A 56143-nucleotide genomic window follows, 5' to 3' on the forward strand; every position below is an offset into this window, starting at 1 on the left:
GAACCTGTCGATCCTGATGACCATCGTTCTCGGAATCGTCGGGTCCTTCGTCGGTGGGTTCCTCGGATACCTGCTCTTCCACAAGGACGCATCGCAGGGATTCCTGCAGCCCTCCGGGATCATCGGCTCGGTCATCGGTGCGGTGATCGTCCTGCTGATCTGGCTGCGCGTCGGCGGCCGGAGTTCGGTCACGCACCGGTAGCTCAGCGCGACCGGGCCGGCTTCGCTGCGCGCGAGGCCGGCCCTGTCGGGTAGCGGCGTTTACCTCGCCGCGGGCCGTGGTAACCGACGCTTGGTGTGAGCCACGCCACAGTGGAGGTAGGTCGTGTACCAGCAAATTCTCGATCCCGTTGCCGGCTCGCTGGGCTGGAGCGCGGCGGTGGCGGCCGTCCCGCTGCTCCTGTTGTTCGTCCTGCTCGGCGCCGTGAAGATGACCGCCTGGAAGGCGTCGCTGATCTCGCTGGCCGTGAGTGTCGCGGTGGCCGTCGTCATCTACGGAATGCCCGTCGGCCAGACCGTTTTGGCGGCCACCGAGGGCGCCGCGTTCGGCTTCTTCCCGATCCTGTGGATCGTGATCAACGCCATCTGGGTGTATCAGATGACCGTCGAGACAGGCCACTTCGACGTGCTGCGGCGGTCGTTCAGCTCGGTCAGCGACGATCAGCGCATCCAGGCCATCATCATCGCGTTCTCGTTCGGCGCCCTGATCGAGGCGCTGGCCGGCTTCGGCACCCCCGTGGCGGTCACCTCGGTGATGCTGATGGCGCTGGGGTTCCGTCCACTCAAGGCCGCGGTACTGGCGTTGGTCGCCAACACCGCTCCGGTGGCGTTCGGCGCGATGGCCACCCCCATCATCACGCTGGGCAAGGTCACCGGGCTGGACGCCGACACCCTCGGGGCGATGGTGGGCCGCCAGACCCCGATCCTCGCGCTGTTCGTCCCGCTGGCACTGGTGGCGATCATCGACGGCCGCCGCGGGATGCGCGCGACCTGGCCGGCGGCGGTGGTGTGCGGTCTGGTGTTCGCCCTTGCGCAGTACGCCACGTCCAACTTCCTGTCGGTTCCGCTCGCCGATGTGGTGGCCTCGCTGCTGTCGGCGGCAGCGGTGGTCGCGCTGGTACGGGTATGGCGCCCCGCCAACACCTACACCGAGCTCGCCGAACCCGAAGCGGTCGCCGTGCGCGTCGGATCGGCCGAGGCCGGCAGCGGCGACGTCCGGCGCGGGGGACCGCGTTCCGCGGACGGACCACGTCCGCGTGGGGGCAGCGGCGGCACCGGGGATGGTCCCGCGCGAGACGGCGAGGTGAAGGACTCCCGCGCCGACGTCGTCAAGGCCTACGCCCCATACGGGATCATCATCGCCGTCTTCGTCCTGTGCCAGATTCCGGCGGTCAAAAGCCTGCTCGACACCGCCACCGTCGCCGGAAACTGGCCGGGGCTCAATGTTGTCGACGCCGACGGCGATCCGTCGACGTTGACGAAGTTCACGCTGAACCTGTTGACCACCCCCGGAACCCAGATGCTGGTCGCGGGACTGCTCACGATGATCGCGCTGCGCCTGTCGGTGCCCCGAGCGGTCAAGGCCTACGGGGTGACGCTGCATCAACTGCGCTGGGCGATCGTCACCGTGATGACCGTCCTGGCGCTGGCCTTCGTGATGAACCTGTCCGGCCAGACGATCACGCTGGGCACGTTCATGGCGGCGGCAGGCGGGTTGTTCGCATTGCTGTCACCGATCCTGGGTTGGCTCGGCGTCGCGGTCACCGGGTCGGATACGTCGGCGAACTCGTTGTTCGGTGCGCTCCAGGTCACCGCCGCCAACCAGGCCGGACTGTCCGAGGTGCTGATGGCTGCGTCGAACAGTTCCGGCGGGGTGCTGGGCAAGATGATCTCGCCACAGAACCTGGCCATCGCCGCCGCGGCTGTCGGCCTCGACGGCAAGGAGGGCGACATCTTCCGACGGGTGGTGCTGTGGAGTCTCGGGTTCCTCGTGCTGCTGTGCGCGTTGTCGGCTCTGCAGGCGTCACCGGTCCTGTCGTGGATGGTGCCGGCATGAGCACCCACGAGTTCATGGGCGCGCTGGACGATCTCATCACCGAACTACCCGAAGGCACCGTCGTCACCGACCCCGACATCGTGGCCTCCTACCGGCAGGACCGCGCGGCCGACCCGCGGGCCGGCACCGCCGCGGCCGTCGTTCGGCCCACCCGCACCGAGGAGGTGCAGGCCGTGCTGCGCTGGGCCTCCGCACACAAGATCGCGGTGGTGCCCCGGGGCATGGGCACGGGATTGTCGGGTGGCGCAACGGCGTTGGACGGTGCCATCGTGTTGTCGACGGAGAAGATGCGCGACATCACCGTCGACCCGGTCACCCGCACCGCGGTGGTACAGCCCGGCCTGCTCAATTCCGAGGTCAAGAAGGCCGTCGCCGAACACGGGCTGTGGTACCCGCCGGATCCGTCGTCGTATGAGATCTGCAGTATCGGTGGCAATGTCGCCACCAACGCGGGCGGACTGTGCTGCGTGAAGTACGGCGTGACCACCGACTACGTGCTCGGCCTGCAGGTGGTGCTGGCCGACGGCACCGCGGTGCGGATCGGTGGGCCCCGGCTCAAGGATGTCGCGGGGCTGTCGCTGACGAAATTGTTCGTCGGCAGCGAGGGCACGCTCGGGGTCATCACCGAGGTGACGTTGCGGCTACTGCCACCGCAGCCGCCGCAGTGCACCGTGGTGGCGACGTTCGATTCGGTGCAGGCAGCCTCTGAAGCGGTGGTTGCCGTGACCGGCAAGATCCGGCCGTCGATGCTGGAGTTCATGGATTCCGTGGCGATCAACGCCGTCGAGGACAAACTGAAGATGGGGCTGGATCGCCACACCGCCGCCATGATGGTCGCCGCCTCCGACGATCGCGGCGCCGCGGGCGCCGAGGACGCGGAGTTCATGGCTCAGGTGTTCACCGAAGCCGGCGCTGCGGAGGTGTTCTCGACCAACGACCCGGCCGAGGGCGAAGCCTTCGTCGCCGCCCGGAGGTTCGCGATCCCCGCGGTCGAGGCCAAGGGTTCGCTACTGCTCGAGGATGTCGGCGTGCCGGTGCCCAGACTCGCCGACCTGTGCGCGGGCATCGAGAAGATCGCTGCCAACCGAGACGTGCTGATCTCGGTGATCGCGCATGCCGGCGACGGCAACACCCACCCGTTGATCGTGTTCGATCCGGCCGACGCCGCGATGGCCGAGCGGGCGGAGAAGGCGTTCGGCGAGATCATGGAGCTCGCCGTGGGCCTCGGCGGCACGATCACCGGTGAGCACGGAGTCGGCCGGCTGAAGCGGCCGTGGCTGGGAAGCCAGATCGGCCCGGAGGCAATGGAACTCAACCGCCGGATCAAGCAGGCACTGGACCCCGACGCGATCCTCAATCCGGGGGCGGCGTTCTGACCCGGTGCCCGCTACGCGGCGCGCGGTGGGAGCGCGACAGTGTCCCCCGCGACATCGATGGCGACCTTGCCGTGCAGCGCATATGACCGCCTGTTCTCCAGCAGATCGTGGGCCTCGCCCATGCGGTGAGCGCGTCGCCACCGATCGTGTGTGGACGACATCGACCGTCCACACACTCCTTCACGCGCGTGACTGCCGGGCCTTCCAGCGGTCGGGATCGTCCTCCAGAGCATCGCGGTCCCAGTTGCCGAGGATCGCCCCGGCTTCGTACGTGCCCTGAAGAAACTCCATCAGCGCCCGGTCGGGATCGGCCGCTTGCCGCACCGCCTCGTACGGCAGCAGGAACTGGCGGTAGTCCTGACTGTAGAACGCCTCCGCCGGGCCGACCGGATGATCGGCGAATCCCTCGGGTTCGGGGTAGGCGTAGGCATAGAAGGCGCCCTCGTCGCCACCGCCGGGCCAGAACCCGCAGCTGCTCAGTTCGCGGGAATACCCTTCCACCATCACCCAGTCACCGACATTGGGTGAGCCACCGGGGTGCGTCGGCGCAGTACGGCCGGAGAACCGGGTACACGCCAAATCCATTGCTCCCCAGAAGAAGTGCACCGGACTGACCTTGCCGACGAATCGTGACCGGAATTGACCGATGACGCGGTTCGCTTGCAGCAGCTGCCGCCAGAACAGGTTCGCGGCTACGGGATCGTAGGAGGCGCGCTCGACGTCCTCGGCGAACGGTACGGCCGGGTCGACCTCGTTGGGACGCGACTGGATCTGCGTGTCCAGACCCAACTCGTCGAGCGCCGTCATGACCTTGAAGTAGAAGTCTGCGACGGACTGTGCCTTGAGCTGGATGGATCGGATTTCGCCGTTGCTACTGCGGATCCGCAATTGATGATCGATGAAATCGAACTCGATGTCGAAGGTTTCGCTGCCGTGCGGCACCGCCGATGTGGTGAGGCCGCGCGGCGTCACGTACAACGTGACCTGCCACCAGTGGTTCACCAGTGGTGCGTGGGCGAGCCGGATCTTGCCGATGATCTGCGTCCACATGTGGAGCGTTTCCCGCGTCGGCGTCCAATCGTCGACGCGGAGACGGGGCCAGCTGTCGAGGCGCGTGGGTTCTGCCATCGTGGTCGATTCTCCGTCAGCCCACGGCCCACAACGCGAGGCTGAGCGCGAACGCGGTCAGGCCCAGTGTGGTTTCCAGAACCGTCCACGTTTTCAGGGTCGTCTTGACGTCCATCCCGAAGAACCGGCTGACCAACCAGAAGCCCGAGTCGTTCACGTGCGAGAGCACGGTGGCGCCCGCCGCGATGGCCATCACCAGCGCCACCAGTTGCACGTTGCTCAAGCCGGCCGCCGCGACCGCGGCACTCAGCAGGCCCGCCGTCGTGGTCAGCGCGACCGTCGCCGAACCCTGCGCGACGCGAAGCAGTGTGGAGATCAGGAACGCCTGCAGGATCAGCGAGATCCCGAGATTCGACAGGGAACCGCTCAGCGCGTCGCCGATACCGCTGAGGCGCAACACACCTCCGAACATTCCACCGGCACCGGTGATCAAGATGATCGCGCAGATCGGGCCGAGGGCTTTGTCGAGGATCTCGGTGACGTCGGCCATCGAGTTGTTCCGCAGTCCCAGGACCAGCGTCGCGACGATCACCGTGATCAACAGCGCGATCGAGGTGTTGCCGAGCAGCTTGAGGTACTCCGCCCAGGTGGCGCCCTCCTCGATCACCCCGGCAGTCATCAGCGTGCTGAGTACGGTGTTGAACGAGATCAGCACGAACGGCAGCATCAACACGCCGAGCACCGTCAAAAACGACGGCGCCGATCGGGTCTCCGTGCGCACGCTGCCTTGCGCGCCGGCGCCGCCGTCCCCCGCGGCGTCATCGCGCCCACCGTTCATCTCACCGAATATCGACACCGGGATGTCGACGTACACCCGGCGCCCGATCACCTGGGACACCAGGAAGGCGCCGACGTACCACGCAACGACGGCCACGGGGACGCCGATGATCAGGGTGAGCCCGATGTTCGCGCCGAGCGCTTCGGCGGCCGCCACCGGACCCGGGTGCGGCGGCACCAGCGCGTGCATGGCCGCGAACGCGCCGGCAGCAGGGAACGCGTACAACAGCATCGAACCGCCGAAGCGGCGTGCGACGGTCATGATGATCGGGAGGAAGACGACCAGACCGGCATCGAAGAAGATCGGGAAGCCGAACAACAGCGCGGCAACGCCGAGGGCGAGGGGGGCTCTCTTCTCGCCGAACCGGCCGATGAGGGTGTCGGCGAGCACCTGAGCGCCACCGGTGACCTCGAGCAGGCGGCCGATCATCACACCGAAGCCGACGAGCAGCGCCACCGAGCCGAGCGTATTGGCGAACCCGTAGGACAGTGCGCTGGGAACATCGGCCACCGGAATTCCGGCTGCGAGCGCTGTCAACGCACTGACCAGCACCAGCGCCAGGAACGCGTGCAACTTCACCTTGATGATGAGGAACAGCAGGACGGCGACCGCGGCCGCGGCGATCACCAGCAGCGTGGCGGTTCCGAATGCCGGATCAATTGCCTCCACGATTACTCCTGTCTGACCACATGGCGGTTGCCGGGCTCATCGGTTCTCCTGTTCGGTGGTGGGGGTTTTCCTTGTGGTGACATAGGTTTCGACGATGGCATCGATGTCGCGATCGACCTCGATGGCGATACCGCGCTCGTCGTCCTCGAGGGGTTCGAGGGTTTCGAATTGCGATGCGAGCAGCGACGCGGGCATGAAGTGGCCGGGTCTGCTGGCCTGGCGCCGACCGATGATGTCGGGGGAGCCCGCAAGATGCAGGAACTCCACCTCGGCGCAATGCCGGCGCATCTGGTCGCGGTAGCTGCGTTTGAGGGCGGAGCAGCCCATGACGCCGCCGTCGCGATGGCGTGCGAGCCATTCTCCGATCGCCTCGAGCCACGGGTACCGGTCGTCGTCGTCGAGAGCATGGCCCGCCGACATCTTCGCGATGTTCGCCGGTGGGTGGAAATCGTCGGCGTCGGCGAACGGGACGCGCAGACGCTGTGCCAGAGCGGCCCCAACCGTCGACTTCCCGGAGCCGGAGACGCCCATGACGACGATCGGTGGTGGCATCCGCTGTACCTAACTGCGTGGGTGACATCACATAGCTTGGATGAATAGGCATACTATTGCAAGAGCTATGCCGAAATACGTATTCGGTAATTCGCAAGTAGGCGATCTGGCATGATTTATCCATGTCCGATCGGCTACCGGCGAGCGCTCTTCATGGGAGCCTGCTGACTGCCCTGGGATCGGCCATCGTGTCCGCCCGCTACGCGCCCGGGCAGGTGATCACCCTCGACGGGGTGAGCGCCGACCATGGCGTGTCCCGCAGTGTCGCCCGCGAGGCGATCCGCGTGCTCGAATCCATGGGCATGGTCGAGTCCCGCCGTCGTGTCGGCATCACGGTTCTGCCCGCGGAGAAGTGGAACGTGTTCGACCCGAGGATCATCCGATGGCGGTTGGACGCCGGTGACCGGGCCGCGCAACTCGTCTCTCTGTCGGAGTTGCGACGGGGGTTCGAGCCGGCAGCAGCGGCGTTGGCCGCTCGGCGGGCGACACCACACCAGTGCCGGGTCATGGCGGCGGCAGTGTCCGACATGATGGTGCACGGACGTTCCGGTGATCTCGACGCTTACCTTCTGGCGGACAAGCTTTTTCACCAAACTCTGTTGGAAGCCAGTGGGAACGAGATGTTCCGTGGGCTCAACAGTGTGGTCGCCGAATTACTCGCCGGCCGAACGCATCACGGCTTGATGCCCGAGCGGCCGAAGATCGCGGCGATCGCCCTGCACGACGAGGTCGCACGTGCGATCAGGATGGGCGAGGAGGATCAGGCCGAGGCGGGGATGCGCGCGATCATCGACGAGGCGGCAGCGGCCTCGGTATCGCCTGGCGGCGACTGACCCACCAGCCACGGATGTTCAGCTGCGACGGGCCTGCCGGGTGACCACTGACCGGCCGAGTACCGGTTCGAGCAGGCCGGGCGCGCTGTCGACGACGTGCGGAATCGCGTTGACGACGGCTTGGCCGGTGAACGACAGCGAGGGCATGGCCCGCTCGCCCGGGCCGCTCTCGAACGACATCTGCAGGCGCATGCTGGGCCGACCCTCGATGCGGTGCACCATCCCGGCTCCGCCCTCCGGCCTGGGCCAACTGCCGGGCCACGGGGTCGACGACACTGTCGCGAAGTACTGCACCGCGACGACCGCCTCGCCGCGGCTGATCCCCGCGAGCCGCCAGCGATGACCGCAGATCGTGCCCTTGGGCAGCGGACCCAACGCGGTGGTCAGATCCTCGGGGGCGAGCACCGTCTCCCAGTCGAGGTCGACAGTGTCGAGTGCGATCCCGAGCGCGTCGGCGGTGTAGCGCACGACGGCTTCCCAGTCATGGCGGACCTTTCCGGACGCGATCCGGGCGGGGACATGGCCGTCGGGCTTACCGAATCCCATCGACTCGTGCAGCACCTCCCAGATCGGATACACGAGGTCCAGGTCGATCGCGTACTCGTCCATCCGGTAGCTGTCGACCTGCCCTGCGCCCGCCATCAGCGCCACGGGCAGGTTGAGGCTGACGATCCCTGGCTCGCAGCCCGAGGCGTAGAACGTCGAACCGCCCTCCGCGCACGCTGATTCGAGCAGACGTTGCCACTTCTCGGGGGCGGCCGCCGGGTACACCATCGGGATCGTCGAGATGGTCACCACATTGATGCCGTGCCGAAGCAGGCGGGCGATGTCGTTGTAGGCGTCCTCTTCCCGGCCGACCGCGGTCGAGCAGTAACAGAAGCAGTCGGGTTTCTCGCGGAGCACCGCGTCGAAGTCGTCGTGAGCGATGACGCCGGTGTCCGGGCGCCCGCACAACGCACCCGCGTCCCGGCCTGCCTTGTCCGGCGACGACACGAGAACCCCGGCGAGCACGAGCTCCGGGTCGTCGATCAAACCGCGCAGGGCTTCTCGTCCGGTGATGCCGGTGCCGGCATGGACCACGGTGTATGTCACGCCGGCCCTCCAATCGTGTCCCGCCGGAAACATACATTCTCCGATGAGGCAACGTCTACTCTCGCATCGTCGGAGGACGCCGTATGCCGGGCGGTCTCTAGGCCCCCGCCCCGTAGCGGATCAGGTCGGCGGCCTTCTCGCCGATCATGATGGTGGCGGCGTTGGTGTTGACCGACACGACCCGGGGCATCACCGAGGCGTCCGCGACCCGTAGCCCGTCAAGTCCGTGCACCCGCAGTTCGGGGTCCACCACCGCCGCCGATCCCGAACCCATCATGCAGGTGCCCACCGGGTGGAAGTAGGTGGCCGTGGCGGTAGACAGGAAGGACCGCAACGCCTTCGGATCGCGCGCGTCGGGCCCGGGCAGCACCTCCCGCGCACGCCACGGAGCGAACGGCTCAGTGGCCGCGATCTCGCGGGCCACCCCGATGCCCTCGACCATCCGGCGCAGGTCGGCTTCCGCCCCGAGGTAGTTCGGGTCGATCAGCGGTGGCGTCCGCGGGTCCGGTCCCGCAAGGCGGATCGAGCCGCGCGACTCCGGAACCATCACGGCAACGCCGAACGTGAAGCCGTTCGCCGGGGCCTCCAGGTGCGGCGGGATGAACGGCAGGTGGATGAACATCACCTGCATGTCGGGGCCCGCGAGCGACGGGTCGCTGCGCCACGCCATCGACGTCTCGGCGTGGTTGTTCTGGCCGACCGGAAGCGGTTGTGCTGCTTCGTAGACCACCCCGCACACCGGGTGGTCGTGCAGGTTGCGTCCGACGCCGGGCAGGTCGTGGAGCACCTCGATGCCGGCGGCTTCGAGTTCGGCGGCAGGGCCGACCCCGGACAACAGCAGCAGCCGCGGCGAGTCCACCGCACCCGCACTGACGATCACCTCGGCGCCGGCGTATGCCGAAACGGCCCCGCCCTGATGATCGAATTCCACTCCGGTGCAGCGCATCCCGTCGATCAGGAGGCGACGGGCACGCGCACCGGTCAGGACCGTCAGGTTGGGCCTGCCGGCACGTACCGGGTGCAGATACGCCCGTGCGGTGCTCTGCCGGGTGCCCTCGGAGATCGACAGGTCGTGCCAGCCCGCCCCCTCGGCGCAGGCACCGTTGAAGTCGGCGGTGAGCGGGAAGCCCGCCGCGGCGGCCCCCCGGAGGAAGACCTCGGACAGCGGGTTCGCGACGTCGGGACTGGCGGGCGCGGGTCGCATCGGGCCGTCCGCGCCGCGGAAGCGGGGATCGCCGCCCTCGACCGTCTCCATGCGCTTGAAGTACGGCAGCACCGACTCGTAGTCCCAACCGGAACAATTCCAGCTGTCGAAGTCGTTCGGGTGCCCGCGCAGGAAGACCATCGCGTTGATGCTGCTGCTTCCGCCGAGGGTGTGCCCCCTCGGCCAGTCGTGCCGCAGCCCGGAGGTGCCCGGTTGGGGAATCGTGTTGTAGGCGTAGTCGACCTCGGTGCCCCACAGTGCCGGCCACGCGGGGGGTGCTCCGATCTCCGGGCGGGTGTCCTCGGGACCGGATTCCAACAGCAGCACGGTCGTGTCCGGGTTCTCGGACAACCGGGCCGCAAGTACGCATCCCGCGGATCCCGCGCCGACGATGATGTAGTCGTGGTGCAGCGTCCCGTCCTGGCGGGTCGTCTCGGTGGTCATGACACTCTCTTTCTGGGGTTCTGAGAATTCGGTCGATGGAGCGGTGTTGCTAGCCGGCCCCGGACCGGCAGGGTCGGCGGCCGCCGATGGAGATCGGCAGGCTCAGCAGACCGCGGATCAGGGTGCTCGACCGGTACTGCAGCGGTTCGTCCTCGATGAGCTCCAGATGCTGGAACCGCGAGAGCAGTCCGTCGAGCGCGATCTCGGCTTCCATCCGGGCCAGTGGTGCGCCGATGCAGTGGTGAATGCCGTGACCGAACGCGAGATGACGGTTGTCGCCCCGAAAGACGTTGAAACTGCCGGCGTCATGGAACTGCCGCTCGTCGCGGTTGGCGCCCAGCAGCGCGATCAATACCAGTTCGCCGGCCGGGATCTCGACGTCGTCGACGCAGACCGGTTCGTCGGTGTAGCGGACGGTGGCGGTGTTGAGTGGGCTCTCGAAGCGCAGGGCTTCCTCGATGGCGGCGGGCAGCAGCGAGCGGTCCGCACGCAACGCCGCCATCTGCGCCGGATTGCGCAGCAGCGCCAGCACGCCGTTGGCGATCAGGTTCACCGTGGTCTCGTAGCCCGCGACGATCAGCAGGAACGCCGTCCCCAGCAGCTCCTCCTCGGACAATCGGTCACCGTCGTCGCGGAGGTGGACGAGATTGCCCAGCACATCCTGAGCCGGCTCGGTGCGCTTGGCGGCGACGATCGTCTGCAGAAGTTGCGCGAGTTCGATCCGCGCGTGATCCACCTCGTCCGAGAGGTTGGAACCGAGGATCGGTATCACCAGCGACGAGAACCGGGTGCGCAGTTCTGGTGGAACACCCAGTAATTCGCCGATCACCCGGATCGGCAGCGGCAGCGCCAGCGACTGCATCAGATCGACGCGCCCCGGTGCCTGGCGGCTCATCGTGGTGAGCAGGTCGTCGGCGATGTCGACGATGGCCGGGCGTAACCCGCGCACCGATCGCGCCGTGAACGCCGCGGTGATGAGTCGGCGTAACCGCGTGTGATCGGGCGGATCGCGAAACAGCATGTTGTCGCCCAGCACCGTCCCGATGGTGGTGGTGTTTCCCGGCGGGAACAGGCTGCTGGCGGTCGGGCCGTGCTTCTTCAGGCGGGGATCGGCGAGCAGTTCTCGGGCTTCGGCATAGCGGGTGACGATCCAGACGTCCACGCCGCCCCAGGCCTGCGCGCGGTGCACCGCGCCGCGGCGGCTCAGGTCGGCGTACACCGCGTGCGGGTTCTGAAAGAACGAATCGTCCAGTGTCACGGCCATGCTGCCAGCGTGGCGACGCGAAGGCGTCCTGCCCAGGCCGGAGTTTTCCTGGTAACCGCACACCTACGGTGCGCCGATCCGAACCCCCGGCCAGTTCTTTGACAGCTGTCAGAATCTTGGTAGCGTGCCCGGTGGCGGAGCTCACAGAACGGTAGACACCATGTCCACATCACCCACGGCTGCGATCATCGGCGCCGGTATCAGCGGATTGACCACCGGCAAGAATCTTGCCGACGCCGGCATCGACTACGACTGCTTCGAGTCGTCGGACCGGATCGGCGGAAACTGGGCGTTCCGCAATCCGAACGGGCACTCCAGCGCCTACCGGTCGCTGCACATCGACACCTCGCGCGACTGCCTGTCGTTCCGCGACTTCCCGATGCGGTCCGACCTGCCCGACTACCCGCACCACTCTCAGATCAAGGACTACCTCGACGAGTACGCCGAGGCCTTCGGGCTGCTGGAGCGCATTCAGTTCCGTAACGGTGTCGAGCATGCGCGGCGTCTGCCGCAGGGCGGCTGGGAACTCGACACCCAGGATGGGCAGACCCGCCGCTACGACGTCCTGGTCGTCGCGAACGGCCATCACTGGGATCCGCGCACGCCCGATTTCCCGGGGGAGTTCACCGGCGAGAGCATCCACGCCCACGAATACATCGACCCCACCGAACCACTGGATTTGCGCGGGAAGCGCATCGTCGTCGTCGGCATCGGCAACTCGGCCGCCGACCTCGTCTCCGAACTGTCCCAGAAGTCTTGGCGCAACACCGTTTACCTGTCCACCCGGTCCGGGGCGTGGGTCGTGCCCAAGTACGTCTTCGGGATGACGGCCGACAAGATCGCGCACTCCCTGCCGGTGATCCCGCTGGCGTGGCAGCGCCGGGCGATGCAGCCGTTCGCCCGGTTGATGTTCGGCGATCCGCAGCGGTACGGGCTGCCGAAACCCAACCACCGTTTCCTGGAGGCGCATCCCACGCAGTCCGCCGAACTGCTCATGCGGTTGGGGTCCGGTGACGCGACCGCGAAGCCGAATATCGAACGCCTGGACGGCCGTTCGGTGGTCTTCGTGGACGGGTCGTCGGTGGAGGCCGACGTGATCATCTACGCGACGGGATACAACATCACGTTCCCGTTCTTCGACCGCAGCTTCCTCGAGGCCCCTGACAACCGGCTGCCGTTGTACAAGCGGATCCTCAAGCCGGGCATCGACGACCTGCTCTTCATCGGTTTCGCCCAGGCGCTGCCCACACTGTTCCCGTTCGTCGAATGTCAGGCCCGGTTGGCCGCGGCGTATCTCGCAGGCACGTACCGGCCTCCGTCGGAGGCCGAGATGCGTCGCACGATCGCCGCTGACGAGCGAAAGTACATCGGGCATTTCGTCGACAAGCCGCGTCACACCCAGCAGGTGGACTACTGGGACTACGAACGCAACATGCGCAAACGCGAACTGCCGGCCGGTCGCCGCCGCGTCGAGAAGTACGGACCGGTGCCACTGGCGGGCCGGGCGACGCGCGAGGCGGCCGGTGCCGCCTGAATCCACGCAGGGTTCCCGGCGCAACGCGACCCGGCCCCAACCGCGTGGTGACGAGCGAAGGCAGCGGCTCCTCGAGGCGTTCGAGGAGCAACTGCAGACCCAGTCGTTGGCCGACATCAGCGTCGCCGAGGTGGCACGGTCGGCGGGGCTGAAACGGCCGGCGTTCTATTTCTACTTCGCAGGCAAGCACGAGGTCGTCACCGAACTGCTCAGCGGGATCTTTCAGGACGACGTGTTCACCATCGGCGGCTTCCTGGCCGGCGGCGGCGACCCCCGCGTTTCCGTGGTCGACGCCATGACAAGGACTTTCGAGTCATGGCACACCCACCGCACGCTGTTCCGGGCGATGCTCGACGCCCGCGATTCCGACGCGGAGGCCAAAGCGATCTGGGACCAGTGGCTGCAGCGCTACGAGGAGTTCGTCAGTGACTTCATCGCCGAGCAGCCCACCATCGACATCCCCGATCCGGCGGCCCTCGCCCACGCGTTGATCTCGATGAACGAGCGGGTCCTGGACCGCCACATCCGTTCCGGCGCCGGTGTCGAAGCCGCAGGCCCGCTTCTGGCGGCGGTCATCCACGTCTGGAACACGGCACTGTTCGGAGGGGACGCGCAATGACGGTGATGCGACCGGTCTACAGCGCCCAGGCCTGTGGCGGCTCGCTGAGGCGCGCCTTGGCCTGAGCGCCCATCGGGTCCAGGATCTCGATCTCGCCGGCCTCCAGACCGTCGAGCGCCAGCCCGACCAGCTCGGCCGGATCCATCACCGCGCCGTCCGGGAACTCGATGCCGTGCCGCTCGGCGAAGTCGTACAGCGTCTGCGTGCCGACCAGGCCGGGCACCAGCGCGGCGACCTGGGTGCCTTGAGCCGCGAGCTCGAGCCGCACGCCGTTGGTCAGACCCCACTCGGCCGACTTCGCGGCCGCGTAGGCGGTGTTTCCGTCGACGGTCGTCCACGCCGCCGCGGACAGCACGTTGAGGATCGCGCCCCCGCCGTTGCGCGCGAGGATCGGTGCGAACGCGCGGATCATCGCCAGCGTTCCGTAGTAGTTCGAGTCCATCGTGGACCGGATCCCTGCCATGTCTCCGGTGACGAGGTTGCCGCCTGCGGTGTCGGCGGCGTTGTTGATCAGCAGGTCCACGTCCCCGGCCAATACGGCGGCCGCGTCGACCGATGCCTGGTCGGTGATATCGAGGCCGATCGGCTCGGCGCCGGGAATGTTCACCAGTTCGGGACGGCGGGCACTGGCGTACACCTTGGCGCCGCGGGCGAGCAGTTCGACGACGAACTGATGGCCGATCCCTCGGTTCGATCCGGTCACCAGCGCGGTGGCTCCGTGCAAATTCATCTTGTGCCTCTTCGGTATTCGACAGCCGGCTGAACATGACCGATCGGTCATGTTGACAGGACCAGGCTCGCATAACATGACCGATCGGTCAACTTGGTATCCTCGGCCGGTGACTTCGACCGACCGGCCGACTCGCGCCGACGCGACCCGCAACCGTGCGTTGCTGCTGGCCGCCGCCGAGGCAGAGTTCGCCGAACGTGGCCCGTCGGCGTCGGTGGCCGACATCGCCCGCCGCGCCGGGGTCGCGAAAGGCACGCTGTTCCGGCACTTTCCGACCAAAGAGGATCTGATCGCCGCGATCGTCTGCGGGCATATCGCCGTCCTCGCCGATGCGGCCCGGCAGTTGGCGGATGCCCCCGACCCTGGTGCGGCGCTGCTGGAGTTCCTGACCATCGCCGCCGATCAGCGTCAACGCCACGATCTGACGTTTCTGCAATCGGCCAGCGCCGGAGACCCGAGGGTCGCCGAGGCCGGCGATGCGCTGCACACGAACCTGGAAACCCTGGTCGAGCGGGCCCGGCAGGCCGGGGCGATCCGCGCCGACGTCACCGAGGCCGACATCTTCCTGATGATGTGCGCACCGATCCACATCGTCGAAAACCTCGCGGCGCCAAGCCCGCTGCTGTGGCAGCGCTACCTGGCGATCATCTTCGACGGCCTCCGGCCCGACGGGGCGCACCCGCTACCGCAACCGGCGCCCGTCATCTGAGCGACTCAGGTCAGACGGCGACCAGATAGACCACCGACGCGAGCGCGAACGACATGAAGCCGATCGCCGTCGCGATGACGGTCCACGTCTTCAACGTGGTGATGGTGTCGAACCCGCAGAAGCGCCCGATCAGCCAGAAGCCGGAGTCGTTGACATGGGAGAAGGTGATCGAGCCCGCGGCGATGGCGACGACGACCGCGGCGAGCGCAACAGCGCCGAGGTCCATCTCCATGACGGCGGGCGCCATGATCGAACCCGCGGTCGTGGCCGCAACCGTGGCCGAACCCTGCGCGACCCGGAACGCGATCGCGATCAGGAAGCCCGCGAGGATGACCGGCAATCCGAGGGCGTCCAAGCCGTCGGCAAGGGTCTTGCCGATCCCGGTCTCGGTCAGGATCCTGCCGAAGGCGCCACCGGCGCCGGTGATCAGGATGATCGAGCAGACCGGCGCCAACGCGTCGTCGACGAGGTTCTCCAGCAATCCGCCGATCGGCTCCCCGCGGCGCCGGCGCGGCAGCACGTAGAGCAATACCATCGCGAGCAGGACGCTGATCAGCAGCGCAATCGAGGTCGTCCCGATCAGGCGCGAAAGCTGGTAGGCGATATTGTCTTTCGTGACGGCGCCGTCGGCTTCGAGGGTGGAGAAGATGGTGTTGAAGAAGATCAGCACCAGCGGAAGCAGCAGGACGAAGATCACGGTCCAGAAGCCGGGCCGCTCGTCTTCGGGGTAGTCCTTCGGTTCACCCAGCAGGTTCGGCACCGGCATGTTGGGGTAGCGCTTGGCGATGATCAGGCTGAGCCGGTAGCCGGCGAGGTACCAGGTCGGCAGGCCCACGAGTAGCGCGACGATGACCACCATGCCGACGTCGGCGCCCATCACCGTCGCCGCCGCCGTCGGTCCGGGGTGCGGCGGGGTCAGCGCGTGCATCATCAGGAACGCGCCGATGGACGGCAGCACGTACAACATGAACGACCCGCCGAGCCGCCTGGCCACCGTGTAGATGATGGGCAGCATCACGATGAAGCCGGCGTCGAGGAAGATCGGGAACGCGTAGAACAGCGAGGCCACGGCGAGCGCCAGCGGCGCCCTCTTCTCGCCGAACCTGCTCAGCATCTTGTCGGCGAGAACCTGTGCGCCGCCGGTCATCTCGACTATTCGTCCGAGGACGGTGCCGAACCCGACCAGTAGTGCCACGGTGCCGACGGTGTTGCTGAAGCCCGCGATGACGACGTTGATGACGTCGCCCATCCCGATGCCGGCCGCCAGACCGGTCAGCACACTCACCACGATCAGGGAGAAGAACGCGTGCAGCCTGACCTTGATGATCAGGAAGAGCAGGACCACGATCGCGACGAGCGCGATGATCACGAGCAGGGCGGCAGGCCGCTCCGCGATGGCTATCTCGTCCATGGGGACCCTTCAGGAGTGGTGACGGGAAACGGCCGTCAACGCCGACGACGGCCGGGTGGAACGGTCGGTCAGGACCCCTTCGGCGCAGGTCCGAGTTCGCGCAGCAGCTCACCCATGCGGGAGTACGCCTTGTTGCGGTAGGCGATCAGCTCGGCTTTGGTCGCGTCGTCGAAATCGCCGGTCCACCCCTTGCCGTTCTTGGTGCCGTGCCGGCCGGCGTCGACGTTCTCGGTGAGCAGCCGCGGAGTCGCCATGCGCTCACCGAACTCGTTCTCCAGCGTGCGGAAACCCTTGACGTACACGTCGAGACCGGCCTGGTCGGCGATCGCGAACGGGCCGAAGAAGCCGAGCCGGAATCCGAAGGTGGTGCGGACGATCGTGTCCACGTCCTCCTTGGTGGCCACACCCTGCTCGACGATCAGCGTCGCCTCCTTGAGCAGGGCGTACTGCAAGCGGTTGAGCGCCATCCCGGGGGTGTCGGCGACCTGGGCGCCTTCGCGCCCGGTACGCACCAGAAGATCCTTGACCGAGTCGATGACTTCCTGCGTGGTCGCCTCACCGGCGACGAGCTCGACGCCGGGAATGAACGGCGCGGGGTTGGAGAAGTGCACGGTGAGGAACCGCTCGGGATTGGTCACCGCTTCGACGAGCACCTTGACCGGGATCGTGGACGTATTGGTGCCGATGATCGTGTCGGGCCGGGCGTTCGCGCAGACCCGTGCCAGCACCTCCTTTTTCACGTCGGGATCCTCGAACACCGCCTCCATCACGAAGTCGACGTCGGCGACGGCCTCGTCGAGGCTTTCGCCCGCGGTCAGGTTGCCCATGATGGTGTCGGCGCTGCCCTCGGGGAACAGCCCCTGCTCCTCGAACTCCCGGGCCTCCTTGTCCAGGCGCTTGAGCGCCTCGCGGGTGGCATCGGCGTTGACGTCGGCGATCTGGACCTTGAATCCGTTCAGGGCGAACACCTGGGCGATGCCGCCGCCCATGTAACCGGCGCCGACGACTGTGACGGTGTTGATCTTGCGCATGAGATGTCCTTCAGGTTGGGATCAGGCGAGGGCGGAGGTGAGAACTTGCTGGATGTACTCCCGGTTCTCGGCGCATACGCCCAACGAATCGGAGCCGTAATGCTCGCAGCAGAACGGCCCGGTGTAGCCGAGTTCGAGTGCGAGACGGATGATCTGGCGATAGTTGATGTAGCCGTACTTCAACGGCAGCGGCGCCGAGCTGTACGCGCCGGTCGCCGGGTCGAAGTCCCGTGAGTAGTTCTTGATGTGCCAGAAGTTCGAGTAGGGAAGCACTTTGGCGAACATCTCGGTGAAGTGAGGCATCGGCCGATGTAGCCGGATCAGGTTGCCCAGGTCGGGGTTCAGTCCGACCGCGTCGTGGTCGACGTCCTTGATGAACGCGACCGCATCGTCCGGGGTGCCGATGTAGGTGTCCTCGTACATCTCCAAGCTGAGCTGGATCCCGTTGGCGCGGGCGTGATCACCGAGTTCACGGATACGGTCGACGGCCAGATCGCGCAGCGCCGGGTCGTCGACGTGGCCCACGGCCAACCAGAACCAGATCTGCTCGCTCTGCTGCGGGGTGATGGCTTGCATGAACCCGGTGTTCACGATCGTGGCACCGAACGTCGGGGCCAGGTCGATCAGGCGGTGCGCGTCGGCGAGATTCTTCTCCCCGTTCTCGACGTCGACGACCGAGTTGCGGGTCATCGAGATCGACGAGATCGCCAGGCCTTCGTCGCCGAGGACGGTGCGGAACTCCTCGACGCGGCCGTCGGACAGTGCGGCGAGCGGCACCCAAGCATCGGTGGGGTCGATGTAGTCGAAACCCAGTTCCCGGACCTGGCGCAGCTGCTTGGCCCACACCGTGGAGGGGGCGTCCTTGATGTGCCCGCCGTCGGGAGCTCTGTTGCCGAACCCGAGCATGTTGGCCGCGATCGGCCAGTTGTGAGCGGAGTACATCGCCGAACCTCCAGTGGTTTGAGTCACAAAACCCTCCCTAAATCCCATAGGATATAGGGGTACGGCCTACACGTGTCAACGGCGGGTAAGATTCGCTTCTCGAATTGGAGGGGGCGTCGTCGTGGCGTGCGGAAAGGCCTGGGATGGAAGCCGGCGAGGACTCGAAACCGATACGCAGCACGCTCGTCGACCAGGTCTACGAGCGGCTGATGGAGTTACTGCTCGACGGCACCCTGAAGTCCGGAGACCCGGTCAGCATCGACGGGACCGCGCGCTACCTGGGGGTATCGCCGACGCCCGTCCGTGAGGCGCTGGCCCGGCTGGAATCCACCGGCAATGTCGTCCGGGTGGCCATGCGGGGGTACCGCGTGCCGGAGATGCCTGATGCCAAGGAGATCTCCGACATCATGGACGCCCGGCTGCTCATCGAACCCCGGATGGCCGAGCTCGCGTGCGCCCGGGGCGGCGGCGAGTGGTTGGACGGCCTGGAAAACGCGATTGACGAGCAGGAACAGGCGCCGCATACGTCGGATGCGGCGGCGATCAGGAAGTACCACCGCGCCGACGAGCAGTTCCACCGGCTCATCGCCGAACACGCCGACAACGCCGCGCTGCTGCGCGCCTATGACGCGCTGGGTGGCCACGGACAGCGATTCCGCCTCTTCATCGGCAAGGGCGTCCAGGACTCCGATTACGCGATCGCCGAGCACCGCGAGTTGCTCGACGCCTTCCGCCGGGGCTACGGCCCGGACGTGTACCGCATCATGCACACCCACATCACCGGGGTGAAGGAGCGCGCGCTGGCCGAGCATGCCGAGGCGATGCGCACCGGTAGTTGGGGTTCGGCGCACGGCAACGGCCTCCACCGGTGACGTAACCGGTCAAATCCTATAGGATTGGTGCACGCTTGCGGCGTGTGCGCAGTGCCGTGCTGCGGTCACACAGCCCTTTCCGAAGGCCCATTCCTAAGGACGGAACAATGACGTACCTCCTGAACTCGCCCGACGAGTTCGCCGATGAGGCGGTCCGTGGCCTCGTCGCCGCGCATCCCGACCTGCTCACCGAGGTCGCCGGCGGTGTCGTGCGCTCGACCGAAACGCCGAAGGGCCAGCCCGCGCTGGTGATCGGCGGAGGTTCCGGGCACTATCCGGCCTTCGCCGGATGGGTCGGTCCGGGTATGGGCCACGGCGCTCCGTGCGGCAACATCTTCTCCTCGCCGTCAGCTGCCGAGGTCTACTCGGTGGTGCGCAACGCCGAGAACGGCGGCGGCGTCATTCTGGGATTCGGCAACTACGCCGGCGACGTCCTGCACTTCGGTCTGGCGGCGGAGAAACTGCGTCATGAGGGCATCGACGTCCGCATCGTGACCGTCAGCGACGACATCGCCTCCAACAGCCCGGAGAACCATCGTGACCGGCGCGGCGTCGCCGGCGACCTGCCCGTCTTCAAGATCGCCGGCGCCGCGATCGAAGCCGGCGCGGATCTCGACGAGGCCGAGCGGGTGGCCTGGAAGGCCAACGATGCGACCCGGTCGTTCGGTTTGGCCTTCGAAGGATGCACCCTGCCCGGCGCAGCCGAACCGCTCTTCCACGTCGAAAAGGGTTGGATGGGCGTGGGTCTCGGCATCCACGGTGAGCCCGGCGTCCGCGACAACCGGCTCGGCACCGCCGCCGAGGTCGCCGACCTGCTGTTCGACGAAGTCATCGCCGAAGAACCGCCGCGCGGCGAGAACGGTTATGACGGCCGGGTAGCCGTCATCCTGAACGGTCTCGGCACCGTCAAGTACGAAGAGCTGTTCGTCGTCTATGGGCGCATCGCGGAACGCCTTGCGCAGCAAGGGCTCACCGCGGTGCGCCCCGAGGTCGGCGAGTTCGTCACCAGCCTCGACATGGCCGGTGTGTCGTTGACGCTCGTGTTCCTCGACGACGAACTGGAAAGGCTGTGGACAGCGCCGGTGGAGACCCCGGCCTACCGCCGCGGCGCCATGCCCGCGGTCGAGCGGGCTCCGCGCACCGAGATCTGGGATGCCGCCGAGGCCGAGATCCCGCAGGCGGACGAAGACTCGCGGGCCTGCGCCCGCAATATCGTTGCGGTGCTTGAGACCTTCCAGCAGGTGTGCGCCGACAACGAAGCCGAACTGGGCCGTATCGACGCGGTGGCCGGCGACGGCGACCACGGCCAGGGCATGACGTTCGGTTCCCGTGGCGCGGTCCAGGCGGCCCGCGCCGCCGCCGACCGGGAGGCCGGTGCCAGGACCACGCTGCTGCTGGCGGGGCACGCATGGGCCGACGCCGCGGGAGGAACCTCGGGTGCCCTGTGGGGTGCGGCGCTGACCAGCGCCGGCGGTGTCTTCTCCGACACCGGCGGAGCCGACGAGAAGACGGTCGTGGACGCGGTACGCGCCGGCATCGATGCCGTTCTGCGCCTCGGTGGCGCCCAGCCCGGCGACAAGACGATGGTCGACGCCGCCGTGCCGTTCCGCGATGCGCTGGCCGAGGCCTTCGACACCCAGGCAGGGCCGGCCATCACCAGCGCCGCTGAGGTGGCGCGCGAAGCGGCCGAGAAAACCGCGGACATCTCGGCGCGATTGGGCCGGGCGCGGGTACTCGGTGAGAAGAGTCTCGGGACTCCCGACCCCGGCGCGGTGTCGTTCGCGCTGTTGATGAAGGCGTTGGGCGAGCACCTGACCCGATGAACACGAATTCGAGAAGGAGATGACCATGGCGTTGAAGATCGTCATCGGCGGCGACAACGCCGGCTTCAACTACAAGGAAGCGCTGCGCGAGGACTTGGAGTCCGACGAGCGGGTGGCCAGCGTCGAGGATGTCGGCGTGATGGCCGCCGAAGACACCACGTCGTATCCGAACGTGGCCGTCGCGGCCGCCGAGAAGATCGCCCGCGGCGAGGCGGACCGGGCCCTGCTGATCTGCGGCACCGGGCTGGGCGTCGCGATCGCGGCCAACAAGGTCAAGGGGATTCGCGCCGTCACCGCGCACGACGTGTACTCGGTGCAGCGGTCCGTGCTGTCGAACAACGCGCAGGTGCTGTGCATGGGCGAACGCGTCGTCGGCTTGGAATTGGCGCGCGCCCTGGTGAAGGAGTGGCTCGGCCTCGAGTTCGATCCGCAGTCCTCCTCGGCCGCGAAGGTCGACGACATCTGCGCGTACGAGGGTGACTGACGCCGGCGCGTTCGGGGCCGACCGGCTGTGGATCGGCACCAGCTGGAAGATGAACAAGGGCCTCGACGAGTCCCGTCGATACATCCGCGGATTGCGCGACTACGTGCAGTCCACCCCGCTTCCGGGAGTCCAGCCGTTCATCATCCCGTCGTTCACCGCGGTGACGACCGTCCGCGAGGAACTGGGCGCCGATTCCCCGGTGCTGCTCGGGGTGCAGAACGCGCACTGGGAAGACGAAGGTGCCTGGACCGGTGAGGTTTCCGTCGCCCAGGCGAAGGACGCCGGAGCCCAGCTGGTCGAGATCGGGCATTCCGAGCGACGTGAGCATTTCGGTGAAACCGTGGAGACCACCCGGCGCAAGGTGGCGGCCACACTGGCTCACGGCTTGATGCCGCTGCTGTGCATCGGCGAGAGCGCCGAGACGAAACAGGCCGGCGGGTCATCACGATTCATCCTGGACCAGGCGGCAGGCGCACTCGACGGCCTCGCCGACGAACAGTTGCGGCGCGTGCTCATCGCCTACGAGCCGATCTGGGCGATCGGCGAGCACGGGCGGCCGGCCACCGTCGAGGAGCTACGCCGGCCGTTCGCCGACTTGGCCCGTGAATACGGCGGTCGCACAAGCGGATTGCTCTACGGCGGGTCGGTGAACCTGGACAATGCCCAGGAGCTGCTCGGAATCGAGCATGTCAGCGGGTTGTTCATCGGTCGCGCCGCCTGGCAGCTGCCCGGTTACCTGCGGATCCTCGAGATCGCCGCCGCCCACGCGACCGTCACCGCGGCGGATCCCCACGCCAGCTGAAGCTGTTGACGTACTTGCCCATATCCAGCGCGAGCTGAAGATTGGCCGCCGACGGCTTGCCCGAGCCGAAGTCGGGGCCGAATGCCCGATAGGGACCCACCGCGCCGGCGATCAGGGCCACGTCGTTCTTGACCGCGACCATCACCAGGACGCGCATCCGGGTCGCACTGCTCATCGCGCCCTGCGGCCAGAGATCCGCGGCGTATCCGTAGCCCGGCTGATAGCCGACCATCGTGTTCGGGATCTCGTAGGCGCTCTTGGTGTCCGGGAACGTCTCGTTGACCAGCGCGACGGCGATCTCCTGTGCGGTGCGGCCTCCGGCGGGACGGCTGAACAGCTGCATCGTGCCGCCGTCACCGGCCTTCAGCACCGCGGTGATCCCGTCGGCATGCGTGGTGACCTCATAGGCCGACCCGTCCGCGGGGTAGGAGACCGAGAACGATCCGTCGGCCGCAGTGAACCGCGGGTTGACCTCCACCGACCGGTTCATCGGCGGACTCCCGCAGTCGGGCGGGCAGGCATACCGCGCCGCGGGCTTGGTGATCAGCCCCGACAACGCCACCAGGCTGCCGGCCAGTACGGCGATCGCGATCGCGAGCGCCGACATCACGGCGCGCAGCGACATCCCGGGCCTCGGTTCGGGTGCCTCGAATGTCCCGGAGTGGATGGAGTAGCCGGGTTGCAAACCGACCACGATCTGGCCGGGCGCGGGTGTGTCGGCCAGTCGGATGGGGCGCTCTTCCCGCAGCGCGCGCCGCTCGCGCCGGGAGCACGCATGCATCGCGGCGCCGCATCGGGCGCAGAACGGGGCATCGGGCACAACGTGATCGCACTCGACACACAGGATCGGTTCGTCGCCCTGGTACTGGTCTTTCGCCTCGTGCAGCAGCGCGAGTTGCAGTCCGACCCGTAGCGCGAACAGCGCCATCGCGGTGAGCATCAGATGCAGTGCCAGCTGGCCCCATTGGGGCAGACGCGCGATATCGATCACGCCCACCGAGGCGTAGATGGCCACGACCACGGCGGCGATGAGGACCAGCACCGCCCGCACGACGCCTCGGTGCTGGTTGACCTTGGTCGGAGGCCGCGTGAACCACAGTGCGGTGCCCACCAGACCACCGACCGCGACCGCAGTCAGCGGCATGGCGATACCACGGACGCCGGCCTCGACGAGCAGGCCGTCCAGCGGGCGTACCCGGTTGATCATCCCGGTGGTGAACTGGGGCGCGAGCCGGGTCAGCGTCGCCGCCGCCGTGAAGGACAACGCACCCAGCGCCCCGACGACGTAGCCGTCCAACGCTTCCCGGTCGCTTCGCCACAGCCGGCGCGCCGCCAACGCCGGGGCCAGCATCAGCAGCATGCTGCCGAGCGGCACCGCGATCCCCTCCCGGAGGACCCGGGTGGCGGCGATCCCCGCGCCGAGAGGGACGCCGTACGCGCGTGCGACCGCCGCGCCGGTCAGCAGCGCCCATCCGACACCCAGGGAGACGCCGAGCGCAACGGTCACTATCGCGGCACCGCGCGGCATGTCCTGCAATACACCGGATTCCCGCAGATACAGCACGAACAGCACAGGCAGGCCGAGCGACGCGACCGCGATGAGCGCCGCAGGCATCCGCAGCAGCGTCGCTGCCGTCAGTGCCGCCGCGATCAACCCGAGGGCGAACAGGAACACGGTGCGACCCCGCGGGGTCAGGTGCGGGAAAAGGGAACTGGTCAGCGCCGGCGTCATCAGCCGTTGCCCGGAGGCGGCGCCGAAGGTCCGCGCTCGCAGCCAGTGCGGGCCGTCCCCGCCGCGGTGCTCGGCCAGCGGCACCCCGCAAAGCCCGCAGTACTCCCCCGCGGGGACGTCCGCCTGGCAGACGGGGCATTCCACCATGCCGGTAGGGCTACTCATCGGTACCTTCGCTTCTTCGCGCGAGCGCTCATCAGGCATTCACCTTCTGAGCCAGCAGCAGGTTCCGCACCAGGTTGTCGACGTCCGGGGTGCCGAGCCCGGTCACCAGGTCATAGCCCGGCCCGGCATGGTCAACGGCGTTGCCGCCCAACGTGACATCGCGGTAGGACGGTCGGGGAGCGCCTTCGGCGATGCGGTACAGCAGCGGGTTGATGTCGCCGATGAGGGAGCCGCCGTGCTCCAGCAGGTACTGGTTCATCACCGCGGTCAGACCGGCCCAGATCGGTGCGGACTGCGAGGTGCCGCCGCCGACCACGACCTGGTCGTTGATCACGATCTTCACGCCGGTGAACGGGTCGGCGACGGCGGCGACATCCGGCGTCATCCGCTTCCCGGCATGGCGTTCCGGCGGCACCGCGGCGGACGCCACCTGCTGCCACGGTGGCATGTCGAACAAGGCGGAGACACCGCCACCGGTGCCCTGCGACAGCGGCACGTCGAACCAGGTCTGCTCGGACACCCACGTCCCGTCCGCTGCGGTGGACAACGTGGTGCCACCGACGCTGGTCATCTCCGGCAGCGACGCGATCGAGTCGAGGCCGATGTCCTGCTCGCTCGGTGGCGAGGACCAGTCCTGACCGCCGCGGCACTCCATGCCGGCGAGATCACCGCTCGCGTTGTAGGCGGTGGTGCCGTGCGATTGCGCGGTCCGCAGCGCGGATCGCACCGGGGCCAGGTCCGCGGCGGTGATGAGCCGGTCGCAACCCCAGCCGATCGAGAAGCTCCACACCGCACCGGGGAACCGGCGATCGGTGTCTTCGAGCATCTCGCCGATCCGGCGGTAGCCGCCGTCGCCTTCGACGGTCGGCCGGGCGTTCACCACCACCTTGCGGGCGTCGGGGGCGAGGGCGTGGGCAACCTGCAGATCCATCGACGACTCGGCACGCGCCTCGCCGGGCAATCCGCCGACGATCTCCGGGATCAACGGCGGCAGTCCGTTCATCGCGGTGAACGCGTCGAGGTCGGACTGACGGAACGAATCGAAGGCGAAGATCACGATGGTGGTCCCTTTGCCGGTGAACCCGGCCTTCGCCAACTCGCCGGCGTTGTAGGTGTTCAGCAGCGCATCCGGGCCGAGCCCGCGATCGGGCACGTCCAGCGGGAAGTTGTCCGGACGCGACATCCGGTGCGGCAGGTAGCTGAGGATCCGGCCGGTCTCGGCCACCTCCCCGCGTAGGTGGCCCGGCACCGCCGGCTGCTGCGGGGACGCATAGAAGTACTGCCCCTTGCGGCCCCGGTAGTTGTGGACGGAGACGTCGAACGCCTGCCCGACGGCATCAGGCGTCCCTTCGATGACCGCCCAGTCGTCACCCGGCCGCCACCGCACCGACAGGGTGCGCTCCCGGGCCCAGTCGATCAGCTCCGCGGGTCGCGACGGGGCGGTCAGACCGACGGTGAACTCGATCTTCGGGTCGCGCGCCGGTCCGAGATCGGTGGATGCGCCGAGCAGCGAGGCGTACGGGCCCGCAATGCGCCTGTCCCCAAGCACGACATCACGCGCTGACGGGTCGCTACCCGTCAGCGCCGCTGCGAGGAGCAGGAGGACCGTCAGCGTGCGCGCAATCACCGTGGTCATCGGCCGGCACGAACACCGGGTGTGCCCGGACCGGGTCCGGGCACACCGAGGTTACTGACCGTACTTGTCGCGGTTCGGGTTGTGCGTGGGCTGAGGAGCCACCACGGGAGGAGTGAAGATGCCCGAGACATCCGGGTTGGGGGCCTTCTCGGTCGGGCTCAGCGGCGGCGTCGTGGTCGTCGTCGTCGTCGTGGTCGTGGTGGTCGTTTCTTCCGGTGCTTCGCTCTCGGTGCTGCAAGATGCGGTGAAGCCGATCATGGCGAGGACGGCTGTACCGCCCACCGCTAGCGAGATGCGACGACCCAGACGGTTCATGGCCATGTTCGGTCCTTCTGTCGGAAAACCGGTGAACCTCCCCATCGTAGGAGGAAACCGGGGATCAGGTGCGGTAACCCCTCACCCGACCCCCGGTGGGGAGGGGAATGATCAAGCCACGGCCGGAGGAACTTTCGCCGGCCACCGGCTATCCGGCCTGGACCTGACCGCCGTCGACGACGAGATTGCCGGCCGTGATCCACGCGGCTCTGTCGGAGGCCAGGAACGCGATCGCCTCGGCGATGTCGGCGGGTTCACCCTTGCGGCCCAGAGGAATCGACCCGCCACCGGCCTCTGGACCGTTGCCGCCCGCGGCGGTCAGCGTCAGCCGGATGGCGTCGGCCCCCGGGGAGTTGACGTTGCCGGGGGTAACGGTGTTCACGCGCACGCCCCGGGGACCGGCCTCGGCGGCGAGGCCCCGGGTGTAGGTCGTGAGCGCCGATTTGGCGGCCGCGTAGTGCAGCATCGGCGGAGGCGGACTCAGTGTGACCGCCGAAGCCACATTGATGATGGAGCCTCTGCCGTTGGCGTACATCGCAGGCAGCAACGCGGCGTTGAGGCGGACGGCAGCCAGGAAGTTGATATTGAGGTCGTTGATCCATTCGTCGTCCGGTATGGCGAGCACACCGCCGGGGTAGGCGGTCGATGCCCCGGCGTTGTTGACGAGGATGTCCACCTCGCCGAGGACCTCGATAGCGCGAGCGGCGAGATGCTCGACCCCGGCGGCGGTGGCGACGTCGGCGACGATGTACTCCACACCCGGCGGCAGCGACTCCGGCTGTGACCGGCCCGACGTGACGACGCGGGCCCCGCCCTGAACGAACCGGGCGACGGTGGCCGCGCCGATCCCCTTGCTGCCACCGGTGATGACGGCGGTCTTGCCCTTGAGGTCCGGCACACCGGTGGTCTCCACCGTCGGCGCGACAACTGCGGAAGTCATGAAAAGCATCTCCTTCGAACTCAGATGTTCTGTACTGACTAGTACAGAACAGGGCGCGCCGCTATTCCCGAATCCGGGTTATGTACCGAAATGTCATAAACGGGTATTCTCGACTCATGGCACGTCCGCGTAAGTTCGACGAAGCGCAGGTCGTCGCGGCCAGTCGGGATGTGTTCTGGAACCAGGGTTACGCCGCGACGAGTATCGACGACCTCAGCGCTGCAACGGGTTTGGGCCGCGGCAGCTTCTACAAGGCCTTCGGTGACAAGCACAGCATGTTCTTGCGCGGCCTTGAGCTGTACTGTACCGACGCCGTCGACGGCATCCGTGCCGAGTTACGCGATCCCGATCTGACCGCCTACGAGCGACTGGTCGCGCATCTGCACAGGGTAGCCGCGGGCGCGGCCTCCGACACCGAACTGCGCGGCTGCCTGCTGGCCAAGAGCGCGTCCGAACTGTCCTCCGTCGACCCGGATGTCGCCAAGCTGACCAAGCGCACGCTGGACATCTGGCTGCGGGAACTGACCGCGACGGTCCGCGCCGCCCAGGCCGACGGCGACATTCCGGCCGACGCCGACCCCAAGAGGCTGGCCAGCCTGCTCCTGGCGGTGCTGCGTGGGATAGAGGCGCTGCGCAAGGGTGGCGCTTCGGCGGCCACCGTGAAAGCCGCCGCCGAGCAGGCCGTTGCGCTGCTCGGTGCAGGCGCGTAGCGCCTGAGAGTATTGCCAAAGACTGGTCGATCGATCAAGCTGGCGCCATGGGCAAGCTCGACGGCAAGGTCGCTTTCATCACCGGTGCGGCGCGGGGTCAGGGGCGTGCGCATGCGGTGCGGTTGGCCGAGGAAGGCGCGGACGTCATCGCGGTCGACGTGTGCGCGCAGTACGCCACCGTCGTCTATCCGATGTCGCGGCCGGAGGACCTGGCCGAGACGGTGCGCCTGGTCGAGGCCCAGGGCCGGCGAATCGTGGCGAGCGAGGCCGATGTCTGCGACGTCGCGGCACTACAGAAGGCTTTCGACGAAGGGGCGGCCGAACTCGGCGGTGTGGACATCGTGGTGGCCAATGCCGGGATCGGCCCCGGCGGGCAGACCACCGAGGACGAGCAGTGGGACGACGTGGTCGACGTCAATCTCAAAGGGGTGTGGAACACCCTGCGCGTCTCGGTCCCGACGATGCTGACCCAGGACCGCGGCGGGTCGATCATCCTGACCAGTTCGACTGGCGGACTCATCGGCACACCCGTCGTCAACGGCGGCATGATCGCCTATACCGCGGCCAAGCACGGCGTGGTCGGAATCATGCGGGCATACGCGAACTATCTTGCCCCGCACCATATCCGGGTGAACAGCATTGCGCCGACGACCGTTGCGACGCCGATGGCCAACAATGGCGACCTGAGCATGCTCAAGAAGTACGAACCCGCGATCGCCCGTTCGCTGGAGAACGCGATGCCCGTCGATTACGTCGAGGCGCGCGACGTCGCCAACGCTGTCGCCTGGCTGGCCTCCGACGACGCGCGCTACGTCACCGGCACCGTCGTCCCCGTGGATGCCGGACTGCTCAACAAACGTTAGCTCGGGGATGCCGCGCCGGTAGCACCGTCAGGCTGCAGAGCCTTTCGGTGGTGCGGGTCCGCCGGGTTCGCCGGGGTTGTCGGGGTCGGCGGGTTCAGCCGCGGCGCTGTCGTTTTCGGGTTCCTCGGGTGGGCGCAGGAGTCGTTCGGGGCGGTGGTAGGTGTTGACGCGGGTTTGTCCGGTGTCGAGGTGTTCGGGTGGGATCCATTCGACTTCGCCGCGGGTGTTGATGCGGGTGGTCCAGGCGGTGGGGTCGTCGGGGTTGACGCTGCGGTTGTCGGGTCCGCAGGCCAGGCCGAGGTCGTTGATGTTGGTGTTTCCGCCGCGGGCCCAGTCGGTGACGACGTGGTGGACTTGGCTGCCGTAGGCGCCGATGGTGCAGCATGGTTTGGTGCAGCCGCCGTCGCGGGCGATCAACATGATCCGCTGCTCAGGTGACGCGATGCGTTTGGTGCGGAACAAATCCAGAGCTGCCCCGGTGGCTTTGTCGAACACCGCCAAGTAGTTATTGGCATGCCCGCCCATCCGGATCACATCCTTGATCGGCATCCTGGTGCCGCCGCCGGTGACGCCGATCCCGGCGCGGGATTCGAGGTCTTGCAGCGTGGTGCGGATGATGATCGACACCGGCAGCCCGTTGAGTGTGCCCAACTCGCCGCTCATCAACGCGATGCGTCCGACGGCGATCAACGCATCATGCTGGCGCTGGGCCAGGCTGCGAGAGTCGTTGTCGATCTGGGTTTGTGACGGTGTGCCCGAGGTGCAGGGTTCTGGGTCGGCGGGGTTGCACATGCCGGGGGCGGCGTATTTGGCGAAGATCCATTCCAGTACCGCCCAGGCTTCGGGTGTCAAGGTTGCGGTGAGGTCGATCATCCCGTCGGGGCGCTGCTGGTGTTTGGTGACCCCGCGCTGGCGGGCGCGTTCGGTGTCGTCGGGTTCGGGGCCGTCCTGATCCAGCAGGAACAGGATCAGTTCGGCGGCGTCCTTCAGCTCTTTGGGTCCGGCGCCGACGGCGGTGCGGACCAGGTCGACTTCGAATTGTTCGCGGGTGGGGGCGTCGACCCTGGACGGGAGTTTGGCCACGGATTTGCGGATGACCTCGACGTGTTCGGGGTTGATCAGTCCGCGTTCTTGGGCGATCGCGGTGGCCGGCAGCAGCGGCGGTAGCGCCGGTCCGGTCACCGAGGGGCGCGGCGCCAACAGGCAAGCCTCGGTCAGGCGCCGATTGGCGTCACTGACCGATAGCCGCCACCGGATCCGCAGCACGTCTTTCCAGGATTTGGCGCCCATCTCGCGGGCGGTGGTCTCGGTCTGAAGCCGCGCCAGCAGCCGATGACCGAGCCCGGGCAGTTGGCAGCTCAGACTCTCCAACTCGTCGAGGGCTTCGAGGAGTTCGTCGCGGGTCAGTAGCTCCAGATCGCAGGCCGCCACGGTGTCGAAGGCGGCGCGCAGCGCGCTGACCGCGTCCTGCAGGCCCGTCCTCGACATGGTTCGAACATACATTCGACCACCGACAAGTTTCGGGCCCGAAACTCGCCAACAAGTTCAGACTCGGCGCCGCGCCGGCGAGCGCCGTCGGTCCCACAGACGAGCCTTCGTTTCACGAACCACGGTTCACATGACTGGCGCTGTGCGATACCTTCATGAATCAGTGCCCTCAATGAGTGAGATGGGATTCCTGCATGACCGTGACCGGCGAGCGCCCCGAAATCCTGCTCGAGGATGTCGACTTCAACCGGCGTGACCATCCCGATCGGCCGCTGAGGCCCATCCCGCCCGGACGTGACCAGTTCGCCCCGCAATGGCGGCATATGCGTGAGGTCATGTTCGGTGAGTGGATCGACATTGACAAAGAGGTCGAGCCCAGCGAACTGACCCGCCTGCGCGACGATTACTTCTGGCAGCGTGACGAACTGATGATCGGTGTCGTCGACGCGTTCGAGCGGATCGGCCACGAGCAGGGCCGCGCGTTGTTCGAACAGGCGCTGACACAGGGAATCGACACCCTCGAGGATCCGCCGCAGGAGTTCGTCGACCTGTTCGCCCATCTCGACAACCTGCCCGAGCAATTCGATCTCGTCGCCGCCGAACGCGGTCGGATGCTGGCAATGTCGAGCACGATGGCAGCCACCACGATCATCCGGGGATGGGCGCTGTACGAGACCGCGATGACCGGCGACATCTCCGCCGCGACCGGCGCCACCGGACGGTTCGCCGACGACGGTCCGCGCCGCAACATCGAAACCGCTCGGGTGTTCGCCGAGTTCACTCTGCCCGACATCTTCGACCGGCAGTCCGAGGCGTTCCAGGACGTGGTGCGGGTGCGGTTGATGCATGCACTGGCCAGTCGGGGTCTGCGACGGAAGTGGGGTGATGCCCTCTATCTGAAGTTCGGCGAGCCCATTCCGGTCACGTCGCTGCTCGGGTTCGGCAGCGGCATGCTCCTCGGTCGTCTGGTCGACCACGCCTTCGGTCGCAAGCTGACCAGGCAGCAGCTCGAGGATCTCGCGGAATACTCGTCGTTCTCCGGACAACTGTGGGGGGCGCCGGAGCGGCTGCGCTCCGCCGACGGTGTCGAACTGATCAAGTCGTTGAACTACGTACTCGCCAGGGGAGGCAATCCGTCTCCGTGGCGCGCCGAACTCGTCGACGCCATCGCCAGCCGCGAACACCTCGAGCTCCTGACCGATGCCCTTCCGTCGTGGGTGAGAAGCGTGGTGGCGCGCTACTCCGACCAGATCACCGCAACCGTCGCGATGGCCTCGGCCGGAGTCGTGTTCGGCTATGAGCAGATCGACGCGATGGTGGCCGACACCCGCTTCGAAAGACTGGGCTATGACTTCGAGCGCAGGGTGCGCGACTTCACGCGGTTCACCAGACTGAACGTCGGCATCGCACGGGTTGCCGACCGCCTGCCGTTCTCGAATCCGATCCGCGAGCACCGCAAGAGGACCGGCGCGGCCGCCCGGGAACGGATCGCGATGCTGAACAAGATCGCCGCTGGCCGGCAGATTCCGCTGACCTACACCCACCACGACAGCTCGACATCGGGGCAGGGTTTCACCGGTTAGCGTTCTGCGCCAACCAATCTCGCACCAGGTCGCCGTCATCTGCCTCGACGGACCGCAGTTCGGTCAGCGTCGGGTGTCCGGCGTCGAGCAGCGCGCTGTCGGTGTCCTGGCCTGGCCGCTCTTCTGACTCCACCTCGGTCAGGCGCACGCCGCCGTCCCGGACCTCTTCGACGCGCGTCTGCACCGCCCCGCCGCGGGCGAGGCGTGCGTGGCGCAGCGGACCCAGCTCCGATGCGGGCCGGTCCGGGACGTTGAGCGACAGCACCGTCCCGTCGGGGGAAGCGAACAGCAACTCCAGGACCGGGGCGAGCAGGCCCGCGGCGGTGTCCCAATGCCGTGCGCCGTCTGGACGCAGCGCGACGTCGAGGGACACCGCCAGCGCGCGGGTGTCACTGATCTTGGCGGTGAGTGCGGCGCCCACGGTTCCCGAGTGCAGCACCGCCCGGCCGACGTTGGCGCCGTGGTTGATTCCGGACAGCACGACATCCGGCCGCGGGTCGAACCAGCCGTTGAGCGCGGCCGCGACGATGTGCCCCGGCTGGGCGTGAACGGCCCACGCCTGCACGTCGAGGTCGGGGAGTTGACGGGGTTCGACCACGGTGCGGCCGTCGTGCCGGACCGCGCTGAGCGCGGCGCTCGCACCACTGGCTTGTTCCACCGGCGCGGCCACGATCACGTCGAGACCGGCTTTCACCGCGGCACTCGCCAACGCGTGCAAACCGGCGGAGTCGATTCCGTCGTCGTTGGTCACCAGTGCGAGCGGCACGCGGCCTCCTTCTGCGTCATGTCCATTCGCGGAGTTCCACCCGTTCGGCCAGGGTTTCGACGGCCCGCGCGCCGCCGGTGCCCAGCCCGTGCCGCACCACGTTGAGCGCACCGCACGCGGCGCCGATCTGGAGCGCCTCGCGCACCGGCCGACCCAGAGCCAGCGCTGAGACGATGCCCGCGGTCATCGAGTCCCCGGCTCCCGCGGAGTCGGCGGGTTCGAGTGTGGGCATGCAGATCTCGACGATGTCGCCGTCGTCGATCAGGGCCAGCGCCGGGGCGGACCCGGCCCGCGACACGACGATGGTGCCGGCGCCGTCGTCGCGCATCGAGCGCATCGCGGTGACGAGATCCTTCGCGTCGTCGGATTTCGCTCGGCCGTCGTCGAGCAGTTCCTCGTGGCTGACCTTGACCAGGCTGGGCTCGCCGGCGAGCACCGCTTCGAGCCTGTCCCCGGACAGGTCGGCGGCCACCGCGCAACCGTTGGCGCCGAGGTCGGTGGTCAACCGCCGGTAGAGGTCGGCGGGCACCACGTCGTCCTCCTGCGGGCCGGACAGCAACACCCGTCCGTTGGTCAGCCCCTCGGTCAGGGTGAGCTCGTAGAGGGAGTCCAGTTCGTGACGATCGAGTGGGGTGCCGGCGGCTTCGGCCACGACGTCGCGGTCCCCGGAGCGGCGGTCGTGCACATACGAGCCGTTGCGGGCGCTGACCGGAACCGATTTCACCGAGACGCCCTCGATCGGCAGCAGATGCCCGAGAACGTCACCGGTTTCCCCGCCGAGGGCCACGCACAACACCACCGGCACGCCGAGGGACGACATCATGCGTGACTGCCAGACGCCCTGGCCCCCGGCGTGGACGTGGATGTCGGGGGCACCGGAGCGGTCTTCGACCGTGACGGTCAGTACGGGTAGCGGCGCGAAGATGACGACGGGCTGGGGCTCATCCGGGGTGTCGGCGCGGGATTTCTTGTCAGCCATGGGCACCGGGATACCCACCCGGGCCGGGACCACCCACCCGGTGTCAGCGCGAAGGCGTCACTGGTGGAAGTTCCACTGCCCGCAGTCCTGGGCCAGCACGTCGTTGACGTCGACCCTGACGCCGCCGATGAGCGGCCCCGGGTTCGAGGCGGTGTCGATGATGCGCTGGTACAGCACCGCGGCGGGGTAGATCTGACCGTTGGACCACGACCGGGTCTGCCATGCCCACACGTGCCCGGGGGTGCGGGAGTTGCCGATGACGCGGTCGGCGGCCGCCCACTGACAGGGCCGGATCCCGGCGTAGATCCCGGTGCGCTGGGCGCCGAGCACCGAGTTGATGCCCCGGAACCACGGGAGCGCCAGGTCGTTCCAGGTCTGCCGGTCGATGTCGTCGTCGACGGAGAAGAAGATCGGTGCGTTGCGCGCACCCCCCGCCGCGGTGTGCAACTGCCATGCGGTCTTGGCGTCCGCGACGCCGCCGGCGTATCCGCGGGTGAAGTCCGACGGAGCCGTCCCGCCGGGCTTGCCGTACTGGTAGTTGCTGACGATCACCAGCCCGGCCTTGGTCAGCGACTCGGCGTAGGGCCGCGTGATCGGTTTCGCACCGAAGTTCGACCCCGGCCGGGACAACGACACGTAGTTGATCACCCCGGCGTGGCCGGCGGCCCGGATCGCGTCGGCGGGGATCTGGGCCGCGGCGAAGTCGATCAGGGTGGGCGCGGCGGCTCGCGCGTGCGGAGCGCCGGCCGCGGCAGCACCGACGCCGGCCATCGCCGCCGACGCGGCGGCCGCGTACCGCAGGGCGTCGCGACGAGAAACCGAATGCTCCACGGCGCGGATGTTAACAACGGGACGGTTGTTAACAGCTGTGCCTCGCCGGGCCGTACGGGCTAGATTTTTCCGCCCGGGAACATCGTCTCGACGGCCTGGGTGATGTTCGCGCGGGCCGCGGCCTCACCCGTCGGATCCAGGGAACCGATCGCCATCACGTAGCGCCGGTCGGCGCCGATCACGCCGGTGGACACGTGCAGCTGGTTGCCGCCGTTCCAGCAGCAGAACCAGCCCTGCTTGACCGCGACGGGCTCGGCGTAGAGGCCCTCGGGGATCCCGAAGCGCTGCGGGTAGCCGTCGGTGCCGGTCGGGGTGGAGCGTGCGAGGTTGTCCATGATGATGTCGGCCTGCTCGCGGGGCAGTCCGCCGGCGCCGGTCAACAGCATGTCGTAGTAGCGGACGAGGTCGGCAGCGGTGCTCTCGGTGACGTCCCAGTGCCCGTTCCAGGGAGCGGTCGTCCCGGTCAGGCCGTACCGGGCGACGATCCGCGAGATCACCGCATTGCCGCCGTTGCGGTCCCAGAACATCTGTGCGGCACTGTCATCCGAGGAGCGCAGCATGACGTCGAGCGATTGCCGGTCGGCGGCGGACAACGTGGTCTTGCCTTCGGCCTCCTGCAGCAGCAGGTCGTCGGCGATGAACAGCTTCACCACGGATGCGATCGGGAACTGCGCGCCGCCCCCGCCGGCGACGGTCTGTCCGGTGGTGCGATCCAGGATCACGGTCTCGATGGCGGCACCGGACTCGGCCGCGGCGGCGGTCGCCTGGCGCACACGGGCCTCGAGGCCGTCGAAGGATCCTGCCCGCTGCACGGGGGGGGCCGCGGGCTGCGGGGCCGTTGCGACCGCGGGCGGCGCTTGAGGGGCGTCCTCGACGGCAGGCGGGTTGCCGCCGGCGTGCGCCTCGCAACCGGCGACGAGCAGAGCCGCGCACACGACCGCCGTCCCGGTGATCGTTCGATTCAGTAGCCGCCGACGCATGACTCTCCTTCAGGTAGCCGAACCCCCGAAAGCGGGTCCACGCTGCGCCCACCGGTTACCCAGCCTAACCGTCGGCAACCCCCGGGTTCCACGGCGGAGCGCGGTCGCCAGGGGTCGGTCCTCGATGAACACGACGTTCTGTCCGAGGAGGGACAGCTCAAGATGGGGGATGACAGCTCCTCCGGAATCCGCGACAACGCAGAGGGTGGGGTCGTCGTACACAATGGATGGGATGGACGGCGGGGCGGGCACAGCTGAACACGGACCGGACCCGTACATCCGGGTGTTCGCCTCCCGGGTGCACAACCTGAAGACCGTTGATCTCGCTGCGCCCCGGGACTCCTTCGTCGCGTTCACCGGGGTGTCCGGCTCCGGCAAGTCCTCGCTGGCGTTCGGCACCATCTATGCCGAGGCGCAGCGCCGCTACTTCGAATCGGTCGCGCCGTATGCGCGTCGGCTGCTGCTGCCCCAGGACGCTCCGAAGGTCGACGACATCACCGGCCTGCCACCGGCGGTGGCGCTGCAGCAGCGTCGCGGCGCCGCGACGTCCCGGTCGACCGTCGGCACGGTCACCACATTGTCGAACCTGCTGCGAATGTTGTTCTCCCGCACCGGGACCTATCCACCCGGGGCCACCGAGCGGCTCGACTCCGACGCGTTCTCACCCAACACCACGATCGGCGCCTGCCCGGAATGCCACGGGCTCGGCCGCATCCACGCGGTAACCGAGCAGACGCTGGTGCCCGATCCGTCGCTGACCATCCGCGAAGGTGCGGTAGCGGCGTGGCCCGGCGCCTGGCAGGGCCAGAACCTGCGCGACATCCTCATCACGCTCGGCTACGACATCGACAAGCCGTGGCGCAAACTGCCCAAGCGGCACCGTGATTGGATCCTGTTCACCGAGGACCAGCCCACCGTCGAGATCGACCCGAGCCAGCATCCGGTCACCGCGGACTACTACTACAACGGCACCTTCTCCAGCGCCGAACGCCACGTCCGGCACACGCTGGCGAACTCGCAGAGCGCCGCGATGCGGCGCCGGGTCCTGCAGTACGTGCACAGCACCGACTGTCCGGTGTGTGACGGTTCCGGGCTGCGGCCCGAGGCGCTCGCGGTCACGTTCGCCGGCCAGACGATCGCTGATCTGGTGGCGCTGCCGTTGACGACGCTCGCCGATGTGCTGGAACCGGCCGCGACGCGGACCGAGTTCGCGGCTGCGTTCGAATCCACCGAGTCCGGGGAGTTCACCGAAGTCGCGACGATGATCGCCGCCGATCTGGTGGCGCGGATCGGTGTGCTCGTCGACCTGGGGCTCGGCTATCTGAGCCTGAACCGCCGGACACCGACGGTGTCGCCGGGGGAGTTGCAACGGTTGCGGTTGGCGACGCAACTGCGGGCCGGGCTGTTCGGCGTGCTCTACGTGCTCGACGAACCCTCGGCGGGTCTGCATCCGGCCGACGCGGAACCGCTGCTCGATGTACTGGATCGGCTTCGGCGCGCGGGCAATTCGTTGTTCGTGGTCGAACACGACATGGATGTGGTGCGCCGCGCGGACTGGGTCGTCGACGTCGGTCCCGGCGCGGGCGAATGGGGCGGTGAGGTGCTCTACAGCGGACCGGTGGCCGGGCTCGCGGAGGTCGGCAACTCGGTCACCGGCAGATATCTGTTCGCCGACGCGCCACCCGAGCGGCGGGCGACCCGTCGGCCACTGGGCGTGATGAGCCTGCGCGGCATCACTTTTCACAACCTGCACGACGTCGGCGTCGACATCCCGCTGGGTGCGTTCGTGGCGGTCACCGGGGTCTCCGGCTCCGGCAAGTCGACGCTGGTGTGCAAGGTGCTCGGGGACGTGATGGCCCGGCAACTCGGCCGGTCCGCCGAACCCGCCGACGACGGCGCCGACAGCGACGCCGAACTGCTTGACATCGACGTGGACTCCAGCGTGGGGGTGCGCGTCGACGGAGCCGACGTGATCGACCGACTGGTCACGGTGGACCAGCGACCGATCGGCCGCACCCCGCGCTCGAACCTGGCCACCTACACCGGGCTGTTCGACGCGGTGCGCAAGGCGTTCGCCGACACCCCCGAGGCCCGCAGGCGGGGCTGGAGTGCCGGACGGTTCTCGTTCAACGTGGCCGAGGGCCGTTGCGCCACCTGTCAGGGGGAGGGATTCGTCGCGGTCGAGCTGCTGTTCCTGCCGGGCACCTACGCGACCTGCCCGGCCTGTGGTGGCGCCCGCTATTCCGACGAAACCCTCGAGGTCACCTACCGAGACCGCACCATCGCCGAGGTGCTGGCCCAGACCGTCGACGAAGCAGCCGAATTCCTCTACGAACTTCCCAGCGCCGCAAGGAGTCTGGCGACGCTACGCGACGTCGGCCTCGGTTATCTGCGGCTCGGGCAACCAGCCACGGAATTGTCGGGCGGGGAGGCGCAGCGCATCAAACTGGCCACCGAGCTGCAGCGCGCCAAGCGCGGGCACACCCTCTACGTGCTCGACGAACCCACCACCGGCCTGCACCCGGCCGACGTCGAGCTGCTGGAACAGCAGCTGCACCGCCTCGTCGATGCCGGCAACACGGTGGTGGTGGCCGAGCACGACATGTCCGTGGTGGCGCGAGCCGACCACGTCATCGACCTCGGGCCGGGCGGCGGTGACGACGGCGGCACCGTCGTGGTCGCAGGGGTGCCGGAGGTGGTGGCCGCCCACCCGACGAGCCGGACCGCGCCGTACCTGGCCGCACGGATGGGCCGCTAAGCGCCGTACAGGTGAAGGGCGCGCGCGGCCTCGGTCGCGATGTCGCCGCTGAGTCCGACGATCGGTGGTCCGCCGCGTACGTGGATGACGTTCGCGAGCACGATCACGTAGGTGTCCGAGCCCGGATCCAGCCACATCGTGACGCCGGTGAATCCGGTGTGGCCGAATCCGCCGACGGGAAAGACCGCACCACGCGGTCCCGAATGCGCGGTGTCGATGTCCCACCCGAGACCGCGCAGATCCGGTGCGGCGGCATCGGGTTGCTGCGGTGTCGTCATCAATGTCGCACCCTCGGGTGACAGCGGAAAGCTGCTCGGCCGTCCGGCCCGCCGGTCCAGCAGGGCCTGGGCGAACAGCCCGAGGTCGCCGACGGTGGTGAACACTCCGGCATTGCCCGCGACGCCGCCCATGCGCCGCGCGGTCGGATCGTGCACCGTCCCGCGCAACGGATATCCGAAGTCCGGGTTGAGGCCGGGGGTGTCCTCGTCGAGCGCGGTGGGCGCGATCCTCTCGAGCAGCCCGATGTTCCACGTCCCCTCCGGACAGTGCACCACCTGTGCGGCCCCCGGGATGGCCGCCACCGCCGTGCCCCGGACACGGTGCGGCCCACAGACTTCGGGGACGGGAAGGTAGCGGGTGTGGGCCATGCCCATCGGGGCGAACACGTTGTCGCGGACGTACCCGTCCTCAGGCCGGCCCGTCAGCTTCTCCAGCAGGGCCCCCAGCAGGATGAAGTTGATGTCGGAGTAGTGGAACACCGTGCCCGGGTCGAAGACCACCCAGGCGGCGAGCGCCCGGCGGATGCCATCGGCCTTGTCGGGCTTGGTAAGTCCCCACGGGCCGTCCAGGCTGAGGTCCCCGGCGATGCCGGAGGTGTGCGTCAACAGCATGCGCAACGTCACCTGTGCGCGACGCGGATCGGCGGTGGGGTTGAATCCGGGCAGATAGGTCTGGACCGGTTCGTCGAGGCGGACGAGGCCCCGCACCTCGAGCTGGGTGATCGCCGTCGCGGTCGCGACACCCTTGGTCAGCGATGCGATGTCGAACACGGTGTCCTCGGTCATCGGTTCGGCGGCCGACGGTGCACCGTCGAACCCCGGTTCGCCGTCGAGCTTGCGGGCACCGAAGGCCTGCCGGAACACGATCTCCCCGCCGTGCCCGATCTGCACCACGGCACCGGGCAGCCGTCGCGCCGCGACCGCGTCCTCGACCAGCGCGACGACAGCGGAGAAGTCACCGCGCGGTTTCACCGGCGGGACGGCGGGGACCGGGGCCGCACGCGGGGAAGGCACCGTGGACGGTGCAGGCGGTGCCGGACGCGGTGCGGGCGAGGGCGTGCACGCCGTGGCGACGACGATCGCCGCGAGGGCGCCGGCAGCGCACCACCCGGCGATACGCGGACGGGACATCGGCACCGCATCGACGGTAGTACGAGCGAATATCTCGGCGACTGGCTTTTAATTTTTTCTTGGGTATGGTCGGCGTTGGTGATGGTTGCGAGCAAAGGAGCAACGATGGCTGATAAATCGCAGAGTCGTGAACGCCGGAAACCGGCGATGACGATCAAGGAACGCCGGGCGCAGAAGCGCGAGAAGCAATTTCAGTCCGAGCAGGCACCTCCTCGGCGGAAGCGCCCCACCCCTGCCTGATAGCTGTTCGCATTCGCATTTCGCATTCTCCGCAATTCTTAATTGCGGCCGCTGAATTATGCGCGGGCAATTTCTGTTCTCCTGACAAGCGAGGGTGTCGTGGCAACGCAGGCGGCCGACGTGTCGTCGGTGATGGTGGTCGGTAGGTCACCGGATCTGACCGCCTCGATGGTCGCCGCGTTGCGACGGCTCGGCGCCGATGTGATCGAGGGGCCGGCGTCGTGCGTCGTCGACTCGATGGTGGTCGTCCTCGTCCCCGACCGTGCCGCCGCGCGGGTGCTCAATAAGGCGTCCACCGACGCCCTCTGCGACACCGCGGTCGGCGCGGTGCTCGACACCGGGGCGCGGCGGCTGGTCGTGGTGTCCGACGGACGGCACCTGACCTTCGGGCAGCGCACCCGCGCGGCCGGGGTGGCCCGCAGGGCGGCCCGCCGCATCGAGTACGAGTGCGAAGTCAACGGATCTCGGGGGATCGGCGCGTCCTACGCGGTGGTCGACACCGCCGACGACATCGCCCGTATCGCCGCGGTCGCCGCATCTGCGCGCGAGGGCCTGGTGTCGCGGAGCTGAGGGTCAGCCGCCTGCCGCAGCCCGGTATCCGAGGCTGGGCAGCACCACGATCGGTCTCGGCCTGCTGTTCGACACTTTGATCGTCGGTCGTTCATGACGCCGTCCATTGAGCCGGCGGATCGTCTCGGTGATGTTGCGGGAACCGCTCTCGCGCAGCACCGATTTCGGCGACGGAGCTCAGTTGGCGTCGGCGTAGTACCGGCCGCCTGGGGTAGCGCACGCGCTACCCCAGGACGGGCGCCGGGGTGAGCGACGTGACCGGCCGCGGGCGCTGAACTGGTGACATGGAACCGGCTGACACGACAACCGCACGCTGTGCACCCACCACCGGTGCGCCCGCCACCGCAGCGCCGGCGCACCGCACGCGAGGGGTGCCCTGGTTTCTGGCGCTGGCATTCGTCGGCGCGTGGGTCCCGTGGCTGGCGGTCCACGGCCTGGGCGGGTCGCTGGACGACCCGTGGACCCAGTTGGCGACCGCGGCGTTCGTCCCGGCGATCGCCGCCTGCATCGTCCGGCGGTGGATCACCCGCGAGGGATTCGCCGGCTGCGGCCTGCGCCTGAATCTGCGATCGTCCTGGCGGTACTGGCTGGCCGCGGCGACGATCCCGTGGGGTGTCCTGCTGATCGGGGTCGGCGCCGCCATCGGTCTCGGCTGGTGGTCGATAGCCGACCTCGCCATGCCCGCCTCCGCGTGGGCCTATCTCGCGGCGGGCCCCCTCGTCTGCATCGCCGCCGCGCCGATCTTCTGGGGTGAGGAGTTCGGCTGGACGGCATATCTGCGGGACCGTTTGGTGCCGGGACGGCCGGTCGCCACCACGTTCCTGACCGGGCTGATCTGGGGCGTCTGGCACTGGCCACTGCCGTGGGTCGGCTACTTCGGCGGCGAAGTGCCTGCGGCCGAGGCGGTCTGGAGCATGCTGGGGTGGGTGCCGCTGAGCATCATGCTGGAGTTCGTCATCGGCTGGCTGTGGTCGGCGACCGGCTCGGTATGGCCCTGCGCGGTCCTGCACGCGGGTGCGAACCTGGTCGTGGCAGTGGGCATGTCCGAACTCTTCGGTGACCGGGTCGGGATCAACGCGACGACGCTGCTGCTCTGCATCGGCCTGGCACCGTTCGTCGCGGCCATCGTGTGCACCGGTTCTAGACTCAGGTGATGGTCTCGGCCCCGGCGCGATCTGTGGGTGCCGCGATGGTGTCCGGGCCGGGGTACCTGGTGTCGGCGTGGCCGTGGCGCGCATTGCTGTGGACGCTGTTCGGTGGTGTGTTCGGCGCGGTGCTGTTCGTCGCTGCTCCGGTGCTGATCCTGGCGGGCCTGTCCCGGCCGCTACGCAGCGCGGTATGGGCGCCGCTGCTGGAGATCGAATGTGCGCGGCTGGCGCTGATCGACGAGCCGGCTGCCGACCGGGCCAGGCGGGATCTGGCGGCGGCGCGTGCCGAGCACCGTCTACCGACTCTGCGGCAGGTCGGCTACCTGTGTCTGACGGCGCTCGGCACCGGCCCGTGGGGTGTTGTGTGCGTGGGGTTCTCGGCGATCCTGACCGCTGTGCTGCTCGCGGCGCCCTGGCTGGTCCATCCTGGCGAGCCGATCAACGTCGGGCTGTGGCTCGTCGATTCGCCCGCCGAGGCGTGGGCCGCCGTGCCGCTGGGCATCGCGGTCCTGACCCTGACGGCGTATCTCAACGGCGGCTATGCCGCCGCCGTCGGACAGATCACGGCGGCCGCGCTGACGGATCCGCATGCGCTGCAGCGCGAGGTGACCCGGCTCGAACAGTCCCGGTCCGCACTGCTCGACGCCGTCGAGCAGGAGCGTCGCCGGATCGAGAGCGACCTGCACGACCGGGTCCAGCACCGGCTGGTCGCGCTGGCGTTGACGCTGGGCATCGCCGAGAACACCCACGGCGACAACGCCACCGGTCGTCTCGCCGCCGAGGCCCACCGCCAGGTCGACGACATCGCCGCCGAACTACGCTCGGTGCTGCTGGGAATCCTTCCGCGGGCGCTGACCGAACACGGCCTCGCCGCCGCCGCAGCCGATCTGATCGCCCAGTACCCGCTGCCGGTGGACGTCGACTTCGGTGACACCGAGACACCGGTCCGGCTGCCCACACCGGTCGAACACGCCGCCTACCTGGTGCTCAACGAGACGCTGACCAACGTCGTCAAGCACGCCTGCGCCACGTCGGTGACGATCGCCGCGCGGCGCGGGAACATGATGTGGGAGATGGTGATCCGCGACGACGGCCGTGGTGGCGCCGCGATCGAACCGGGTCGCGGGCTGTCCACCCTGGCTGCCCGCGTGGAAGCCCTCAACGGCACCATGACGATCATCAGCCCCGCCGGGGGACCCACCGAGGTGACGATGCGGAGCCCGCTGTGACGAACCTGCGCGTCGTGCTCGCCGAGGATGCCCCGCTGCTGCGTACGGGGATCGTCACCGTCCTCGAGTCCGACGGGCACCAGGTCTGCGCCGCGGTCGGATCGGCCGACGAACTGCGCGAGGCCACCCGAACCCACCGGCCGGATGTAATCGTCACCGACGTGCGGATGCCGCCGACACACACCGACGAGGGAATCCGGGCGGCGATCGAGCTGCGCCGGGCCACCCCGGGTCTGCCGGTGGTGATCCTGTCGCAGTACACCACCGTCGGCTCGCTGGATCAGCTGCTCGACCGCGATGCGGACACCGGCCGCGGCGGCCTCGGCTACCTGCTCAAGGACCGCGTCGCCCATGTCCGCCACTTCCTGGACGCTGTCCGCGAGATCGCCTCCGGTGCAACGATCATCGATCCCGATATCGTCGTCGCACTGGTCGGCGCGTCGCGTCGGCGCGGAGTCCTCGCGGCGCTGACACCGCGTGAGGAGGAGGTGCTCGGACTGATGGCACAGGGCCTGACGAATCAGCAGATCGCCGACCGGCTGGTGGTATCCGAGGCGGCCGTGCGCAAGCACGTCGGCAACATCTTCGCCAAACTGCCCATCCCCGAGCACGGTGACCGCCGCGTACTCGCGGTGCTGACCTACCTCAACGGATCCTGAACTTTCACATCCGCGCGGCGACATCGGCGGCGGCAGCCGCGAAATCTGTGATGCGGTCCCGCCTCCGGTGGTATTCGGCGATGCCGTCGGAGGTGGTCGCGGCGAGTGCGGCACGGAGCCGGTCGGCGTCGAAATCCTGGCAGTACGAGGGTGTTCCGGGCTGCTGACGCCAGGAGTCCGCCAGCGGCCCGGCGTCCACCGGCTCGAAACCGAGCTGGTCGACCAACCCGAACACCGTGTCCTTTCCCGGTCCGGCGGGGCCTGCGACAGCCAGCCCGATCCGGCCGGCCCGGTCGTGAGTTCCGTTGTGCTTCAAGCTGGAAGCGATGATGCTGTTGAACGCCTTGTAGACGGGACGCCCCAGCAATCCGGCCACCCAGACGCTGTCCGGCGTGCCGTTGTCGAGCTCGTCGATGCGGCCGTCGCGGTTGGGGTAGTAGTTGCCGGTGTCGATCACGACGGCATCATCGGTTAGCTTCGGCGCCAGCTGCGCGCACAGCGCCGCGACCCGGTTCTCGGGCACGCTGACGATCACGACGTCCGCGCCTGCGGCGGCATCGGCCGCCCACGACGGGGTCAGCCGTTCGACACCGGCGAACTGTGTGAGCGTCGACGGGTCCTTCGAGTTGGCGATACGCACCCGGTGGCCCAGTCCGGCCAGGTGGACGGCGAGCGTGCCACCGATCAGACCGGCCCCGATGACACCGATGGACAAGGATTCCATCGAGCCGAGGGTAAACACGGAGACTGTCTCCGGTCAATGCATGTGGAGAATGCTGGAGGTGACCGTCGACATTGTGGTGCGCCGCCTGCTGGCGTCGGATGCGACCACGGTGCTGATCGACGGGCGCTCCGGCTCGGGCAAGTCCACCCTGGCCGATCAGCTGCAGCGCTGCTGGCCCTGCAGCGTCGTCGTGCGCCTCGACGACATCTATCCCGGCTGGGACGGGCTGGCGTGGGCCGGCGAGCACATCGGCACGGAACTGCTCCGGCCACGCGCCGCGGGTCGGACCGGCCGCTGGCGGCAGTGGGACTGGGACACCGGCGCCCCCAGCCGATGGCACGCCGTCGGGGCCGGCCAGCGGCTGATCGTCGAGGGCGTCGGAGCCCTGTCGGCGGACAACCGCGCGAAGGCCGATCTGGGCATCTGGGTCGAGACCCCCGATGAGGTCCGCAAGCACCGTGCGCTGCAGCGCGACGGGGACACCTACCGCCCGCACTGGGACCGTTGGGCCGCACAGGAACTCGACTTCATCATCCGGTGTGACCCAATCGCTTCGGCCGACTACGTGGTGACCGAGGCCGGCGGCGCTCTGGTGTGGGCCCCGGGCATGCGCTAGCTTGGACGCGATCCACACGGGAGTGCACACCGAGTGCGCTGAGAGGACGGCTGACCGGCTGTCGACCGTACGAACCTGACCGGGTAATGCCGGCGTAGGGAGATGCACGTGAACGCTTCATTGGGAAACGACCCTGGAAACGAGCTGGGTAACAACGACCCCAGACCCGTCCTGCGCTGGCGGGTGGTCGACATCGTGGTCGCCAGTGTGCTGGCCGTCGCGGCGGGTCTGGTCTTCGTGTTCTGGAACGTCGCGTCGAACCCGATCACCGCCCCGCTGTCGGCGGCGCTACCCGGTCTGCAGGCGCTGGCCGGCGGCGGCTGGCTGTTCGCCGGGGTGCTGACCGCGCTGGTGATCCGCAAACCGGGTGCGGCGCTGTACGGCGAACTGGTCGCCGCGACCGTGTCCGCCCTCGTCGGCAACCAGTGGGGTGTGCTGACCATCGAATCCGGCCTGGTGCAGGGCCTCGGCGCCGAACTGGTGTTCGCGCTGTTCCTGTACCGGCGCTGGAACCTGCCCGTGGCCGTGCTCTCCGGCGCCGCGGCCGGCGTGACGCTGGCGATCAACGACCTGATCCTCTGGTACCCCGGATCGACCACCGCGTTCGCGGCCATCTACACCGGATCCGCGGTGATCTCGGGCGCCCTGCTGGCCGGTGTGCTGTCGTGGTTCGTGGTGCGGGGACTGGCCAAAACCGGTGCGCTGAGCCGCTTCGCCTCCGGCAGGGTGGTGCCGACCCGCCAACCTCAATGACGCCGGATCCCCGCACCGGCGGAGCCGAGGTGCGGGCGGAAGGCTGGGGCTGGCAGCACGCCGGTCAACAGCACTGGGCGGCAAAGGATCTCGATCTGCATATCCTCCCCGGCGAACGGGTGCTGCTGCTCGGGGCGTCCGGGTCCGGGAAGTCGACCCTGCTGCAGGGCCTGGCCGGGCTGCTGGGCGGCGCCGACGACGGGCACGCGCAGGGCCGCTTGCTGGTCGACGGCGCACCACCTGCGCAACGGCGCGACCGGATCGGGATGGTGCTGCAGGACCCCGACGCGCAGGTGATCCTGTCGCGGGTCGGTGACGACGTCGCATTCGGTATGGAGAACTTCGGCGTTGCGCGCGAGGCGATCTGGCCGCGGGTGACCGCCGCACTGGCCGAGGTCGGCCTGGACCTCCCGCTGGACCGCGACACCTCACAGCTCTCCGGCGGGCAGAAGCAGCGGCTGGCGCTCGCCGGTGTACTCGCGATGCGGCCAGGGCTGATCCTGTTGGACGAACCGACCGCGAATCTCGACCCCGAAGGTGTGCTCGAGGTCCGCGACGCGGTCACCAGGGCGGCCGAGATCACCGGCGCCACCGTCCTGGTGGTGGAACACCGCACCGGTGTGTGGCTTCCCGTCATCGACCGGGTCGTGGTCCTCGGCGGTGACGGCTCCGTCGTCGCCGACGGCGCACCCGAGGACACCATCACCCGCGAGCGCGACCACCTGGTACACGCCGGTATCTGGGTGCCGAACACTCCCATCGCACCGGTGCAGCGCCATCCCGTCACGACCCCCGAGCCGCTGCTCACGGCGACGGACCTCGCAGTGGGGTACCGGGGCAGGCCTGCCGTGCGCGGCGGGATCGGACTGGAGATCCCGCGCGGTCGCGTCACCGCGATCACCGGGCCCAACGGCTCCGGGAAATCGACCCTCGCCCTCACCCTGGGCGGGCTGCTGCCGGCCCGCTCCGGGACGCTGCACGCGGCCGACGGACTCGCCCCGTCGCCGCGCAGGCGGGAACCGGCGACGTGGCGATCCAAGGAACTGCTCACCCGCATCGGCACCGTCTTCCAGGACCCCGAGCACCAGTTCCTGACCGGCACCGTCCGCGACGAACTCGCCCTGGGGCCAAAGGCGTTGAAGCGTGACACTTCCTGCACCGCCACGCTGATCGACGACCTGCTTGAGCGGTTGCACCTGCACCACCTCGCCGAGCGCAGCCCGTACGCCCTCTCCGGCGGCGAGAAGCGCCGGCTGTCGGTGGCCACCGTGCTGGTCAGCCGCCCCGCGGTGATCGTCCTCGACGAACCCACCTTCGGACAGGACCGCCGCACCTGGGCCGAGCTGATCCAGTTGCTGGCCGAAATCGCCGATGCCGGAACAGCCGTCGTCGCCGTCACCCACGACGCCGAATTCGTCGACGCGCTGGCCGATCACCGGTTCGTGTTGTCGGCCCCGGTGCGACCGTGATCCGTGTCAATCCCGTCGCGAAGCTGCTCGCCGCCGCGTTGATCGCGGTGGTGCTGGTGCTCAGCGTCGACTGGGTGTCCGCGCTGACCGCGCTCGTCCTGGAGATCCCGTTGTTCATCGCGCTGCGAGTCCCGTTGCGCCCGTTCCTGATCCGCGCCGGTCTGATCACCGTCGCCGCCGCGCTGACCGCGATGACCAACCTGCTCTACGGCGAGCCGACCGGCACCGTGCACTGGCACTTCCTGCTGATCAATGTCAGCGACGGATCGATCGAGTTGGCGCTGGCGATGTTCCTGAGGGTGCTGGCCATCGCGTTGCCGTCGGTGGTCCTGTTCATCGACGTCCACCCGACCGAACTGGCCGACGGGCTCGGGCAGGTGCTGAAGCTGCCCGCGCGCTTCGTCGTCGGCGCGCTGGCCGGCATGCGCATGGTCGGGCTGTTGCGCCAAGACTGGGAGTACCTCGGTCACGCCCGCCGCGCGCGCGGGGTCGCCGACCATGCCCGGATCCGGCGGTTCCTGGGTCAGGCCTTCGCGCTGCTGGTCTTCGCGCTGCGCCGCGGTACCAAACTGGCCACCGCGATGGAGGCGCGCGGGTTCGGCGCGTACCCGGCCAGGACGTGGGCGCGACCGTCGACGTTCGGCACCTCAGAGCTGGCGCTGATCACCGCCGCCGCGGCGATCGCGACCGCCGCGGTCGTCGTCTCCGTCACCACCGGACACTGGGACTTCGTCGGTGGCCGCTGACGCGGGCCGCACCAGCATCGACAGTGCGCCGGCGGCCGCGAACACCAGGAACGCCACCTGGTAGCCGAACGACTCGATCAACGCGCCCACCACCGGCGCGCCGATGGCCTGACCGGCCGCGATCGCGAAGAACGCCAGACCGACCCCGTAGGCGGCCGCGTCGGGATACACCCGGGTGCCCCACAACAGCAGCAGCCCGCTGAGCCCGATGTAGGCCGCACCGAACACGCTCGCCGACACCAGGATGGCCGCGACGTGGTCGGCCGCCAGCGCCAGCCCCGCGGTGGCCGCCGCCATCGCGGTCACCGTCGCGACCCAGGTCCGGCTAAAACCCAGCCGGTGCACCGCCGCGCCGCCGAACGCGCCGCCGATCCCGGCGGCGCCCAACAGCATCCACGCCGCGGTCGCGATCGCGTCCCCGCCCGATGCCGCGCCGATCAGGTCACGGCCGAAGTTCCAGATCGCGATGCTGCCCGCACCCGTCAGCACGGATGCGACCAGCAGTCCGGCGGTGCCGGGCCGGAACCGCCGCCCCACCGTGGCGCTCGACCGTGATGCCTGCGATCCGGTGCGCAACGCGAACGCGACCCACGCGGTGACGGCGACGGTGATCGCGCCGTAGATCGCCCACGCCAAGCGCCACTGATCCAACAGCGCCAGCGCGATCGGACCGGACACCACCACGCCGATCCCGGTGCCCGCGTTGACGATCGTCTGGGCACGGTCGGCCCGCTCGGCGCTCAGGCGTTGCGCCAGCGCGCTCGCCAGCGGTGGCGAGGCCAGGCCCGTGCTCATCCCCGCCACCAGGATCCCGATCGCCAGCACCGCGGCCGACTGCGCGGCGGTGACGACGAGAATGCCGACGGTCGCGACCACGCCCGCGGCGACCGCCATCCGGCGCGCCCCGACCCGGTCGCTGTAGACCAACGCGACGGTGATCGCGGCGCAGTACCCGACGTAGCTTCCCGCGCCGACGAGCCCGATCACGGTCGCGTTCAACTCGAATCGGTCGGTGAACACCGGGACGAACAGGCCGTAGGCGAAACGGGCGAAGCCGTAGCAGCAGCCGATCAGCGCCGCGCCCGCACCGATCAGCGAGTAGTAGGACCGTGACACGTGGTCAGCGGGCGAAGTCGGCGGGCCGGAACTCACCCTTGGCGAGCTTGGTCTCGATCTCCTCCAGGCTCCTGCCGGTCAGGTCGGGCATCCGGAAGTACACGAACAGCCACGCCGCGACGTTGAACAGCCCGTACAGCCACATCGACGGGCCGACACCGATTCCGCTGATCAGCGTCAGCAGGGTCAGCGTGATCAGCAGATTGGTGCCCCACAGCGCCGCGGACTGGGCTGCGGTGCCGGCCGGACGGACCGCCAGCGGATAGGTCTCGGAGCCGGTCAGCCATCCCATCAACTGCAGACCGCCGGCGTTGAACAACATGAACAGCACCAGGCACGTGATGATGAACGGCACCGAATCCCGGCCGCTGTTACCGGTCACGAACAGTGCGCCGAGGACGAAAAGGCTCACCGCCGCACCGGGAATCATGATCAACGTCAGCCGGCGCCTGCCGACCTTGTCGATGATCGACAACCCGACGAGCTGGGCCACCAGATACGTCACGCCGAGCGCGACCGAGACCTGCAACGCGACGGACTCGTCGAACCCGTTGTCGGTCAGGATGGTCGGGGAGTAGTAGATGATCATCTCGATGCCGGACAGCTGGGTGAAGATCGCGATGCCGCAGCCGAGGATCAACGCGGGCCGGACCCACGCCTTGCGCAGCCCCGACCAGCCGCGCGTGTTCGCGGTCTCCTCTTCGCGGGCCAGCGCGGCCATCTCCTCGAGTTCACCGTCGGTGTCGTAGTTCTCCGGCCGGACGCGCGCCAGCACCTCGCGGGCCCGGTCGCGGTCGTCGTGCTTGACCAGCCAGCGCGGGCTCTCCGGGAGCCGCAACAACAATCCGAGCATCAGCAGCGCGGGCACACACGCCGCGCCGATCGACCACCGCCACGGCACCGACTCGGACGCGCCGACGATCGTCGCGATCACGATGCCGACGCCGATCGCGATCTGGAAGCAGAGCACCAGGCGTCCGCGGTACTTCGGGGGTGCCAGCTCGGCGACGTACATCGGCGCCGTCTGCGTGGCGCCGCCGACGGCGAATCCGAGCACGAGCCGCCCGACCGACAGCAGAAGCGGGTCCGGGGCGACCGCACACCCCAGCGCACCGACCGCGAAGATCACCGCGAGCATCAGCAGCGTCGTCTTGCGACCGATGCGCTCGGACAGGAAACTGCACGTCAACGCGCCGATGACGGCGCCGAGCAGGATGCTCGCGGCGATGAACTGCTTCCAGTTCTCTTCGATCTGGAAGTCCTTGGTGATCTGCAGCAGCGCGCCGGAGATGATGCCGGTGTCGTATCCGTACAGCATCCCGGAGATCGCCGAGACCAGCGCGACGACGATCGCCGAACCGGTCAGCTGTCCCGGAGTCCGTTGACGGGCTGCGGCGTCATCACGGGCGGCATCGCGGGCGGCGTCGCTGGCGGCATCGTCGATGGTACTCACTCGGACCTCCGGGCGGCGGGTGGGCTGACGTGCCGCCCTATACCCCGCCGGAGGTCAGGTCACGCCTGGTCCCGCGTCGTTCCGTCGCCGGCCTCGGCGAGCTGGTTAAGCCCCTTGTCCCAGCGTGACCGTCGGGCCCGGTCACAGATCCGGTGCACGGCAACGAAGATCGCGACGGCGAAGACGGTGACACCCGCCCAGAGCAGAACTCCGCCCGCAGCAGCCTGGCCGGGTCTCGCGCCGGCGTCGTAGACCGCGGTGCCGAGCGCACCGGCGAACGGCAGTGCCACGACCGACAGCAGCACCGCCATCGTCAAGACCGCGGCCTCGATGCGGTCCACGGCACGGACCAACGGGTGTTTGCCCCTCAACCGGGTGGCGACGAGAGGCCGCGGAACACCGACGGTGAACGTGGTCCAATCGTCGTCGAGCGTGTTGCCGCCGACTGTCGCGCGCCGATCCCTGGCCTCGTGCGGGCGCACCTTGATTCCTCCTCGGACACGTTGGAGCCGAGCCCCTTCGGCCCGGCACCTTCCAGGGTGCGCCGACTTCGGCAATTCGGCTTGGACCCGGCGGACAACGACCGGCTGCGGCTTTGTCCGGGCGGCACAACCTGCTGCCGGGCCGTGAGCGCGGCGGGCCGGCCGATACGCTGCCGGTCAGTACGCCGACTGATCGTGGGAGGACCTGGACATGACCGACGTGGATCCGAACGAATCCGTCGCCGCGGCCGGCGCCGCCGTCGAGGAGGCCGTCGCGGTGTTCATGCTGCATCCGCAGACGTACGCCGGGAGCGTCGCGGCGGGCTACACGAACCCGCTGGCCGGCTACATCGCCGGACGTGGCGGCGTGCTCGGCGATACCACCGGCGCCACGGTGGCCGCGGTGTTCGCGGTGTTCGAACCGAACGCGGTCGCGGCGCTGTGGGACGAGGGTGTCGCGGTGCGCGGTGCCGCCGGGGCGGCCGAGGTCTACTGGAATCAGGCCGCCGAGTTCGGCCGCACGTACCTGACCGGCGCCGACGGGTTGGATCGCATCGCGGCGCTGGGGGAGAGGCTCATCGCCGCGGCACCGAACTGGGGCCTGCCGCTGTTCGTCGGCTGGCGGGCGATGCCGCTGGCCGAGGACGCTCCCGCCCGCGCGCTGCAGGTGATGTTCGTGCTGCGGGAGCTGCGGGCCGCACTGCACTTCAACGCGCTGTCGCTGTCCGGGCTCACCCCGATCGAAGCGCACATGCTCAACAAGGGACCCCGCTACGCTGCGATGTTCGGCTGGCCTGAGCCGTACGCCGACGGGGCGGAGAAGAAGGACCAATACGTCGAGATCGAGCGGGCGACCAACCGCCGGATGGCGGAGATCTTCGCCGCCGCGTTGGAAGGCAGTGAGGCCGAAGAGCTTTCACAACTCAGCCAGGCCGCGCTGGGGACTTTGAAGGCCAACGTTCCGTCCTGAGGATGCGCGCTGGTTCACTAGTGCGGGTACGCGAAATGCCGCGGCCACCGTCTCAGCGCTGTGGTGTGCCACCGCCGTCGAGTTGAACGGCCGCGAACGCGGCGCCCCGCTGCGCCAGATCGCCGGTGTAGGTGCCGGGATTGTGCACGGCGAAGTTCAGTCCGTCCGAACAGACCGGATCCTCAAAAGCGCACAGCGAGGTGGTCTTCGACGCGTACAGCGGACCGATGGTCACCGGCGGCTCGCCGAGAAAGTTCATCGCCCGGGGATTCGGCATACCGAACAGCACGACCGCGGCGACGTGTTCGGCGACGTCGGGCTGCAACGGTTTGGGCACCGTCGCCGGGTCGACGCCGTCGGGCACCGCGGCAGAGGTGACGAAACCGGCCACCGCAGCGCCCTGGGAGTACCCGCCGAGCACCAGATCCGTACGGGGACAACTACTTGCCATCGAAAGAATCCGGTTGCCCGCATCCCTGACGCCCTCCGCGCCGGTCGCCCACTGATCGGTGGCCGGGTAGTTCACCGGGTAGACGGCCAGCGATTTGTCGCCGATCTGCGGGCGTAGCGCGTCGATGAACGCCTGACCTGTCGGACCCACGCCCGGCGGTTCATTGGTGCCGCGGGCGAAGACAACCTCCACGTCCGGGCATTGCTGCGCTGCGCCGGGCGCCGCCAGGCCGGTCGTGACCGCCGTCAATCCCAGTACCACCCCGCCGGGCACCGCCAGGGCCTTACCGATCATCGTGCCGATTCGTGTGCCTATCCCCACGTCAACTCCGTCCGTGCTCTGACCCAACGGCTCGTCGCGTCCGGACGGCGGCACATGGGTAATGGAACATGGCATTGCGCAGTGGTCTACACGCAACACATCGAGACCCTGCCGTATCGGCGTCGATGCGGCACCAAAACCGGACAACGCCGACGCGTCGGATCGCATTCCACTGCCGACGACGACATCGTGGTCACCCCGACGACGCTAGCGCCACCGCGGCCCGTCCGCATCCTATTTGACGCATCGCTGAAAAAAGTCGACACTGTGTAGATTAGCGAGGTTCCAGGAGGAGCAGCGGACTGGGGTGGGAATGCCTCTCTCGCAGTACCGATTTCGCCGACGGCGCACAATTGGCCGGCTAGAAAGCATTGGAGGACGGTGACCAAGGCATGGCCGTCGCGTCGTACGGCTTCCGCCGTACGCAAGGGTGACCTGCGTGAGCGGCAGATCCTCGATGCGGCCGAGGACCTGCTCTCATCCACCGGCTACGCCGACATGACCGTCGGCGACATCGCCGCGGCGGCCGGAATCACCCGCGGGGCGCTGTACTTCTACTTCGGCTCGAAACAAGAGGTGCTCACGGCGCTGGTTGCCCGCACCGTGCAGGCACTGCAGGAGAAGGTGGGTGCAGCCCGCACCGACACCGGCCCGGTCGACCGGGTCATCGCCGAGGCTCTGCACCGTACCGCGCAACTCTGGCGCGAGCACGGCCCGGTGATGCGCATGGCCGTCGATCTGGGATCCACCGTGCCCGAAGTCGACCGTCTGTGGACCGGCGCCGCCGAAGTGTCCATCGACGCGATCGCCGAGGTCCTGCACCGCGGCGGCGTCCCGACCGGCGACGGGCCCGCGGATGCGCCGGCACTGGCACGCGCGTTGTGCTGGATGATCGAACGCAGCTTCTACCAGGCGTCCAAAGTGTCGCCACAGGCACTCGACAGCGCGGCGCAGACCTGTGAGGCGGTGTGGAAGCGCATGGCGACATCGCGCTGAGCCGGCGGGCGGCGACGTAGGGTGACCGCAATGGGCGATCGGATGGACGGCGGTCGATGAGCTCGGAGGAACAGGATCCCGACTACCGCTTCACGCTGGCCAACGAGCGGACCTTCCTGGCGTGGATCCGGACGGCGCTGGCGCTGATCGCCGGCGGGATCGCGGTCGTGCAGTTCGTGCCGGAGTTCGGGATCCCCGGGACGCGCCACGGCCTGAGCATCGTGCTCACGGCGGGCGGCGGAGTCCTGGCCGCGCTGGCGGTGCGCCGCTGGCAGCGCGTCCAGGCCGCGATGCGCCGCAACGAGGAACTGCCGGCCACCCGTGTGCCGATGCTGCTGGGCGGCGGGATATTCGTGGTCACCCTGATCGTGCTGGTCATCCTGGTGATCTGGCCGCCAGTCGGGCAGTGACATGGCACCGCCTGAGCCCGCCAAGCCCGGACTGCCCGCAGAGCGCACCCTGCTGTCCTGGGAGAGAAGCGCATTCGGATTCCTGGTCGGCGGAGCGCTGATCCTGCTACGTCAGCACGGTCCGCTCGGCCCGGAGCGCGGCTGGCTCGCGATCACCGCGGCGTTGCTCGCCCTACTGGTCCTCGTGCTCGGATACCGGCGGTCCCACCAGATCAGAGCCGGCACGGGGGCCGACGACCGCATGGTCCTCGCCGAGCCTCAGACGGAGGTCGTGCTGATCGGCGCTGCGACGGTCGTCTTCGCGCTGGCCGTGTCCGGGGTGCTGCTGTTCGCCTGGTGAGCGTCAGCCGACCATGCCCAGCTGATGGTCGTCCGGACCTGACGTGTCGATGACGGCAACGTCGATGAAGTCGCGACTCCTTATCGGTCGGTGGACCCGAGAGCGTCGATCGCGGCGCGCAGTTTGGCCGCGGCCTCGTCGGCGACCTCGCGCAGCCCCGGCTGATCTGACACCTGGACCATGATCTGAGGATCCATCGCGTCCACGATCACGGCGTCGCCGCCGGAGGCGGTGTCGGCACGAACCGCGACGTTGCAGGGCAGCAGCAGCCCGATCTGCCGGTCGGCGCTGACCGCACGGTGCGCCAGCGGCGGGTTGCAGGCCCCGAGGATCAGGTAGTCCTCCATGTCCTCACCGAGCTTCGCCTTCAGTGTCGCCTTCATGTCGATCTCGGTGAGCACACCGAAACCTTGTTCCGCCAGGGCTTTCCGGGTGCGTTGGACCGCGTCCTCGAAGGTCGTGTGCAGTGTGGTCGACAGCGCGTAACTCATAGTTCCTCCGTTCTCGTCGTCGTCGACGCCCCGGTCAGGTCAGGCCAGGGCCAGAAAGAGCTTCTCCAGCTCACCTTCGGTCATCGGTTCTTGGCCGTCGGCGGCATCTCCGGTCAGGCACTCCCGCAAACCGGTGGCGACGATCTTGAAGCCGGCCCGGTCCAGAGCCTTCGACACCGCTGCCAGTTGAGTGACGACGTCCTTGCAGTCGCGGCCCTGTTCGATCATCGAGATCACTCCGGCGAGCTGACCCTGCGCCCGGCGCAGCCTGTTGAGCACCGCGGCGATCGCATCCTCGTCACCAACCATGGCATGTATCCCTTCGACAGACGGTACAGCCATGGTACCCGCGGGGGTATTCCCGGTTCCGTGCGCTCGGGGTATAGCGCATCTGCGTTCGGTGGTGTCGACGGTCATGCCGGTGCTCCTCCGGTGGGGTGGCTGCCGGAGGAGAGGCGGCGCAGCGGGCAGTGCGCAGTCCGGGCACAGGCCAGCGTGACGGCTCCGGCGACGGCGGTCAGCGCCGCGGCGGCGATGCCGACCGCCGGATGGATTTCCTGGGCCAGGATCACCGAGGACATCGCAAGGACGAACCAGCCGAATGTCTTTCGAAGGGAATCCGGGTTGACCTTCGCTGTCAGCCGGGCGCCGATGAGGCTGCCCACCACGGCCGCAGCGGTCACCGCGGCCGCCACGGTCCAGTTGATCTGGACGCTGGACAGGTAACCGGCCAGGCCGGCGAACGACTTCATCGCGATCACGATCAGCGAGGTGCCGACCGCGACGGGCATCGGCAGCCCGCCGAGCAGGGCCAGCGCCGGCACCACCAGGAAGCCGCCGCCCGCGCCCACCAGGCCGGTCACCAGACCGACCACCAGACCCTCGGCGACGATCTTGGGCACCGGAAGGCGAGGGCCCTGCGCGGGGGCGTCGACGTTCTTGCGTCCGCGCAGCATGGCCACGGCGGTGGCGATCATCATCACGGCGAAGCCGATCAGCAGGACTGTGCCCGGGATGAACCGGGCGAGCAGTCCGCCCGCGTACGCGCCGGCCATGCCCGCTGCGCCGAAGATGAGGCCGGTGCGCCACTGCACCCGCCCGGCGCGGGCATGGGAGATCGCGCCGACCAGGCTGGTGACGCCGACCACCAGCAGCGAGGTGGCGATCGCCTGCTTGGCGTCCATGCCGCCGACGTAGGCCAGCAACGGCACGGTCAGGATCGACCCGCCGCCGCCGAGCAGTCCGAGCGCAATTCCGACGAAGACGGCAAGGCCGACGGCCAGCGCGATCACCGTTGCACCAACTGGGCGACGACGTTCTGTGCGTCACACGCGTTGCCGCGGTTGTACGGCAGCTTTCCCAGCAGGGTGCCCATGGCGCAGGTGTTGGACACCGCGGCGAAGGTCAGTCCGCCGCCCACGGCGCCGGCGAGCCACTTGAGCTTGGGCACC

Annotated in this window: 57 protein-coding genes and 1 riboswitch (2 of these 58 cut by a window edge); of the genes, 27 read left to right on the plus strand and 30 right to left on the minus strand. The window is 68.5% G+C overall.

The genetic code is table 11. The features are described 5' to 3' along the window. From NTM_RS07260 to NTM_RS07270, 3 genes are all read left to right on the plus strand, one after another. Positions 1-202 carry the 3' portion of a GlsB/YeaQ/YmgE family stress response membrane protein gene (locus NTM_RS07260; protein WP_104864178.1) on the plus strand. It extends 80 nt beyond the left edge of the window, so the window shows 202 of its 282 coding nt (coding positions 81-282); its start codon lies off the left edge, out of view; it ends in the stop codon at positions 200-202. A 123-nt stretch (positions 203-325) separates the two neighbouring features. Next, a complete protein-coding gene (locus NTM_RS07265; RefSeq protein ID WP_163765910.1) occupies positions 326-2056 on the plus strand; it encodes an L-lactate permease in 1731 nt (576 codons plus the stop codon). Between the two features lie 14 nt (positions 2057-2070). Further along, the gene (locus tag NTM_RS07270) at positions 2071-3432 is read left to right on the plus strand and encodes an FAD-binding oxidoreductase (protein WP_163769406.1); all 1362 of its coding nucleotides are present in this window, start codon (positions 2071-2073) and stop codon (positions 3430-3432) included. Positions 3433-3443: 11 nt separating this feature from the next. Here NTM_RS07270 and NTM_RS07275 read toward each other — a convergent pair whose 3' ends face one another. From NTM_RS07275 to NTM_RS07290, 4 genes are read right to left on the minus strand one after another with little or no spacing between them, the layout of a single operon-like run. Next, positions 3444-3593, minus strand: coding sequence for a hypothetical protein (locus NTM_RS07275; protein ID WP_232079643.1), 150 nt, complete (start codon positions 3591-3593; stop codon positions 3444-3446). Positions 3594-3612: 19 nt separating this feature from the next. Continuing rightward, the gene (locus NTM_RS07280) at positions 3613-4560 is read right to left on the minus strand and encodes a DUF5996 family protein (protein ID WP_163765911.1); all 948 of its coding nucleotides are present in this window, start codon (positions 4558-4560) and stop codon (positions 3613-3615) included. Positions 4561-4576: 16 nt separating this feature from the next. Next, the gene (locus NTM_RS07285; RefSeq protein ID WP_104864174.1) at positions 4577-6007 is read right to left on the minus strand and encodes a GntP family permease; all 1431 of its coding nucleotides are present in this window, start codon (positions 6005-6007) and stop codon (positions 4577-4579) included. Positions 6008-6043: 36 nt separating this feature from the next. Then, positions 6044-6559, minus strand: a complete 516-nt coding sequence (locus tag NTM_RS07290; RefSeq protein WP_104864173.1) for a gluconokinase — start codon at positions 6557-6559, stop codon at positions 6044-6046. A gap of 122 nt (positions 6560-6681) precedes the next feature. Between NTM_RS07290 and NTM_RS07295 the strand changes: the two genes are divergently transcribed. Further along, positions 6682-7392, plus strand: coding sequence for a FadR/GntR family transcriptional regulator (locus tag NTM_RS07295; RefSeq protein WP_104864172.1), 711 nt, complete (start codon positions 6682-6684; stop codon positions 7390-7392). A gap of 18 nt (positions 7393-7410) precedes the next feature. Here NTM_RS07295 and NTM_RS07300 read toward each other — a convergent pair whose 3' ends face one another. The 3 genes from NTM_RS07300 to NTM_RS07310 all read right to left on the minus strand — a co-directional run bounded on the left by NTM_RS07300 (position 7411) and on the right by NTM_RS07310 (position 11396). After that, positions 7411-8484 (minus strand): dihydrodipicolinate reductase, encoded by a 1074-nt coding sequence (locus NTM_RS07300; protein WP_232079644.1) that lies wholly within the window; start codon positions 8482-8484, stop codon positions 7411-7413. Between the two features lie 97 nt (positions 8485-8581). After that, entirely contained in the window at positions 8582-10132 is a 1551-nt protein-coding gene (locus NTM_RS07305) for a GMC family oxidoreductase (protein WP_163765912.1), read from the minus strand. A 49-nt stretch (positions 10133-10181) separates the two neighbouring features. Then, a complete protein-coding gene (locus NTM_RS07310; RefSeq protein ID WP_163765913.1) occupies positions 10182-11396 on the minus strand; it encodes a cytochrome P450 family protein in 1215 nt (404 codons plus the stop codon). A gap of 160 nt (positions 11397-11556) precedes the next feature. Between NTM_RS07310 and NTM_RS07315 the strand changes: the two genes are divergently transcribed. Together NTM_RS07315 and NTM_RS07320 are read left to right on the plus strand one after the other, a co-directional pair. Next, positions 11557-12930 carry a flavin-containing monooxygenase gene (locus tag NTM_RS07315; protein ID WP_083142588.1) on the plus strand — a complete coding sequence of 458 codons (1374 nt, stop codon included), beginning with the start codon at positions 11557-11559 and terminating at the stop codon, positions 12928-12930. Next, complete coding sequence (locus NTM_RS07320) at positions 12920-13549, plus strand: TetR/AcrR family transcriptional regulator (RefSeq protein WP_083142587.1); 630 nt, start codon at positions 12920-12922, stop codon at positions 13547-13549. Before NTM_RS07315 ends, NTM_RS07320 begins: the two co-directional genes overlap by 11 nt. 16 nt (positions 13550-13565) lie before the next feature. On the opposite strand, the gene NTM_RS07325 is transcribed toward NTM_RS07320, so the two are convergent. After that, on the minus strand, positions 13566-14279 hold the full coding sequence (locus NTM_RS07325) for an SDR family NAD(P)-dependent oxidoreductase (protein WP_163765914.1): 714 nt from the start codon (positions 14277-14279) through the stop codon (positions 13566-13568). A 109-nt stretch (positions 14280-14388) separates the two neighbouring features. Between NTM_RS07325 and NTM_RS07330 the strand changes: the two genes are divergently transcribed. Next, positions 14389-14988 (plus strand): TetR/AcrR family transcriptional regulator, encoded by a 600-nt coding sequence (locus tag NTM_RS07330; protein ID WP_197746358.1) that lies wholly within the window; start codon positions 14389-14391, stop codon positions 14986-14988. 10 nt (positions 14989-14998) lie between these two features. Here the strand turns inward: NTM_RS07330 and NTM_RS07335 are convergent, their stop codons facing one another. The 3 genes from NTM_RS07335 to NTM_RS07345 form a co-directional block, all read right to left on the minus strand. Further along, positions 14999-16399: a GntP family permease gene (locus NTM_RS07335; protein ID WP_163765915.1), complete on the minus strand. Its 1401-nt coding sequence runs from the start codon at positions 16397-16399 to the stop codon at positions 14999-15001. A gap of 68 nt (positions 16400-16467) precedes the next feature. After that, entirely contained in the window at positions 16468-17430 is a 963-nt protein-coding gene (locus tag NTM_RS07340; RefSeq protein WP_083142583.1) for a 3-hydroxyacyl-CoA dehydrogenase family protein, read from the minus strand. A gap of 21 nt (positions 17431-17451) precedes the next feature. Beyond that, complete coding sequence (locus NTM_RS07345; RefSeq protein ID WP_232079645.1) at positions 17452-18399, minus strand: sugar phosphate isomerase/epimerase family protein; 948 nt, start codon at positions 18397-18399, stop codon at positions 17452-17454. 116 nt (positions 18400-18515) lie between these two features. Between NTM_RS07345 and NTM_RS07350 the strand changes: the two genes are divergently transcribed. The 4 genes from NTM_RS07350 to lerI all read left to right on the plus strand — a co-directional run bounded on the left by NTM_RS07350 (position 18516) and on the right by lerI (position 22353). Continuing rightward, the gene (locus NTM_RS07350) at positions 18516-19244 is read left to right on the plus strand and encodes a GntR family transcriptional regulator (protein WP_163765916.1); all 729 of its coding nucleotides are present in this window, start codon (positions 18516-18518) and stop codon (positions 19242-19244) included. A 107-nt stretch (positions 19245-19351) separates the two neighbouring features. Beyond that, positions 19352-21067, plus strand: coding sequence for an L-erythrulose 1-kinase (gene lerK, locus NTM_RS07355; protein WP_163765917.1), 1716 nt, complete (start codon positions 19352-19354; stop codon positions 21065-21067). A 25-nt stretch (positions 21068-21092) separates the two neighbouring features. Beyond that, positions 21093-21551: a D-erythrulose 4-phosphate isomerase DerI2 gene (derI2, locus tag NTM_RS07360; protein WP_083142764.1), complete on the plus strand. Its 459-nt coding sequence runs from the start codon at positions 21093-21095 to the stop codon at positions 21549-21551. Then, entirely contained in the window at positions 21544-22353 is an 810-nt protein-coding gene (gene lerI, locus NTM_RS07365) for an L-erythrulose 1-phosphate isomerase (RefSeq protein ID WP_163765918.1), read from the plus strand. Before derI2 ends, lerI begins: the two co-directional genes overlap by 8 nt. Here the strand turns inward: lerI and NTM_RS07370 are convergent. The 4 genes from NTM_RS07370 to NTM_RS07385 form a co-directional block, all read right to left on the minus strand. Next, the gene (locus NTM_RS07370; RefSeq protein WP_163765919.1) at positions 22325-24250 is read right to left on the minus strand and encodes a zinc ribbon domain-containing protein; all 1926 of its coding nucleotides are present in this window, start codon (positions 24248-24250) and stop codon (positions 22325-22327) included. The genes lerI and NTM_RS07370 overlap by 29 nt on opposite strands. A gap of 31 nt (positions 24251-24281) precedes the next feature. After that, entirely contained in the window at positions 24282-25886 is a 1605-nt protein-coding gene (locus NTM_RS07375; protein ID WP_083142577.1) for a S53 family peptidase, read from the minus strand. A 51-nt stretch (positions 25887-25937) separates the two neighbouring features. Beyond that, on the minus strand, positions 25938-26207 hold the full coding sequence (locus tag NTM_RS07380) for a hypothetical protein (protein WP_104864163.1): 270 nt from the start codon (positions 26205-26207) through the stop codon (positions 25938-25940). Positions 26208-26349: 142 nt separating this feature from the next. After that, a complete protein-coding gene (locus tag NTM_RS07385; RefSeq protein ID WP_163765920.1) occupies positions 26350-27141 on the minus strand; it encodes an SDR family oxidoreductase in 792 nt (263 codons plus the stop codon). Positions 27142-27257: 116 nt separating this feature from the next. Here NTM_RS07385 and NTM_RS07390 point away from each other — a divergent pair, with 116 nt between their 5' ends. Beyond that, the gene (locus tag NTM_RS07390; RefSeq protein WP_232079646.1) at positions 27258-27851 is read left to right on the plus strand and encodes a TetR/AcrR family transcriptional regulator; all 594 of its coding nucleotides are present in this window, start codon (positions 27258-27260) and stop codon (positions 27849-27851) included. A 47-nt stretch (positions 27852-27898) separates the two neighbouring features. Beyond that, the gene (locus tag NTM_RS07395; protein ID WP_083142574.1) at positions 27899-28714 is read left to right on the plus strand and encodes a mycofactocin-coupled SDR family oxidoreductase; all 816 of its coding nucleotides are present in this window, start codon (positions 27899-27901) and stop codon (positions 28712-28714) included. Positions 28715-28741: 27 nt separating this feature from the next. On the opposite strand, the gene NTM_RS07400 is transcribed toward NTM_RS07395, so the two are convergent. Then, positions 28742-30217 carry an HNH endonuclease signature motif containing protein gene (locus tag NTM_RS07400; RefSeq protein ID WP_163765921.1) on the minus strand — a complete coding sequence of 492 codons (1476 nt, stop codon included), beginning with the start codon at positions 30215-30217 and terminating at the stop codon, positions 28742-28744. A 179-nt stretch (positions 30218-30396) separates the two neighbouring features. Between NTM_RS07400 and NTM_RS07405 the strand changes: the two genes are divergently transcribed. Further along, the gene (locus NTM_RS07405) at positions 30397-31785 is read left to right on the plus strand and encodes an oxygenase MpaB family protein (protein WP_163765922.1); all 1389 of its coding nucleotides are present in this window, start codon (positions 30397-30399) and stop codon (positions 31783-31785) included. Here the strand turns inward: NTM_RS07405 and surE are convergent. From surE to NTM_RS07425, 4 genes are all read right to left on the minus strand, one after another. Further along, complete coding sequence (gene surE / locus NTM_RS07410) at positions 31775-32551, minus strand: 5'/3'-nucleotidase SurE (RefSeq protein WP_163765923.1); 777 nt, start codon at positions 32549-32551, stop codon at positions 31775-31777. The genes NTM_RS07405 and surE overlap by 11 nt on opposite strands. Before the next feature lie 16 nt (positions 32552-32567). Beyond that, entirely contained in the window at positions 32568-33530 is a 963-nt protein-coding gene (locus NTM_RS07415) for a 1-phosphofructokinase family hexose kinase (RefSeq protein WP_083142762.1), read from the minus strand. Positions 33531-33587: 57 nt separating this feature from the next. Continuing rightward, positions 33588-34301, minus strand: a complete 714-nt coding sequence (locus tag NTM_RS07420; RefSeq protein WP_163769408.1) for a DUF1906 domain-containing protein — start codon at positions 34299-34301, stop codon at positions 33588-33590. A gap of 119 nt (positions 34302-34420) precedes the next feature. Continuing rightward, positions 34421-35341 carry a serine hydrolase gene (locus NTM_RS07425; protein WP_163765924.1) on the minus strand — a complete coding sequence of 307 codons (921 nt, stop codon included), beginning with the start codon at positions 35339-35341 and terminating at the stop codon, positions 34421-34423. 232 nt (positions 35342-35573) lie between these two features. Between NTM_RS07425 and NTM_RS07430 the strand changes: the two genes are divergently transcribed. Then, positions 35574-38099 carry an excinuclease ABC subunit UvrA gene (locus tag NTM_RS07430; RefSeq protein ID WP_163765925.1) on the plus strand — a complete coding sequence of 842 codons (2526 nt, stop codon included), beginning with the start codon at positions 35574-35576 and terminating at the stop codon, positions 38097-38099. Here the strand turns inward: NTM_RS07430 and NTM_RS07435 are convergent. Continuing rightward, positions 38096-39508, minus strand: a complete 1413-nt coding sequence (locus NTM_RS07435; RefSeq protein ID WP_104865470.1) for a serine hydrolase domain-containing protein — start codon at positions 39506-39508, stop codon at positions 38096-38098. The genes NTM_RS07430 and NTM_RS07435 overlap by 4 nt on opposite strands. Before the next feature lie 339 nt (positions 39509-39847). On the opposite strand from NTM_RS07435, the gene NTM_RS07440 reads away from it, so the two are divergent. The 4 genes from NTM_RS07440 (at position 39848) to NTM_RS07455 (ending at position 43354) form a co-directional block, all read left to right on the plus strand. After that, positions 39848-40318, plus strand: coding sequence for a hypothetical protein (locus NTM_RS07440; protein WP_232079647.1), 471 nt, complete (start codon positions 39848-39850; stop codon positions 40316-40318). A gap of 284 nt (positions 40319-40602) precedes the next feature. Continuing rightward, positions 40603-41472, plus strand: a complete 870-nt coding sequence (locus NTM_RS07445) for a CPBP family intramembrane glutamic endopeptidase (protein WP_163765926.1) — start codon at positions 40603-40605, stop codon at positions 41470-41472. Then, a complete protein-coding gene (locus NTM_RS07450; protein WP_232079648.1) occupies positions 41472-42695 on the plus strand; it encodes a sensor histidine kinase in 1224 nt (407 codons plus the stop codon). Before NTM_RS07445 ends, NTM_RS07450 begins: the two co-directional genes overlap by 1 nt. Continuing rightward, positions 42692-43354: a response regulator transcription factor gene (locus NTM_RS07455; RefSeq protein WP_163765928.1), complete on the plus strand. Its 663-nt coding sequence runs from the start codon at positions 42692-42694 to the stop codon at positions 43352-43354. The genes NTM_RS07450 and NTM_RS07455 overlap by 4 nt, the downstream gene beginning before the upstream one ends. Before the next feature lie 4 nt (positions 43355-43358). Here NTM_RS07455 and NTM_RS07460 read toward each other — a convergent pair whose 3' ends face one another. Beyond that, the gene (locus NTM_RS07460) at positions 43359-44078 is read right to left on the minus strand and encodes an NADPH-dependent F420 reductase (protein ID WP_232079649.1); all 720 of its coding nucleotides are present in this window, start codon (positions 44076-44078) and stop codon (positions 43359-43361) included. 49 nt (positions 44079-44127) lie between these two features. Here NTM_RS07460 and NTM_RS07465 point away from each other — a divergent pair, with 49 nt between their 5' ends. From NTM_RS07465 to NTM_RS07480, 4 genes are all read left to right on the plus strand, one after another. Beyond that, a complete protein-coding gene (locus tag NTM_RS07465) occupies positions 44128-44694 on the plus strand; it encodes a nucleoside/nucleotide kinase family protein (RefSeq protein WP_163769410.1) in 567 nt (188 codons plus the stop codon). Between the two features lie 6 nt (positions 44695-44700). Further along, positions 44701-44812, plus strand: a riboswitch (TPP riboswitch). A gap of 2 nt (positions 44813-44814) precedes the next feature. Beyond that, positions 44815-45447: an ECF transporter S component gene (locus NTM_RS07470; protein ID WP_163769411.1), complete on the plus strand. Its 633-nt coding sequence runs from the start codon at positions 44815-44817 to the stop codon at positions 45445-45447. Next, a complete protein-coding gene (locus tag NTM_RS07475) occupies positions 45444-46916 on the plus strand; it encodes an ABC transporter ATP-binding protein (RefSeq protein WP_163765929.1) in 1473 nt (490 codons plus the stop codon). Before NTM_RS07470 ends, NTM_RS07475 begins: the two co-directional genes overlap by 4 nt. Continuing rightward, the gene (locus NTM_RS07480) at positions 46913-47662 is read left to right on the plus strand and encodes an energy-coupling factor transporter transmembrane component T family protein (RefSeq protein WP_163765930.1); all 750 of its coding nucleotides are present in this window, start codon (positions 46913-46915) and stop codon (positions 47660-47662) included. The genes NTM_RS07475 and NTM_RS07480 overlap by 4 nt, the downstream gene beginning before the upstream one ends. Here NTM_RS07480 and NTM_RS07485 read toward each other — a convergent pair. The 3 genes from NTM_RS07485 to NTM_RS07495 are packed head-to-tail and all read right to left on the minus strand — an operon-like array spanning position 47564 to position 50713. After that, positions 47564-48778, minus strand: coding sequence for an MFS transporter (locus NTM_RS07485; RefSeq protein WP_104865474.1), 1215 nt, complete (start codon positions 48776-48778; stop codon positions 47564-47566). The genes NTM_RS07480 and NTM_RS07485 overlap by 99 nt on opposite strands. A 4-nt stretch (positions 48779-48782) precedes the next feature. Beyond that, a complete protein-coding gene (locus NTM_RS07490) occupies positions 48783-50231 on the minus strand; it encodes a sugar porter family MFS transporter (RefSeq protein WP_272955224.1) in 1449 nt (482 codons plus the stop codon). A 59-nt stretch (positions 50232-50290) separates the two neighbouring features. Then, complete coding sequence (locus tag NTM_RS07495; protein ID WP_104865368.1) at positions 50291-50713, minus strand: hypothetical protein; 423 nt, start codon at positions 50711-50713, stop codon at positions 50291-50293. A gap of 211 nt (positions 50714-50924) precedes the next feature. Between NTM_RS07495 and NTM_RS07500 the strand changes: the two genes are divergently transcribed. After that, positions 50925-51683 carry an SCO6745 family protein gene (locus tag NTM_RS07500; RefSeq protein ID WP_163765931.1) on the plus strand — a complete coding sequence of 253 codons (759 nt, stop codon included), beginning with the start codon at positions 50925-50927 and terminating at the stop codon, positions 51681-51683. Between the two features lie 52 nt (positions 51684-51735). Here the strand turns inward: NTM_RS07500 and NTM_RS07505 are convergent, their stop codons facing one another. Continuing rightward, positions 51736-52428 (minus strand): cutinase family protein, encoded by a 693-nt coding sequence (locus NTM_RS07505; protein WP_163769413.1) that lies wholly within the window; start codon positions 52426-52428, stop codon positions 51736-51738. A 408-nt stretch (positions 52429-52836) separates the two neighbouring features. Between NTM_RS07505 and NTM_RS07510 the strand changes: the two genes are divergently transcribed. The 3 genes from NTM_RS07510 to NTM_RS07520 are packed head-to-tail and all read left to right on the plus strand — an operon-like array spanning position 52837 to position 54201. Then, entirely contained in the window at positions 52837-53451 is a 615-nt protein-coding gene (locus NTM_RS07510; protein ID WP_104865371.1) for a TetR/AcrR family transcriptional regulator, read from the plus strand. 56 nt (positions 53452-53507) lie between these two features. Beyond that, positions 53508-53861 (plus strand): YidH family protein, encoded by a 354-nt coding sequence (locus NTM_RS07515; protein WP_104865372.1) that lies wholly within the window; start codon positions 53508-53510, stop codon positions 53859-53861. Between the two features lies 1 nt (position 53862). Next, positions 53863-54201, plus strand: a complete 339-nt coding sequence (locus tag NTM_RS07520) for a DUF202 domain-containing protein (protein ID WP_163765932.1) — start codon at positions 53863-53865, stop codon at positions 54199-54201. A gap of 80 nt (positions 54202-54281) precedes the next feature. On the opposite strand, the gene NTM_RS07525 is transcribed toward NTM_RS07520, so the two are convergent. The 4 genes from NTM_RS07525 to NTM_RS07540 form a co-directional block, all read right to left on the minus strand. Beyond that, a complete protein-coding gene (locus NTM_RS07525) occupies positions 54282-54692 on the minus strand; it encodes a DUF302 domain-containing protein (RefSeq protein WP_104865374.1) in 411 nt (136 codons plus the stop codon). Positions 54693-54731: 39 nt separating this feature from the next. Next, the gene (locus NTM_RS07530) at positions 54732-55001 is read right to left on the minus strand and encodes a metal-sensitive transcriptional regulator (protein ID WP_104865375.1); all 270 of its coding nucleotides are present in this window, start codon (positions 54999-55001) and stop codon (positions 54732-54734) included. A 104-nt stretch (positions 55002-55105) separates the two neighbouring features. After that, a complete protein-coding gene (locus NTM_RS07535) occupies positions 55106-55984 on the minus strand; it encodes a sulfite exporter TauE/SafE family protein (protein ID WP_163765933.1) in 879 nt (292 codons plus the stop codon). Continuing rightward, positions 55981-56143: the 3' end of a rhodanese-like domain-containing protein gene (locus NTM_RS07540; RefSeq protein WP_163765934.1), read on the minus strand. Its footprint extends 419 nt past the window's final position; the window shows 163 of its 582 coding nt (coding positions 420-582); its start codon lies beyond the right edge, outside the window — the gene reads right to left on this strand; the stop codon is at positions 55981-55983. The genes NTM_RS07535 and NTM_RS07540 overlap by 4 nt, the downstream gene beginning before the upstream one ends.

It is taken from the genome of Mycolicibacterium parafortuitum (assembly GCF_010725485.1).
In the GTDB taxonomy this organism is placed as follows: Bacteria; Actinomycetota; Actinomycetes; order Mycobacteriales; family Mycobacteriaceae; genus Mycobacterium.

Bases quoted from the DNA above. Each gene is read 5' to 3' on its own strand.
- NTM_RS07305 (WP_163765912.1), bottom strand. From the start codon at position 10,132: ATGACCACCGAGACGACCCGCCAGGACGGGACGCTGCACCACGACTAC.
- NTM_RS07430 (WP_163765925.1), top strand. From the start codon at position 35,574: ATGGACGGCGGGGCGGGCACAGCTGAACACGGACCGGACCCGTACATC.
- NTM_RS07370 (WP_163765919.1), bottom strand. From the start codon at position 24,250: ATGAGTAGCCCTACCGGCATGGTGGAATGCCCCGTCTGCCAGGCGGAC.
- NTM_RS07385 (WP_163765920.1), bottom strand. From the start codon at position 27,141: ATGACTTCCGCAGTTGTCGCGCCGACGGTGGAGACCACCGGTGTGCCG.
- NTM_RS07280 (WP_163765911.1), bottom strand. From the start codon at position 4,560: ATGGCAGAACCCACGCGCCTCGACAGCTGGCCCCGTCTCCGCGTCGAC.
- NTM_RS07520 (WP_163765932.1), top strand. From the start codon at position 53,863: ATGGCACCGCCTGAGCCCGCCAAGCCCGGACTGCCCGCAGAGCGCACC.
- NTM_RS07325 (WP_163765914.1), bottom strand. From the start codon at position 14,279: ATGAATTTGCACGGAGCCACCGCGCTGGTGACCGGATCGAACCGAGGG.
- NTM_RS07530 (WP_104865375.1), bottom strand. From the start codon at position 55,001: ATGGTTGGTGACGAGGATGCGATCGCCGCGGTGCTCAACAGGCTGCGC.
- NTM_RS07460 (WP_232079649.1), bottom strand. From the start codon at position 44,078: ATGGAATCCTTGTCCATCGGTGTCATCGGGGCCGGTCTGATCGGTGGC.
- NTM_RS07350 (WP_163765916.1), top strand. From the start codon at position 18,516: ATGGAAGCCGGCGAGGACTCGAAACCGATACGCAGCACGCTCGTCGAC.
- NTM_RS07400 (WP_163765921.1), bottom strand. From the start codon at position 30,217: ATGTATGTTCGAACCATGTCGAGGACGGGCCTGCAGGACGCGGTCAGC.
- NTM_RS07270 (WP_163769406.1), top strand. From the start codon at position 2,071: ATGGGCGCGCTGGACGATCTCATCACCGAACTACCCGAAGGCACCGTC.
- NTM_RS07375 (WP_083142577.1), bottom strand. From the start codon at position 25,886: ATGACCACGGTGATTGCGCGCACGCTGACGGTCCTCCTGCTCCTCGCA.
- NTM_RS07445 (WP_163765926.1), top strand. From the start codon at position 40,603: ATGGAACCGGCTGACACGACAACCGCACGCTGTGCACCCACCACCGGT.
- NTM_RS07420 (WP_163769408.1), bottom strand. From the start codon at position 34,301: ATGGCCGGCGTCGGTGCTGCCGCGGCCGGCGCTCCGCACGCGCGAGCC.
- NTM_RS07465 (WP_163769410.1), top strand. From the start codon at position 44,128: ATGCTGGAGGTGACCGTCGACATTGTGGTGCGCCGCCTGCTGGCGTCG.
- NTM_RS07515 (WP_104865372.1), top strand. From the start codon at position 53,508: ATGAGCTCGGAGGAACAGGATCCCGACTACCGCTTCACGCTGGCCAAC.
- NTM_RS07425 (WP_163765924.1), bottom strand. From the start codon at position 35,341: ATGCGTCGGCGGCTACTGAATCGAACGATCACCGGGACGGCGGTCGTG.
- NTM_RS07435 (WP_104865470.1), bottom strand. From the start codon at position 39,508: ATGTCCCGTCCGCGTATCGCCGGGTGGTGCGCTGCCGGCGCCCTCGCG.
- NTM_RS07335 (WP_163765915.1), bottom strand. From the start codon at position 16,399: ATGGACGAGATAGCCATCGCGGAGCGGCCTGCCGCCCTGCTCGTGATC.
- NTM_RS07340 (WP_083142583.1), bottom strand. From the start codon at position 17,430: ATGCGCAAGATCAACACCGTCACAGTCGTCGGCGCCGGTTACATGGGC.
- NTM_RS07310 (WP_163765913.1), bottom strand. From the start codon at position 11,396: ATGGCCGTGACACTGGACGATTCGTTCTTTCAGAACCCGCACGCGGTG.
- NTM_RS07290 (WP_104864173.1), bottom strand. From the start codon at position 6,559: ATGCCACCACCGATCGTCGTCATGGGCGTCTCCGGCTCCGGGAAGTCG.
- NTM_RS07315 (WP_083142588.1), top strand. From the start codon at position 11,557: ATGTCCACATCACCCACGGCTGCGATCATCGGCGCCGGTATCAGCGGA.
- NTM_RS07500 (WP_163765931.1), top strand. From the start codon at position 50,925: ATGACCGACGTGGATCCGAACGAATCCGTCGCCGCGGCCGGCGCCGCC.
- NTM_RS07380 (WP_104864163.1), bottom strand. From the start codon at position 26,207: ATGGCCATGAACCGTCTGGGTCGTCGCATCTCGCTAGCGGTGGGCGGT.
- NTM_RS07405 (WP_163765922.1), top strand. From the start codon at position 30,397: ATGACCGTGACCGGCGAGCGCCCCGAAATCCTGCTCGAGGATGTCGAC.
- NTM_RS07275 (WP_232079643.1), bottom strand. From the start codon at position 3,593: ATGTCGTCCACACACGATCGGTGGCGACGCGCTCACCGCATGGGCGAG.
- derI2 (WP_083142764.1), top strand. From the start codon at position 21,093: ATGGCGTTGAAGATCGTCATCGGCGGCGACAACGCCGGCTTCAACTAC.
- NTM_RS07475 (WP_163765929.1), top strand. From the start codon at position 45,444: ATGACGCCGGATCCCCGCACCGGCGGAGCCGAGGTGCGGGCGGAAGGC.
- lerK (WP_163765917.1), top strand. From the start codon at position 19,352: ATGACGTACCTCCTGAACTCGCCCGACGAGTTCGCCGATGAGGCGGTC.
- NTM_RS07505 (WP_163769413.1), bottom strand. From the start codon at position 52,428: ATGATCGGTAAGGCCCTGGCGGTGCCCGGCGGGGTGGTACTGGGATTG.
- NTM_RS07390 (WP_232079646.1), top strand. From the start codon at position 27,258: ATGGCACGTCCGCGTAAGTTCGACGAAGCGCAGGTCGTCGCGGCCAGT.
- NTM_RS07525 (WP_104865374.1), bottom strand. From the start codon at position 54,692: ATGAGTTACGCGCTGTCGACCACACTGCACACGACCTTCGAGGACGCG.
- NTM_RS07295 (WP_104864172.1), top strand. From the start codon at position 6,682: ATGTCCGATCGGCTACCGGCGAGCGCTCTTCATGGGAGCCTGCTGACT.
- NTM_RS07415 (WP_083142762.1), bottom strand. From the start codon at position 33,530: ATGGCTGACAAGAAATCCCGCGCCGACACCCCGGATGAGCCCCAGCCC.
- NTM_RS07450 (WP_232079648.1), top strand. From the start codon at position 41,472: ATGGTCTCGGCCCCGGCGCGATCTGTGGGTGCCGCGATGGTGTCCGGG.
- NTM_RS07395 (WP_083142574.1), top strand. From the start codon at position 27,899: ATGGGCAAGCTCGACGGCAAGGTCGCTTTCATCACCGGTGCGGCGCGG.